Here is a 48,751-nt window from a genome sequence, read left to right on the forward strand (position 1 = left end):
CCTGCGATGGCGGTGGGTCAGTGAGCACTCAGGGCACTGACCCACCGCCATCGCAGGCAAGCCAGCTCCCACAGGTCAGACTGTTTTGGACATCCTGCCGGCTAGCAATGCCCAGCCAAAGAGCAGCACACACACAATGATCAACGGCCACGAACGCCATTGCAGGTATGGCGTGAGGTTATGCATCGGCACCACCTCCCCATAGAGAATGCCGCGCTCGAACTGCGGGATCTGCGCGGTGATCTGCCCAAACGGATTGATCAGCCCGGTCACGCCGTTGTTGGTGGCGCGGATCATCCAGCGGCCAGCCTCCAGCGCGCGCATCTGCGCCATTTGCAGGTGCTGCAGCGGGCCGATGGAGCGGCCGAACCAGGTGTCGTTGCTGATGGTCAGCAACAGGTCGCTCTGGGCCGACAGGCCGGCGGCGAATTCGGGGTACACCACTTCATAGCAAATGAACGGCGCAATCTGATAACCCTTGGCCTGCAGCATGGCCTGGTCAGAAGGGCCGCGGGCGAAGTCCGACATGGGCAGGTCGAAGAAGGCGATCAGCCCACGCAACATGTCCTGCAACGGCACGTACTCGCCAAACGGCACCAGTTTTTGCTTGAGGTAGGTGCCGTCACCTTCGCCCACCACGGTGATGCCGTTGAAGTAGCGCTTCTGGTGGTGCACTTCCTGGCGAATCGGTACCCCGGTGATCAACGCGGTGTCCCGGTCGGCGGCGAACTTGCCCATCATGCCCAAGTAGCCCTCCACGGACTCCTTGAGCACCGGCACGGCGGTTTCCGGCCAGACCAGCAGGTCGACACGCTTGGAACTCAGGCTCATGTCGCGGTACAGCGCCAACTGTGCATTGAGCTGGTCCGGGTCCCACTTCATGCTTTGCTCGACGTTGCCCTGGATCGCGGCCACGCTCAGCGGCGCGCCAGACGGCGATGTCCAGGCGTGATGCTTGAGCGCCAGGCCAATCGCCCAGGGCGCAACCAGCAGTAACAGGCCCGCACCGATGAAGGCATTGCGCTTGCTGGCCAGCAGGCGCGGCAGGTTGCACAGCAATGCGGCGCTGAGTGCGAGGGCGAAGGAAATCAGCCACATTCCGCCCACTGGCGCTAGGCCGGTCAGCGGCCCGTCGAGTTGACTGTAACCGGAGTACAGCCACGGGAAACCCGTAAGGAACCAGCCACGAAAGGCTTCCTGGCCGACCCACAACGCGGCGAACGTCAATGCATCCGCCAGCGGTGCTTCATTACGGCGCAACCAGCGCGCCCACAGCCAGGCGGGCAGGGCAAAGAACCAGGCGATGGCGGCGGTGAACAGCAGCATCAGGAACCCCGCCAGCAGCACCGAAGCGCCGCCGAAGTGGTGGATGCTGTAGTAGATCCAACTGGTGCCGGCACCAAACAGGCCGAAGCCGAAACACCAGCCACGGCCCAGGGCCTGGCGGGGTGTCAGCTCCCGCAGGCCGATATAGAACAGGCCGACCGCCACCAGCGCCAACGGCCAGATATCGAACGGCGCCAGCGCCAGGGTTGTGATGGCGCCGGCCACCACGGCCAGCAAATTACCGGGCCAGCCGGGTGAGGTGAGACGGCGCATGTCAGTCCTTAGCGGGCGATGGGTGTCAAACGGATCAGGTGGATGCGACGGCTATCAGCATTGAGGATGCGGAAGCGATACGCACCGATCTCGGTGGTTTCATTACGCTTGGGGAGGTGCCCGAACGCACTCATCACCAGGCCGCCGACGGTGTCGAACTCATCGTCCGAGAACTCGCTGTCGAAGAACTCGTTGAAGTTCTCGATGGGCGTCAGCGCCTTGATCAGGAAATCACCGCTGGGCAACGGCTTGATGTAGCTGTCTTCTTCGACGTCGTGCTCGTCTTCGATGTCGCCGACGATCTGCTCCAGCACGTCCTCGATGGTGACCAGGCCGGCCACGCCGCCGTATTCGTCAATCACGATGGCCATGTGATTGTGGTTGGCGCGGAACTCGCGCAGCAGCACATTCAGGCGCTTGGACTCGGGTACGAAGGTGGCCGGGCGCAGCAGGTCCTTGATGTTGAAGCTGTCGCCGTTCTCCTTGAGGATCAACGGCAGCAAGTCCTTGGCCAGCAGGACGCCCATGACGTCGTCATGGCTTTCACCGATCACCGGGTAGCGCGAATGCGCCGAGTCGATCACGGCCGGGAGGAATTCCCGTGGGGTCTGGGTCGCCTTGATGCTGATCATCTGCGAGCGCGGGACCATGATGTCACGTACTTGCAGGTCAGCCACCTGGATGGCGCCCTCGACGATGGCCAGCGCTTCGCTGTCCAGCAACTTGTTCTGGTGTGCATCGCGCAGCAGCTCCAAGAGCTCCTGGCGGTTTTTCGGCTCGTGGGCAAAAGCCTGGGTCAGTTTACCCAGCCATGACTTCTGCCCGTTGCTCGATCGGTCTTCGCTCATAGCGATTACTCTAAATCCTTTGATATGACAGTTGAGTGTTGATTAGCTTTCGTCGTCTGCATAAGGGTCGCGGTGACCCAGTTCTGCAAGCAACGTTCGTTCCAGTGCTTCCATTTCCCAGGCTTCGTCATCGTCTATATGGTCGTAACCCAAGAGATGCAAGCAGCCGTGGATGACTAGATGGGCCCAATGGGCCTCAAGTTCCTTGCCTTGTTCCGCCGCTTCGCGCTCGACCACCGCGACGCAGATCACCAGGTCCCCCAGCAGCGGGATATCCAGCAATTCGTCGGGCACGTCGGCGGGGAAGGACAGCACGTTGGTCGCGTAATCTTTCTGGCGCCAGGTGTGGTTCAGCTCACGGCCTTCGGCCTCGTCCACCAGACGAATGGTCAGCTCCGAGTCGGCGCTGCGCTGGCGTAAAGCCAGTTCACACCATTGGCGGAACTGAGCTTCGCTGGGGGCGGGCGCGTCAGTGGCCAGCTGCAGGTCTAGCTCAAGCATCGTGGCGAGCGTCCTTGGCGGGCGCGTCGTCGCGGTGTTCGAAACGCTCGTAGGCCTCGACAATGCGCTGCACCAGCGGGTGGCGCACCACGTCCTTGGGCATGAAGTGGGTGAAGCTGATACCCGGCACGTCCTTGAGCACCTCGATCACCTGGCCCAGGCCCGACTTGGTGCCCTTGGGCAGGTCGACCTGGGTGATGTCGCCCGTAATCACGGCAGTAGAGCCGAAACCGATACGGGTGAGGAACATCTTCATCTGCTCGACGGTGGTGTTCTGGCTTTCGTCGAGAATGATGAAGCTGTTGTTGAGCGTACGGCCCCGCATGTAGGCCAGCGGGGCAATCTCGATCACCTGGCGCTCGATCAGCTTGGCCACGTATTCAAAGCCGAGCATCTCGTACAGCGCGTCGTAGAGCGGGCGCAGGTACGGGTCGATCTTCTGGGCCAGGTCACCGGGCAGGAAACCGAGTTTTTCGCCGGCCTCGACCGCTGGGCGCACCAGCAGGATGCGCCGCACTTGCTCGCGCTCCAGGGCGTCGACGGCGCAGGCCACCGCCAGGTAGGTCTTGCCGGTACCGGCCGGGCCGATGCCGAAGTTGATGTCGTTGCCGAGGATTTCCTTGACGTACTTCTGCTGATTCAAGCCGCGTGGGCGAATCATGCCTTTTTTGGTACGCAAGGCCACGCTGGCTTCGGCCACCGGGTTATTGGCCAGATCTTCCACAGCCGATTCCTGCAGGTACAGGTGCACGGTCTCCGGCGACAGCTCGCTACCCTTGGTTTCGCGGTAGAGACGGCGCAGCAGGTTTTCTGCAGACGTGGTGTGTTGGGGTTCACCAATGAGCTCGAACTGATTGCCGCGGTTACGGATCTCGATGCTCAGGCGTTGTTCGATCAGGCGCAGGTGCTCGTCGAACTGTCCGCACAGGTTGGCGAAACGGCGAGCCTCAAAAGGCTCGAGGATAAAGCGATGGGGTTCTGCTATGGGTGCGTTCAAGGTTGCTTTTAGCCGCCCTTTGGCTGATGAGGTGAGAGAGAGAATAACGCCAGGCGCCGGTGTGCGAAAGCACTTAAATAACCTGGCTCCACTCTCGATAACCCTGAAGAACCCCTGTGGGAGCTGGCTTGCCAGCTGTAGGAGCGAGCTTGCTCGCGAAAAACGTCAACGATAATGCGTGTTTGCTGAATGAGCGCGGCGCCTGTGAGTTTTTCGCGAGCAAGCTCGCTCCTACAAAAAAGCCTTAACTGACTGGCATAAGGAAAGCCAGCTCCCACATCTTGATCTTCATCCGGTCAGCGAGATCAGTTGATCAACGAGCCACGCAATGAGTGTGGCTGCGCTGCATCAATGTGCACATCGGCAAACTGGCCGATCAGCGTAGGATTATCGCAGCGGAAGTTGACGATTCGGTTGTTCTCGGTACGCCCCTGCAATTCTCCCGGGTCTTTCTTCGAGTAATCGGTCACCAGAATGCGCTGGATCGAACCGACCATTTGTCGGCTGATTTCAAAGCCCTGCTGATTGAGGCGATGTTGCAGCGCGTTCAAACGCTCTTTTTTCAAAGCCTCAGGAGTCTCGTCCAGCAGGTCGGCAGCCGGGGTGCCTGGGCGCTGGCTGTAGACGAACGAGTAGGAGAAATCGAAACCGACGTCTTCGATCAGCTTCATGGTCTGCTGGAAGTCTTTCTCGGTTTCGCCCGGGAAGCCGACGATAAAGTCCGAACTGATGCAGATGCCCGGCACGGCAGCGCGCAGTTTGCGCAGTTTGGATTTGTATTCCAGCGCGGTGTGGTTGCGCTTCATCGCCGACAGAATGCGGTCCGAACCCGATTGCACCGGCAAGTGCAGGTGTTTGACCAGCTCTGGCACTTCGGCGTGGGCCTGGATCAGGCTGTCGGAAAACTCCAGCGGGTGCGAGGTGGTGTAGCGGATACGCTCGATGCCATCGACAGCGGCGACCACGCGGATCAATTCCGCCAGGTCGGCCAGGCGGCCGTCATCGGTCTGGCCACGGTAGCCGTTGACGTTCTGGCCCAGCAGGGTCACTTCGCGCACGCCGTTTTCAGCCAGGTGGATGATTTCCGACAGCACATCGTCAAACGGCCGGCTGACTTCTTCGCCGCGGGTGTAAGGCACCACGCAGAAGGTGCAGTACTTGCTGCAGCCTTCCATCACCGACACATAGGCGCTCGGCCCATCGATGCGCGGTTCGGGCAGATGGTCGAATTTTTCGATTTCGGGGAACGACACGTCAACCTGCGGCAGCTTGGTGATGCGTGCGGCGTCGATCATCTCGGGCAAGCGGTGCAGGGTTTGCGGGCCGAACACCACATCGACATAGGGCGCGCGGTCGCGGATCGCGGCGCCTTCCTGGCTGGCCACGCAACCGCCGACGGCAATCACCATGTCCGGGTTGGCCAGTTTCAATTCGCGCCAGCGGCCCAGCTGCGAATACACACGGTCCTGGGCCCGCTCGCGGATCGAGCAGGTATTGAGCAGGATCACGTCGGCATCTTCGGCGCGGGCAGTGACTTCCAGGGCCTGGTGTTCGCCCAGCAAGTCGACCATGCGCGAGCTGTCGTACTCGTTCATCTGGCAACCGTGGGTTTCGATGTAAAGCTTCTTGGCCATGGGAATCGTCAACTGGTGGTAAAGAACCGCGCATTATAGGGGGCATGCCCATTGGTTCCTAGCGCTGTGCATCGGGTGCCATGCTATAGTTCGCGCCCTCTTTTATATCCCCATGTGTTGTTCGCCCACCATGACCAAACGTGAAGCTCCAATCTATAAGGTGATTTTCCTCAACCAGGGCCAGGTGTTCGAAATGTACGCCAAGCAGATCTATCAAAGCGATCTGTGGGGCTTCCTGGAGGTGGAAGAGTTCGTCTTTGGCGAGCGCACCCAGTTGGTGGTCGATCCGGGCGAAGAAAAGCTCAAGGCCCAGTTCGAAGGCGTGGTGCGCAGCTTTGTGCCGATGCATTCGATTGTGCGCATCGATGAAGTCGAGCGCCTGGGGACGCCGAAGATCAGCGAAGCACGGGGCACGAGCAATGTGATGCCGTTTCCGATGCCGATGCCTGAGAAGTAGGGCTTTAGACCGAGGTGTGCCTATCGCAGGCAAGCCAGCTCCCACAGTTGACTGCATTCCAACATTGAAACGCGGTCGAATGTGGGAGCTGGCTTGCCTGCGATAGCGATGTGAGGTCTACAAAAAAATCAGGGAAGGGGTGAGAACGGCGAACGCCCATCGGCGCTCTGCAATTCCTGCAGGTAGTTGCGGAAAATCTGCCCCAGCACCTGGGTCGCCACTTCCAGTTCATCGCGCTGCATGTGCTCGGCGACTTCGTCGGCGGTGTCCAGTGCGTCTTCAGCGCCGTTGACCGCGGCCATTTTCAGCACGATGTACGCCTGGACGTTGTTGGCCGGCACGCCTTCGCCTTTGAAGAACATGTTGCCCAACTGGTATTGCGCTTGGGCGTGGCCCTGCAACGAGGCTTTCTCGAAGTAGCTCAACGCTTTGTTGAGGTCAACGGCCGGGTTCTTGCTGTCGTGGTAGTACTCGCCCAACTCGTATTGCGCCTGCGCATCCCCGTCCTCGGCCTGTTTCTGGCACGCGCTCAGGGCTTCGGCCTGGCTCTCTGGCTGGGTATTGAGGGTGCAACGACCCATCGCTGGGATTAACAACGAGTTGCCGCCGGCCTGGGCATGTGCCAGTAGCGGTTGAAGGAGCAACAGGCAGCCCAGAACCAGGGTGCGGCCGGTGCGTTTCATGGGAATCGACTTACCTCTGACGGGGCGCGCGGACCCTCGAGGGAGTCCAATAAGCGCGCATTATGAAATAAGCAGGCCTCTGCTTACAAAGTCTTTACTCGTTTTTCTGCTGCTTGGGCAAGTTATCTGCCGGATTGCAGGGCAAATCTCGAAAAAACCAGGAATTCTCTGTAAGCAAAGTAGCAAATCTGACGCTGCCAGGGGCAACGTCAGAGGTTGCCGTCACTTATTTCAGGGCCGCGAAGGCGCGCTCGGCAGCATCCAGGGTCAATTTCAGTTCGGCTTCGCCATGGGCGATCGAAGTGAAGCCAGCTTCAAAGGCGCTCGGTGCCAGGTACACGCCGCCTTCAAGCATCAGATGGAAGAAGCGCTTGAACAGCTCGGCATCGCTGCCCATCACGTCATCGAAGGTGACGATATCGTCGGCGCCGCTGAAGTACAGGCCGAACATGCCACCGGCCTGGGTGGTTACAAATGGGATGCCGGCGGCATCGGCGCGCTGTTGCAGGCCGTCGAGCAGGCGCGTGGTGTAGTCGGTCAGCTCGGCGTGGAAGCCCGGGCGGCTAATCAGGCGCAGGGTGGTCAGGCCGGCGGCCATTGCCAGCGGGTTACCCGACAAGGTGCCTGCCTGGTATACCGGGCCGAGCGGGGCGATGTGTTGCATGATCTCGCGCTTGCCGCCGAAGCAGCCTACCGGCATGCCGCCGCCGATGATCTTGCCGAAGGTGCTCAGGTCTGGCGTGACGCCGTAGTAAGCCTGGGCGCCACCGAGGGCGACACGGAAACCGGTCATCACTTCGTCAAAAATCAGCACCACGCCATGCTTGTCGCACTGCTCGCGCAGGCCCTCCAGGAAACCCGGGGCCGGTGGAACGCAGTTCATGTTGCCCGCAACCGGCTCGACGATGATGCAGGCAACGTCCTGGCCGACTTCGCTAAGCATCTGCTCGACGGCCGCGATGTCGTTGAACGGCAAGGTCAGGGTGTGCTTGGCGAACGCCGCAGGCACACCAGCGGAATTGGGGACGCCTTGGGTCAGCGCGCCGGAGCCGGCTTTTACCAGCAGGCTGTCGGAGTGGCCGTGGTAGCAGCCTTCGAACTTGATGATGTTGTCGCGGCCGGTGAAACCGCGGGCCAGGCGGATCGCGCTCATGGTGGCTTCGGTGCCGGAGCTGACCATGCGCACCATTTCCATCGACGGCACGATCGAGCAGACCAGGTCGGCCATCTCGGTTTCCATCGCGGTCGGGGCGCCGTAGGACAAGCCGTGTTGCAGTTGCTGGCGCACCGCGTCCAGCACATCCGGATGGCTGTGGCCGAGGATCATCGGGCCCCAGGAGCCGACATAGTCAACATAGCGCTTGTCGTCTTCATCGGTGACGTAGGCGCCTTCGGCATGCTTGAAGAACAACGGCGTGCCGCCCACGCTCTTGAACGCACGCACGGGGGAGTTCACACCACCGGGGATGTGTTTCTGGGCGTTGGCAAACAGGGTTTCGGAACGGGACATGATCGGGCTCTCTAAACTGAAGATTTAAGAAGGTCGTTGAACGCACGGGCGCGGCGGGTGACTTCCTGGGTGCTGTCGGCACCGAACAGGCCGTGGACCACGGCGAGCAGGTCGGCCCCGTGGGCTACCAGCGGCTCGGCGTTTTCCAGGGTGACGCCGCCGATCACGCAGATCGGCAGGTGCAGGCGCTTGCGGGCCTGGGCCAGCATGTCAACGGTGGCGGCGGGTGCGCCGGGTTTGGTCGTGGAATTGAAGAAGCGGCCGAAGGCGACGTAGCTGGCGCCTTCTTTGGCGGCCTGTTCGGCCAGTTCGATCTGGCTGTGGCAGGTGGCGCCGATGATCGCCTTGGCGCCGAGTAGTGCCCGGGCCGAGGTGAGCGGGCCGTCGGTCTGGCCCAGGTGCACGCCGACGCCCAGGCGCGCGGCCAGTTCGGCGTCGTCGTTGATGATCAATTGGGTCTTGTAGCGTGAGCACAGTTCGTACAGCTTTTCGGCTTCACGCAGGCGCCGTGCCTCGTCGCTGCTTTTGTCGCGGTACTGCAACAGGGTGACGCCACCGTCCAGCGCCGCCTCGACGTAGGCGAGGAATTTGCCGGCCAACAGTTGGCTGTCGGTAATGGCGTAAAGGCCGCGTAGTTTCATCGGGCAAACCCCTTGCTGACGAGCGATAAGTTACGAGCAGAAATCCAGCGGCAATCGGCGCGGCACGAACTGGCCCTGGCCGAGTTGTTCGGCATCACGCAGGGTACGCCACGTGTAGTTGAGGGCCGTTTGCACGGCGCTGGCCAAGCCTTCGCCCTGGGCAATGCGCCCGGCCAGCGCACTGGCCAAGGTGCAACCCGAACCGTGATAACTGCCGGGCAAGCGCTGGCAGGTAAAGGTCTGGCGCGTGCCATCGCGGCTGTACAGGCGGTTGTGCACTTCGTGCTCGTCGCCATGGCCGCCGGTGATCAGCAGGTGTTTGATGTACGGCAGCAGCTTCTCGGCGCAGTCGTCGGCGCTGCCGTCGGGCAGTTCCGCGAGGATGCGCGCTTCGGGCAAGTTGGGGGTGGCGATCAATGACAGGGGCAGCAGCCGCTCGCGCATCGCATAGCCGACCTCGTCCTTGCCCAGGCTACCGCCGCCGCCGGCGCGCAGCACCGGGTCGCAGACCACCGGCAAATGCGGGTGCGCCTGCAGCAGTTCGACCACGTTGTCGACCATCGCGGTGGAGCCGAGCATGCCCAGCTTGACCGCCGCAACTTCAGAGTCGCCGAGCACAGCATTGGCCTGGGCCAGTACCCACTCACGGTCAAGCACGCGGAAATCACTGACATTGACAGTGTTTTGCACGGTCAACGCGGTGACGGCCGGGGCCGCGTGGCAACCCTGGGCGAGCAGGGCTTCGATATCTGCCTGCAGGCCGGCGCCCCCACTGGGGTCGTGGCCGGAGAGACAGAGGACAACGGGGCGAGAGCAGTAGATATTCATGGTGCGCGAGCTTACCACCAAACGCTTTTTGCGTGGCTGTCTGGCGATGGCATGAGTTTGCCGCTGCGGCGCGATTTGCCGTGGCTGAGCGCTGCACTGAGATGAGCTGAAAGCATTGCCCTAGAGCCGTCCTAAAAAAAGTTCCTGCAGTGGCTAATGGCTTTTACTGGCTATGCTAAAGTGCATCCAAACAACTTACTGTATTGCCGGTGTACGTCTTCTCAAAAGGAATGGGGGGCTTTTGACACAACCGGACCAGGCTACGCTGGGGCTCTATGCGCTATTTGCTGATTTTTTTATTGTGCGGGCTGCCGATGCTCGCCAGCGCCGTCGAGTTCAACCAGGACACGCGAAGCCTCCCGTTGGGCCGAGTCATGCAAGTGCTCGAAGACCCAACCGATGCCCTGACCATCGCCGATGTCAGTTCCCCCGCCTATGCCGCCCAATTCAAGACCCACGATAAAGACACCCTTAACGCCGGTTATTCACGCTCGGTGTTCTGGCTGAAGGTCAACCTGCATTACACCGCCGACGACCCCCGCGCACCGCGCACCTGGTTTCTGGAGCTGGCCTACCCGCCGCTCAATCGCCTGGACCTTTATCAGCGCGACGGCACCGGTCACTACCGCCTCACCGCCCGCACCGGCAGCGCGTTGCCGTTTTCCAGCCGTGAGGTGAGCCAGAGCAACTACCTGTTCAAGCTCAACTTCCTGCCCGACCAGCAACAAACCGTCTACCTGCGCTTGCAAAGCCAAGGCTCGATCCAGGCACCGCTGACATTGTGGGCCGGCACCGCCTACATGGAAGAGCAGCCGCTGCGCTTGTACGTGCTGGGGGCCATCTACGGTGTGTTGCTGGGCATGCTGATCTACAACCTGTTCATCTACCTGAGCGTGCGCGACACCAGCTATCTCTATTACATCTTCTATATCGCTTCGTTCGGCTTGTACCAGCTGTCGGTCAATGGCGTCGCGGTGGAGTACTTCTGGCCGAACAACCCATGGTGGGCGAATGCGGCGGTGCCGTTCCTGATCGGCTCGGCGGCCTTGTTCGGCAGTCTGTTCGCGCGCAGTTTCCTGCACACCGCGCAGCACAGCCGCTGGCTCAACCGTATCCTGCTGGCCCTGGCGGCCTGTGGTGGGTTGGTGATGGCGCTGGCGTTGTTGACCAGTTACGCCGTGGCCCTGCGCCTGGCCACGGCGCTGGCGCTGGTGTTTACCGTGACCATCTTCGTGGCGGCTATCAAGGCCTGGTATTGCGGGCAGCGCATGGCGCGTTATTTCATCATCGCCTGGTCGGCCTTCCTGCTCGGCGGGGTGGTCAATACCTTGATGGTGCTGGGTTACCTGCCTAACGTGTTCCTCACCATGTACGCCAGCCAGCTCGGCTCAGCCATTGAAGTGGCGTTGTTGTCCCTGGCCCTGGCCGACCGCATCAACGGCATGCGCGAACAGCAGGCGCAGATTCTCCTCGATGCCAGCCAGAAACTCGAAGCGCTCAACCAGCAACTGGCCCGCAGCAACCGCCTCAAAGACGAATTTCTTGCCACCCTGACCCACGAATTGCGCACGCCGATGAACGGTGTGATCGGCTCGCTGGAGCTGATGCAAACCGTGTCATTGGACGATGACCTGACGCAGTACCAGCAAACCGCCGCCGGCTCGGCGCGGGACATGATGCGCATGGTCAACGGCATCCTCACCCTCACCGAGTTACAGGCCGGTCGCCTGGTGGCCCAGCCGCAAGTGTTCAGCCTGCGCGGCACGCTCGATACCTTGCGCCAGCAATTCACCGGCAGCGCCCAGAGCAAAGGCCTGGCGTTCTCCATTGATGTGGCCGATGAGGTGCCGGATCAACTGATCGGCGATGCCGACAAACTGCTCCAGTGCCTGGATTGCCTGCTCGACAATGCCTTCAAATTCACCCACGTCGGCGCGGTGCGCTTGCGGGTGGTGGGCGTGCCCCAAGGGAATGGCGCCTTGCACCTGAGCTTTATCGTCACCGACACCGGTATCGGCTTCGCCTTTCTCGATGAGGCTACGCTGTATCAGCGTTTCTTCCAGCTCGATGGCTCGATGACGCGTGAGTACGGCGGCCTGGGCATTGGCCTGGCGATCTGCCGGCAGTTGATCGAGCTGCTGGGCGGGCGCCTGACCCATCATTCGGAGCCCCGTAAAGGCAGTCGCTTCCAGTTGGAAGTGGACGTCAGCGCGGTGCCGCAGCAGGTGACGCCCGCCACGCAAACGCTGCCTGCACAGCGTACGCCTCAGGCGTGCACGGTGCTGCTGGTGGACGACAACAGCGTGGGCCAACTGGCGGTGCGTGGCATGTTGCTCAAGCTCGGTTATCGGGTCAAAACTGTGGAGAGCGGCCCGGCGGCGCTCGCTGCATTGCAAGGGCACAGCTTCGACGCCGTGCTGCTGGATGTGCCAGAGGGTGGCTTTTCGTTGTGCTGCCAGATTCGCGCATTGCCCGGCTGCGGTGAATTGCCGGTGATCGCCCTGAGTACTTCGCCCAATGGGCCGGAGCGTGAGCGCTGCCATGGCATTGGCATGACGGACCGACTGGCCAAGCCGGTGCGTTTCGACGCCTTGCAGGCGGCGCTTGAGCGTAGCGTGCTGTGCGCGGATGAGGGTGAAAGCGCCGAACATTCGGCGCGTATGCCACTTTTTTAAGCGCGATGGCGATGCTTAACTGGAAAAACCGGCCTCAATCGATCTGTGTTTTTTTGTAGGAGCGAGCTTGCTCGCGAAGAACCTCAACGATAACGCGCCCCTCCTGGGTTAGCGCGTTGCTCTCAGGTTTTTCGCGAGCAAGCTCGCTCCTACAGGCAGCCTGAAATCGATGCGGCCTTTTTTCCAGGAGGCCCGTCATGAACCTGCATCAGTTTGCCGAAACCCACGACGTCACCAACCAGCCACCGTCCCTGGACGGCACCAACCTGTATCGCATCGACTTGCCCCTGCAGGAATGGTCACGCCGCTTTGGCGCCGGCTGGGCCCAAGCGCGCATTGATGCCTACGGCGCGCTGGCGGGTGGGCCGTTGATGGCAGCCGGGTTCCTGGCCAACCAGAACAAACCGGTGTTCAGCAGCCATGACCGTTATGGCCATCGCATCGACCTGGTGGAGTTTCACCCGGCTTATCACGAGCTGATGCGCACCGCCGTCGAACATGGCCTGCCGTCGCTGCCGTGGGCCCATCCGCAGGCTGGCGCCCATGTGGCGCGTGCGGCGATGACCTACCTGCACAGCCAGGCCGAAGCCGGCAGCGGCTGCCCGTTGACCATGACCTTCGCCTGCGTTCCGGCCCTGCGCCTGCAACCGGAGCTGGCGGACCTCTGGCTGCCTAAAGTGCTCAATACCCAATACGACCCGCGCAATGTCGGCATCGCGCACAAGGCCGGCGCCACTATCGGCATGGCCATGACCGAGAAGCAGGGCGGCACCGACGTACGTGCTAACACCACCCGTGCTTACCCCGTGGGCGCGGGTGGCCCCGGCCAAGCCTACGAACTGGTGGGGCATAAATGGTTCTGCTCGGCACCGATGTGCGATGGTTTTCTGACCCTGGCCCAGACCGACAAGGGCCTGACCTGTTTCCTGCTGCCCCGGCACCGCCCGGATGACACGCGCAACGAGTTCTATATCCAGCGTTTGAAGAACAAACTCGGCAACTGCTCCAACGCCTCCAGCGAAGTGGAATTTCGCGGCGCCCTGGCGTGGATGGTCGGTGAAGAAGGCCGCGGCGTTCCAACCATCATCGAAATGGTCGCCATGACCCGCTTCGATTGCATGGTCGGCTCCAGCGCCTTGATGCGCCAGGCGCTGACCCAGGCCAGCCATCACTGCGCCCATCGCCAGGTGGGTGGCCGCGTGCTCAGCGAGCAGCCGCTGATGCAGAACGTACTGGCCGACCTGGCCCTGGAAAGCGAAGCGGCCCTGGCCTTGAGCCTGCGCATGGGGCGCGCCCTGGATCATCTTGATGATGAACATGAAGCCAAGTTCGCCCGGCTGGTCACGGCGGTGGGCAAGTATTGGATCTGCAAGCGCGCGCCCGCGATGATCAACGAAGCCGCGGAATGCATGGGCGGTGCCGGGTATGTAGAAGACAGCATCCTGCCGCGCCTTTACCGCGAGGCACCGGTGAATTCGACGTGGGAAGGTTCCGGCAATGTGCAGTGCCTGGACGTATTGCGTGCACTGTCCAAAGAGCCGGGAGTACTGGAAGCGCTGTTCGTGGAGCTGGGCGATGGCCACGGCGACAAGCAGTTGGCGCGGCATATCGAGCAGTTGAAGGCGGCGTTCATGGACACCCAGGATATACAGTATCGGGCGCGGCAACTGACCGAGGACATTGCCCTGGCGTTGCAGGCCAAGTTGCTGCTGGAGGCGGGTAATGCGGCGGTGAGCGATGGGTTTATCGCCAGCCGGTTGGGTGAGTCGTCGGGGCGGGTATATGGCACCTTGCCGCGTGGGGTGGATGTGCAAGCGATTGTCGCCCGCTCAACCCCGCAATCCCTCTGAATAAACACAATCCAAATGTGGGAGCGGGCTTGCTCGCGAATGCGGTGTATCAGTTACCTATTCAGTTACTGACCCACCGCATTCGCGAGCAAGCCCGCTCCCACATTATTTACCGCATTCCAATCCTGTGGTTTCGGTGAGGCCTGGATACAGGCAAGATAAAGGCCTGCAAGTCAGAACACAGGATGCTTACCGTGACCGAAGCTTTTGTTGTCGTTAAAACCGCTGAAGAAGCCGTGGACCGGCTGGCGGCGCTGCATGAGCGTGCGACTGGCGCGCTCAACCAAGCGCTCAAGCAATACCTCAAGGACCGCGTCGAGCCCGACTCCGAGCAGCGCGCATTGTTTCGCTACCCGGAACTGCGCCTTACCTACCACTGCCACGGTGAAGTCCCCCAAACCACTCGGGCGTATGCCAAGGTGCAACTGCCGGGTACCTACAGCGTCACCGTGACCCACCCGGCCGCGTTCCGTAAGTACCTGCTGGAGCAACTGGTGCCGCTGATGCACGACTTCACCGTGACGGTGGAAGTGGGCGTCAGCCAGCAGAACATCCCGTACCCCTATGTGGTGGAGCAGGGCGATGAACTGGCCGGCTCCGGCGTCACCGCCGCGACCCTGGCCCGTGTATTCCCCAGTACCGACCTGTCCGCCGCCACCGACGGCATTGCCGATGGCCTGTACGACTGGGAAAACACCGACCCACTGCCCCTGGCCCTGTTCGATGCCGCCCGCGTGGACTTTTCCCTGCGTCGCCTGGTGCATTACACCGGCAGCGACTGGCGCCATGTGCAGCCGTGGATCTTGCTGACCAACTACCACCGCTACGTGGACCAGTTCATCCTGCATGGCCTGGAGCAGCTGCGCAGCGACCCGCGGTTTATCCGCATGGTGCTGCCCGGCAACGTGGTGATCGACAAGAGCATGGACCACGGCGAAGCCTCGGCCATTGCCGCCGGCGTGGTCTGGCACCGCTACCAGATGCCGGCGTATCACCTGCAGGCCACTGACGGCCACGGCGTGACCCTGGTGAACATCGGCGTGGGCCCGTCCAACGCCAAGAACATCACCGACCACCTGGCCGTACTACGCCCGCATTGCTGGCTGATGATCGGCCACTGCGGCGGCCTGCGCCAATCCCAGACCATCGGCGACTACGTACTGGCCCACGCCTATATGCGTCGCGACGGGATTCTGGACCGTGTAGTACCGCCGAACATCCCAATCCCAGCCCTGGCCGAGGTGCAGATGGCGCTTCAGCAGGCGGCGGCCAAGGTCACTGGCGAAAAAGGCGAAGAGCTGAAAAAACGCCTGCGCACCGGCACCGTACTGACCTATGACGACCGTAACTGGGAACTGCGCTGGGCCCAGGAGCGGCCGCTGATCAACCTGTCCCGCGCCGTGGCCGTGGACATGGAAAGCGGCACCATCGCCGCCCAGGGTTACCGTTTGCGCGTGCCTTACGGCACCTTGTTGTGCGTATCGGACAAACCCTTGCACAGCGAGATCAAGCTGCCGGGTTCGGCCAACGCGTTCTACGAGCGTGCGGTCAGCCAGCACTTGAAGATCGGCATCGAGGCGGTCGACCTGTTGCGCACCGAACTCAACTCCTTGCACTCGCGCAAACTGCGCAGCTTCGACGAGCCGCCGTTCCGCTAAGCGGTTGGGATGGTCATTTAGCGGTCAGGCCACTAGCATTGTCGGTCCTGACCGTTAGATGTTCCTTTGCCATGTCCCGTCCCAGCCGTCCCGATTCGCGCCGCCCTGGCGTGAAACCACCGCACTCTGCCGCTCGCCGCGTTGCCAAGGCGCCTCCGGCCGAGCCGAAGTTGATCCTGTTCAATAAACCTTTCGACGTGCTGACTCAGTTCAGCGATGAAGGCGGGCGCGCGACCCTCAAGGATTTTATTGATATCCCCGGCATTTACCCGGCAGGGCGCCTGGACCGGGACAGCGAGGGCCTACTGCTGTTGACCAACGATGGTCAGCTCCAGGCACGGATTGCCGACCCCAAGCACAAGCTGGCGAAAACCTACTGGGTACAGGTAGAAGGCGAGCCCACCGAAGAGCAACTGCAACGCCTGCGCGAAGGCGTGGAGCTCAACGACGGCATGACCTTGCCGGCCGAGGCGCGGCAACTGGATGAGCCGGCATTATGGCCGCGCAACCCGCCGGTGCGTTTTCGTAAAAGCGTGCCCACTCATTGGCTGGAATTGGTGATTCGCGAAGGGCGTAACCGCCAGGTACGGCGTATGACCGCGGCAGTCGGCTTGCCCACACTGCGCCTGGTGCGCGTGCGTATTGGTGAGTGGTCGATCGACGGCCTGGATCAGGGCCAGTGGAAGGCAGTGCCGGCGCGCTTATAAGGCGCCGGATTCAATCAGACCGATCACCACGCTCTTGATGATGAACGCGGCCACACCCAGGCCCAGCACGAAAAACAGGATGAACGAACCAAAGCGCCCGGCCTTGGATTTCTTTGCCAGGTCCCAGACGATGAAGCCCATGAAAATGATCAGGATAGTGACCAGGCCGGTCATCATCCATTCTTCAAACAGGGCGGGGTCGATGTTGTTCATGGGGCTCTTCCGACAAGACAAGCGAGCAGTATACGGCAGCGTTACAGACGCAACATTGACCTGAGTCCTGCACGGTCAAACTGTGGGAGGGGACTTGCCCTGATGCCATTGTAGGAGCGAGCTTGCTCGCGAAAAACTCACAGGCGCCGCGTCCATTCAGCAAGCACGCGTTATCGTTAACGTTTTTCGCGAGCAAGCTCGCTCCTACAGTTGAACATCGTTTCTCTCAGGTGCGCAGGTGGGTCAGGGGCAGTTCGGTGCTGTTGAGCACCTGGTTCAGCACAAAGCTGGAACGCACGCTGGTCACCCCTTCAATGCGGGTCAGGTGCCCCAGCAGCAATTTCTGATAGTGATCCATGTCCGGCACCACCACCTTCAGTTGATAGTCCGCATCCATCCCGGTCACCAAACTGCACTCCAGCACTTGCGGCAGGGTGCGGATGGCGGCTTCGAAATTCTCGAAGCGTTCCGGCGTGTGACGGTCCATGCCGATCAATACATAAGCAGTGAGGCTCAGGCCGAGCATCTTGCGGTCGAGCAGGGCGACCTGGCGGGCGATGTAGCCGTCGTCTTCCAATTGCTTGACCCGGCGTGAGCAGGGCGAAGGCGACAGACCGATGCGTTCGGCCAGCTCCTGGTTGGAGATCCTCGCGTCGCGCTGCAATTCCGCCAGAATACTCAGGTCGTATCGGTCAAGCTTGCTCATTGGGTTGGCCTTTGTCGTAACTATTGCGGTGAATTATCCATGAAGGGTTAAAAATTGCGCAAGCACTGTTTATTGACGCAATCTTCGCAATCATCTGTCCGCCCGGCACGCCTATGATTACCAACAGAATCACCGCCTGGACAACAGTCCACAGCAACGCGCCCAATCAGGCCCGTTGCGGCCGCCGCCCCAGCAGGGTTGAGCCGGCCTCCAGGCTGCACACTGTCCACAAGACGGCGTGAGGTGAGCCAACGTCAAAAGCGTTGAGCCAGGACGAAATTCTCAAGGGGTGGCCGACGGGTCACCCCTTTTTCTTTGTGCGCGTTTTGCCTTCAGAAAATAGTTCTCGTGACTGATAACCTGTCTCAGAACCGGGTGAGGCTTTTCCAGTCTCATGATCAAGCCCCAATCCGCAGTGAGGAAAAGCATGAAGCGCATCTGGCGTATGGCAGGTGTTGGTTTGCTGGTGGTCAGCGTCGGCTCCCAGGCGATGGCCGACGAACGCGATAACTCACCGGGCCAGGGGCAACGGCCTGAGCACAATCAGCCACGCCCACAAAACCCGCAGGGTGAGCGTGGCGGCCAGCATGAGGGCGGCCAATGGCAAGGCCGGCCTCAGGGTTATGAGCCGGGGCGACCGGCACCGCAACCGCAACCCTCCAATAACCTGCCGATCCAGGGCCGGCCCGATACCGTGCGCCAGACCCAGGAGCCGCGCCAGGGTTACTACCGTGATATTCCCAGACGCCCCGATGACAACAGGCATTGGGAGGCCGGCGGCCCCGGTTCGCGTCCGGGTAACGATCGCCCCGGTGATAACCGCTGGCCAGGCCGCCCCGACGGGCATGGCAATGGCTGGGGGCCAGGCCCGCAGCATCGCCCTGGTTATGTCATCGACCGTTTCCCCGACCGCAATTACCGCGTGCCTTACCGTGGCCAGGATTACTTCTTCTCGGGTGGCTACTGGTACCGGCCCCAAGGCCCTCGCTACGTAGTGGTGACGCCGCCCTATGGCATTCGCGTGCATTACCTGCCGGACTACGCGCGTGAAGTGTGGGTAGGCGGCTCGCTGTTGTTCCTCGCCGCAGGCGCCTATTACGCCTACGAGCAAAGCACCCAGCAATACGTGGTGGTACAACCACCGACGCAGGTGCCATCACCCCCGCCGACGCCTCAAGGCAACGGTTATGACGTGGTGGCTTACCCGGCCAACGGCCAATCGCCAGCCCAGGTACAGCAGGACGGCTACGACTGTTATCGCTGGGCGGTGCAGCAAAGTGGCTTCGACCCCCGCACCGTGACTTACGCCCCCGACCCTGCAGTGGTGCAAACCTACCGCCAGGCCCAGGGCAACTGCCTGGGCAGTCGGGGGTATCAGGTGCAGTACTAGGTTTTGTTGCCGGTGACCACTTCCCGTGGGTCGGCGTGCACCAGCACTTCGGCTTTCGGGTATTCCCGGTGAATGGCATCGGCGGCCTGGTCGCTGATGCCGTGGGCCACCGACAGGGTCAATTCCCCCGGTAACTCCAAGTGCAACTGCACAAACCAGTGGTTGCCGGAAACCCGCGTGCGCAAGTCGTGGGCACCCAGTACGCCGGGCACGCCGCGGGCCAGTTCCAGCATGTGCTGGCTGACATCCGGCGGTAGCTCTTCGTCCATCAACACCGCAAAGCTTTCCCTGGCGATCTGGATCGCGCTCCACAGAATGTAGGCGGCGATCCCCAGGCCAAACCAGGCATCAACCTGATGAAAGCCAAAACCTGCCAACACCAGCGCAATCAGGATGCTGCCATTGAGCAGCAAGTCTGAGCGGTAATGCAGCGAGTCGGCACGCACCGCGTTGGAGCCGGTCTCGCGCACCACGCGGTGTTGCAGCATCAGCAGGGCCACGGTCAGCGCCAGCGACAAGATAATCACGCCGATACTCAACCACGGTGCGCCAACAGGCTCTGGGTGCTTGAGCCGTTCATACGCCTGGAGCGCAATCAGCACCGCACTGCCGGCGATAAACAAGGCCTGCGCCATCCCCGCCAGCGACTCCGCCTTGCCATGCCCATACCGGTGATCATCATCGGCCGGGCGCAGGGCGTAATGCACTGCCAGCAAATTCAACAGCGAAGTGACGCCGTCGAGCAGTGAGTCGGTCAACCCGGCGAGCATGCTCACCGAGCCGCTGAGCCACCAGGCGATGGCCTTGGTCACAATCAACACACAGGCCACGCCCACCGAGGCGCGGGTGGCCAGGCGCAGAAGCCTTGCGTGTTCGGGGCTGCTGGTCATGAGCTGTCCTTACGCGGCAGGCTGCAGGCCCAGGGCCGCCAGTTGCTGCACGCTGCCCTTGAACTGGATCAGGCGTGGGTCGTCCAGCGGCAAGGTGCGGCCGGTTTCTTTCTGGATGATGCTTTGCAGCTTGGCGTTATCGACCGTGCCGTCGGCGCCGATGGCTTCGTGCAGTTTCTCGGGGGCGACCTGAGCGGTCTTGCCCGGTTCGAAGTAAATGGCGCCCGTGGCGAAGTCGACACCGAAGGCGATCAGGCCGGGGATCACATAAAACAACAGGCCGAGGGCATCAAGTACCGCGATGGTCGGGTCGATCTTGCCGTCGATCTGGCCACGGCGGTCGGGGTAGAAAATCGACCCGCAGGCGGTGAGTTGGCTCAGCAGGGTAACGGCGAGTACACCGCCGATGACACGGGAAGCGATACGCATGAAAAAGTCTCCTGAACAGATTTAAGGGTGACTATAAGCCAGTCCACAAGGCGATGATGTCCAAATGTGGGAGCGGGCTTGCTCGCGAAAGCGGTGTATCAGCCATCCGATATGTCGCTGACCCACCGCATTCGCGAGCAAGCCCGCTCCCACATCTGACTCTGTTCCCAATGGGATTATGCAGTTCGCCGTTATACTCGCCGCTCTGCTTTGGAGCCAGTATGAATTCGTTGCCGATCGATGATGTTTTACCCGCCCTGCGTGACGCCTTGGCGCATCGCCATGAAGCCGTGCTGGAAGCGCCCCCCGGCGCCGGTAAAACCACGCGGGTGCCCTTGGCTTTGTTGAATGAGCCCTGGCTCGCCGGGCAAACCATCCTGATGCTCGAACCCCGGCGCCTGGCCGCCCGTGCTGCTGCCGAGCGGCTGGCCAGTGAGCTGGGTGAAAAGGTCGGTGAGACCGTGGGCTACCGCATTCGGTTGGACAGTAAAGTCGGCCCCAACACGCGCATCGAGGTGGTCACCGAAGGTATCCTCACCCGCCGCCTGCAGGACGACCCGGCGCTGGACGGCGTGGGCCTGTTGATCTTCGACGAATTCCACGTTTTGCCACATTCACCGAAATACCCTGAAATCTTGTCAAAGCTCAGGGCATTCTCCTGCCAAAAGTGAGCTCCTTCCAGGCAAGTCCCTGGCCCCTCGTTGAAGTTTCACCCTATGACAAACCTCGGCGTGATCTCAATGTCACCTACCGCAGTCGCCACGGTCTCGAAACCGGCTCATATCCTCCCGCTATGCTCGCCCTCAAGGCGACTGAACGTCATTTCCCCACAGCTACGCACGCCAGTCCCCAATACCCCTGCAGCACCCTCGAACGATGCAATTGATCGGAGAACCACCTGATCGTCGGCAGCCCCGAGAGTGCAGTGTTCTGCCGTTAAAACGGTTTTGTCCCAGGCAGAGGGAGATGTACCGTAGCCCGCTTCTCACTCCTAAGGATTCGAACATGACTATGATCGCGGGTTACAAGCTGAAAGTCGGTGCGTTCCTGCAAGCGGATATTCTCCTCACTAGCCCCGATATGTGGATGAACTCTTCTCCAATCCCGTCGTTCCACGCCAAAGATGGTGAGCCTGGATTAAATGACCGTGTAGTGATGGGGCTATGCCAGAAGATTTTGCTGGTGAATGAGCGCTTTGCTGTAGCTTTTGCTGGCAATGTCAATGATATCCAGGCTGTTGGACGATTGATTGATCAACTTATCAAGGTGGATCCTCAACTCTCAGGTAAACGTTTCATCGAGGCGTTTCTCGCAGACAAGCTACTGAGAAAAGCTGAGGTCAGCATTATTGCACTCAGTATTGAGGGCGATGAAATTAGCATTTCAAATGTTGATGCCGAATTTGGGGGTGGGAATGACCATTTTGAACTGTGGGTTGGAGGAAGTGGTGGAAAGTATATTGTCGAGTACTTCGAGCAGTTTTCTCCTGATAATTTTGATGTTCCTGAAGGGGATGTAGTCGCTCTCGGAACCTGCATGGCTCTTCGGCAGTTCGTCCTTCATTTGATCAGTGAGTTTGAGGGGCGCTTTGAGTCTGAAACTATCAAAATGCTCTGCGGTGGTGGTTATGAGGTACTGGCTTACTACGGCGGTCAGTTCCAGAAGATTTCAGATGTAGTTTACGCCTTCGCAGATGCTGAGATTGACGCTGAAGGAATTCTTCAAATCGACTTCCCCAAATTTTTGATGAAATCTGCGTATGATGAAGATGAACTGATGATCCGAAGCGTGGAAATTAAATATGACGAAGACGAGGATGAGCACCTAGCTTGCAATGACCAGACTTTCATTATCGCTCCGATTACGCGCTATCATGAATTGGCGGTGCGGAGCAATTGCAATGCAATAAAGTTTGTAGGGGAGTTTCTTTGCTTTTTGATTAAGGTAAAGCATCAGGGTGAAAGTTTCATTATTCCTATTGTAAGAAAGTATAGAAGTAAAATTTTCTTTTTGGGTGAGGCTTTTGCCGCCACGGTAGGTCATTACGGTGTGCAAATCATCTACATGGATGACTTCAGGGAGCTTGTCACTGCTCAAGTTTTCGAGCACATGCGAGAACTCAAATTGCAGAGCGGCCTAACCTGATGTCTGTAGCCTAGATTCCGCCTGGAAGTACGGCTCAGATGCAGTGCATTGCAGAAACAATAAAGCCACCTTGCGGTGGCTTTCAAGTGGTAGCGGCTGAGCCCCTAGCGGTGCTCGACTACTGTAACGAGATCAAGGGTTCCAATGCCCTTTTCAACTACATCTTTAGCCTTGGCCAACATAGAAGCCCTGAGCTCATCGCGAGACATCCGGCCACTGTAAATCTTTGCGAATGCTTTGTGCTTCAAAGCAGCGGAGGCGCTCACTTTAGCGTCACCGGTCTCTTCGGCGGCAACTTTAGCTACGGCAAGTTCAGTCATTTTCACTAGCCTCCATGTCAATAAATGCACGGTATAATAATATCATATCATGCAAATACGCGCAAATCGGTTGCAATAGCTGGACAAATTGTGCATTGCGGCTGTCGCCCATTAAAATATTTGCCTTGTTGTTATAGATGTTTAGGCATCCAATTGGGGTTTTGGTGTCGTCGCCTAGCGCTAGCGGAATGGAAAGTATCGACGTTGCATAACGGTGCGTGGTGTAGTACTTGCCAATCGTCGTTTTGTAGTGTTCGGTCACGTGAGGGTTTTGCCGCGCCTCGTCTTCCAGCCAGTCTTTGAAATGCGTGCGGGAGTCTTGAATATACTGTGACTCATTGGTGGAGACAGCTACCGGCCCGCCTGGCAGATTAGGTTGCGACTTTGCATGATCATTCGCGTCGACTTTGAAGGGGAAGCAGATCGGACGGATGTCGTTATCTGGAGCGGCAAGATCCTGGTTACCTACGGAGGTGGACAGTTCTAGGTCGGTGATGTGAAGTATGCCGTCGGCGTTATCCAGGCGAGCATCAATGTTTGAGCTGAACAAGAAGAACGGGCTTTCGTTGACTTGCTGCGAGAAGTTCCTACGAATGGCATCTTTGTCCAGCTCCACCATCATTACGTTGGCCCGATATGTCTCGGTAGGAGCGCTGTCCCAGTTTTGTGCCAACACGAGTATCTTAGTGAGCACCACGCGGATATCACTCGCCAAGCTCTGTTTGGTCATCGGCTGGGAGTCATCCTGCGCTTGGCTCTCAAATAAGAACCGAATGTCGATTACAGCATCGCTGTAGGCCGCCAGAAACTGCTTGGGCGGCATGGTCGTCAGGCGATCTTGCAGTTCCTTTTCTTTTTTTCGGGTGGAGGTGACAACCCCTACTTCACGCAAGAAAACGGCGATCACGGCGAAGATCGACAACATGATCGATGGCCATAGGTACTCTGTCTCGAAAAACTGCTCCAGTGTGTGAGTGGAGGTGTACTCGTCTTTAATGTTGCCGCTCATAACGGAAATCATGGCTGCGCTCCCAATGCTCAGCAGCGCGATGATCATGGATCCGTAACTGGTGCCAACGAGCAGGCAGGTGCCCAGGAACACTTTTTTGACCCAAGAGCCGATGGATCGAGCGATGGAAGCAAGCCCAGCTTGCAGGGTTTGATAACTTGGCGTGCTGTTGTTCAAGATTCAGTTCCGTAATTGTTTTCCGTGTAGCCAGTCCGGCTACCGTTCTCTCACACCCTCACCGGGCGCGGCTGCTCGACCGTCCAGAGCCTTACCAGCAGGTGCTGACGCATAGCTCGTCTGCGACTCCCTTCCTGTCCGACCTGGCAATTTTCGACTTATCCGAGCTTAGGCTGGGTTTTTTCCCCGAGAAGGGGTGATTGACGAAGCCGAACGCTGTAATACCATGGGGTGATATTTAATTGCCTCCACAAGGAAAAGTATATGGCCTTACGCTGCGTAGGACTGGTAGTCAGTGCGAGTGATGTAACCGTAGTGGATACCACGATCCCGGACGACTCGGATGAACCGCTCGTCCTGATCAAGGACGACACCTGGAAACTAGCGGCAGGAGATCGCCCGAAGGCGTATGAAACGCTGTTCCATCGCTGCGTGTCATACATCCAGCAGAACGGCGTGAATCAGGTCGTCATCAAAGCTAGTGCATTGCCGCAGGGCAGCGCAGCAAAGGGTGGTCTCTTGGATGGAGCTGAGCTGAGGGGTGTGATCATGTGCGCCGCTGCGTCTGCCTGTGAGATCCGTGTCATGGACAAGGCCTGGATATCCAGAACTTACAAGCGCAAGGTTGACGAGATCCTCAAGGACGATCCTTTCTGGGAGCAGCAGCTCAACGGGGCCAAGCTTCGCAAGGGAAGCCGCGAGGCCGCCATGTTGGTAGTCGCCCACAGGAACCGGCCATGAGCAGCGTCGTACCGGAACTCGAAATCATCAAGAAGCTGGGCAACGGTCACTTCGGCGAGGTGTTCCTGGGCAAGTGCGGCGTCCACGGAGATGTCGCGGTTAAAGTGCTGGCCCGAAAGCCCGAGCATGATGATGCTGAGTGGAAGGCGATTAGGGAGGGTTTTTTGGTTGAGGCCAAGCACCTTTCGAGCGCCTCTCATCGAAACGTAGTTCAGGTGTACGGAATTGAGGAGCTGCAAGACAGCATCCGATTCACGATGGCTTACTGCCCTGGCGGATCGTTGCAGCCCCTTTACGAGCAAAGCCCACTACCTTTGGCTCGTGTGCATAAGATTGCGACCGATGTCCTGATCGGCCTGGACGCGTTGCATGGGCGTGGCATGCTTCACCGGGACATCAAACCGGGCAACATCTTGCTCGATCACACGGGCTTGGCGAAGCTCGGTGACTTCGGGCTAGTGACAGATGATTTGCTGCTGGGCTATGGCTCCGCTGCGGGTTATGCGGATCACATCGCGTTCGAGGTTTGGCAGGGGGGCGGAACCAGCGTCAAGAGCGACATTTGGGCTCTGGGTATGACGCTTTTCCGGCTGCTTCATGGGGAGACCTGGTACATCCTTCAGAACGAGGCGCCTGTAGACATTGTGCGCAATGGCGGGCTCGCAGATCGCCTGCGTTGGTTACCACACATCCCCAAACCATGGCGCCGCGTAATCCGTAAGATGCTTGCAGATGACTCTGCTGCCCGCTACGCCACTACCGGCGACGTCCTGAATGCCATTTCGGGTCTCCCGATCGACCAACCCTGGGAAACAAATGTAACCCCGGAATTGGTGCGATGGGAGCTACAGTCCCCCAAGCGCCTGAACTTCGTGGAGTGGAATCTGCATTCTGAGCGGCGTCATGAGTGGAAGGCCTGGAGCGAGCCTGTAGGGACGGGACGCAAAATGACACTCGGCCAATCGCAAGGCGTCATACCTCGCAAGAAGGTTGACCGGGAGCTGGAAACCTACTTCTCCCGCTAACGAGTGCTCTTAGCCAGCTGCGCTGCGCAGACGCCGGGGCAGCAGATAACCGTTGACAAAGTCGGCAGCGCTCAATGGCTTGAGTTGGAAATGATCCTGAGCGGCGGCTCGACGCTGATCCGAGCAATTAGGGCAATATGTTGCGAGTGCATCGATACCTTCTGCCGGGTGCCATATGGCGCCGCAGTAGGTGCATCGAGGCGACGTGAGCCTCAGATTGGGATGGCGCTTGCTCATGTGAATCCTACCTGTCGCGAAGGCGACGTATATCGGGCATGGACGAACGAGTGTTTGTGGGCGGCAAAGCTTATACGAGTTCTTTTACTTTGGCCTTCAGAATTGCCGAAAGGTCAATCTCGTTTGAATTCGCCAGCACACTTACACTGTATGTATGAACAGCCTTTAGTGCAAGTGGCGGTTACAGTCGCTTGTCCGTCGTTGTCCGTTCAGGAAAATCTCACCATGAGGTTTAGCAGAGAAAATCATTTTCGCAGCTCCTTTCGATCTCAAACTACTGCTCTTGGTTGACGCTCGCCCGCTGAAAGCAACTGAGCGATGCTCCCCATCAATGCAGAGGCGCGGGGCCCTCCTCGATATGGTGGCCCTTTGCCCTGCTGGAGGGCTACTATGGCGCGTCACTGCCACCGCTTGACGCCATGACTTTCAGGGAGGGTTGCTATGTGGATAGATAACGAGACAGAAACAGATTTCCTCAATTTCTCTGGTGTGGCCGATGCGGTTGCCGAGATCATATACTCCGCAAATGGCCGTCCCATTTCCATCGGGGTCTCAGGGGCTTGGCCTCGATAGCCTGATAGGTTCCATTGATCTAGTTGCACAAGGCGTGAAGCCCTACGCCGTCAGCCAGACTGTTCGGGGGGTGGGGAAAAACAGGATCACTTTGCCCAGAGCCTCGGGCTATCCAGGATCGGACTTAACCACGTCACCCGATCTCCCGGTGCGCAAGAGCCCTCCCAGAGGGCACGCTCGATCATCTTCCTCGCGTTCGGACTGGCAGTAGCAACTTCACTTGATAGTTACCATCGTGGCGAAACGGTGCCGCTGTATATTTGCGAGAACGGTTTCATCGCGATCAATCCGCCGTTGACGCCATCTCGGGCGGCTGCAAGCGATTTTCAACGTTGCCGACATCAATGTACGCATCCACAACCCTTATGCTTTGAAGACGAAAGTAGAAATGTTGGCCGAGTGTCGTAACCAGGATCTGCTGAAGCTGCATGCCATTGCATCCAACAGTTGGGACGATTCCAGCGTTTTGGGTAAAAATACTGCGGTCGATGCGTCCCATGCCAAGTGAGACGTGCTTCGTTCAAGCGGTGGACGGCGGTAAAAGATGACACGCCTTACGTGCATGAAAATCTGGGTTCAGGGACAAGCAAAGCCTGGTTTGATGATGTGCGCTCGGTTGGTATGGCCTTGGCTAATGTGTCAGAAAATGGTTTCGAGGAATGGTTGGGCCATAGCCTTTTCTCCGTTCATTCAGGACCGTGCAGGGTATAGGGCAATGCTTGCCCGAGGTTTGGAAGAGCTTGGGTAGCTTCACCACAGTTTCTCAGCTGACTTAGTCGGCCTGCGATCCTGCAACTGAGTGAGCGTATACTGCCGCTCATGTTGCAGGAGTACACATGAGTTCGTTGCCAATCAATTCCGCTTTGCCGGCCCTTCTGAAAGCTCTGAGCGAGCGTGATGAAGTGGTGCTCCAGGCACCACCCGGCGCGGGTAAAACCACCCGCGTACCGCTCGCCTTGTTAGATGAGCCTTGGCTTCAGGGTCAAACCATCATCATGCTTGAGCCTCGCCGGCTTGCTGCGCGAGCTGCAGCCGAGCGTATGGCGAACGAGCTGGGTGAGAAAGTAGGTGAGACGGTTGGGTATCGGATTCGCCTAGAGAGTAGGGTGGGCCCGCGCACCAAGATCGAGGTCGTCACGGAGGGGATCCTTGCTCGCCGGCTACAAGATGATCCTGCCTTGGATGGTGTGGGTATAGTCATCTTCGATGAGTACCACCTGCGTAACCTCGACTCAGACCTTGCACTGGCTCTATGCCTGAGTGGCCGCGAATTGCTGCGCGATGAGTCTCCGCTGAAACTGCTCCTGATGTCCGCCACCCTGGAAGGCGCTCGCCTTTCAAAGGTGCTGAATGATGCGCCTGTGGTCACCAGCGAAGGGCGGATGTATCCGGTCTCGAAGGTTTGGGGTAGCCCCTATCAGCCGGGCGAGCGAATCGATGCACGAGTCACGGACACCTGCTTGGCCGCCATCAACGAACAGTCCGGAAGCGTTCTGGTTTTTCTTCCTGGGCAAGCAGAAATTCGGCGGGTGGCAGAGACCCTCAAAGAGCAGTTGAGCAGCCGTTGCGAGGTGATCGTATGCCCGCTGTACGGTGACCTCGATCTGAACGCGCAGCGAGCTGCCATAGACCCCGCACCGAAGGGCTCTCGAAAGATTGTACTGGCCACCAACATCGCTGAGACCAGCTTGACCATCGAAGGCGTCAGGGTGGTTGTGGACAGTGGTCTTGAGCGAGTGCCGAAGTTTGATCCTCGCAGCGGGATGACCCGACTCGACACGCAGCGTATTTCGAAGGCCAGCGCTACTCAGCGAGCGGGGAGGGCGGGGCGTTTGGAGCCAGGTGTTTGCTATCGCCTCTGGTCGGAGTCGCAGCACGAGCAAATGGCGGGCTACAGCACCCCTGAGATCCTGCAGGCAGATCTCGCAGCCCTAGCACTCCAGCTGGCCCGGTGGGGAATGAAGCCGGAAGATATGACTTGGCTAGATCAACCTCCATCCGCCCCTTTTGGGCAAGCCAGAGATCTGCTGAAGCGCCTGGGCGCACTCGACGATGCTGGTCAGATAACACCGCATGGTTCGGCCATGAGTGAGTTCTCAGCGCATCCACGGATCGCTCACATGCTCATCAAAGGCAGCGCGATGGGGCTGGATGACCTTGCGTGCAATATCGCAGCGCTGCTTGGTGAGAAGGACATCCTGCGTGGAGCAGGTGCCGACCTTCACACCAGGCTGAGTGCTTTGTCTGGCGAGCAGCACTTACGTCGAGGTGGTGGCTCATTCCAGAGAGTGAAGCATTCTGCTCGGCAGTACCGATCCCACCTGCGTGGGAAGGCCTCCATCCCGGTTTGCGAGCTCGATCACCCGCGATGGGTGGGATGCCTACTGGCGTTCGCGTACCCTGACCGAATTGGCCTCCAGAGGCGTGCAAGTGCATCCGAGTACCGTCTCTCCAACGGGCGGGCTGCCGTGTTCTCAGAGCCTGATGCTCTCACCAAGCACGAGTGGCTGGTAGTGGCCGACCTGGGTAGCCGGCAAGGGCAGCGTGAGGAGCGAATCTACCTGGCAAGTGACCTTGATCCGGCCCTGTTCGATGACGAGCTGGCTTACCTTGTGAGGTCTGTCGATGAGGTCGACTGGGACGAGAGGGAAGGAGTACTCAAGGCTGAGCGGCAGTTGAAGGTGGGTCAGTTGGTGCTGTCCACAACACCTCTGCTAAATCTTGATGAGCAAACCCGTTCGCTTGCCTTGGTCAACCTGGTGAGGCGGAAAGGCATTGAGCTCCTGCCTTGGAACCCTGAGCTGCGGCAGTGGCAAGCGCGGGTCGATCTGCTGCGTCAGCTCGATCTTCAAAATGGGCAGGCAGAAACCAAGTGGCCTGATCTAAGCGATAACAACCTCCTGGACACGCTGGAGGAGTGGCTCACGCCGTATCTGAGAAAAATCACGAGGCTCAGCCAGTTCAGCCAGCTGGATCTGTCTTCGATAGTTAGAAACCTTCTGCCTTGGCCGCTCCCACAGGATTTAGAGGTTCAAGCGCCGCAGACGATTCAAGTACCTTCTGGTTCGAACATCCGCATTGATTATTCAGAGTACCCGCCAATCCTTGCTGTGCGACTACAGGAGTTGTTCGGGCTGACCGAAACGCCTCGGATTGCTCGGGGGAAACAGGCCCTGACACTGCATTTGTTGTCGCCGGCTCGGAGGCCTGTACAGGTCACCCAAGATCTTGCCAACTTCTGGCGGAGTACCTATGTGGAAGTCAAGAAAGACCTCAAAGGTAGATATCCAAAGCACTTTTGGCCCGACAATCCTTTAATCGCAGAAGCGACAGCTAAAGCCAAGCCCCGAAGGTCATGAGTGTTCAAGTAATCCCCAGCCTTATTGGCGGCTGACCGCTTCGCTGCCGATCCAGTAGCAGATGCGGCGAAAAGGTTGAACTAGGCGCGTCAATGCTATATATGCAGCTCCGATGAGGGCACTTGGGTCACCCCGGCTGACGCTAGGTCATGTCGTGTTTCCTCCCCACCGATTACAGCTATGGGAAGCACGCGATGTTTGAGATAGGAAGCCTGCCAGATTGGGACAATATTGCTGGTATTACGAGCGGCGTGCTCGCGCTAGGCGGAGCTCTGCTGGGAGTGAAGAAATTCGTCAAGAGGGCTGGGGCCAAAGCCGGTAGTGAGGCGACGGGAGCACGTGAAGAGGCTGCGTCTCACTCGACTTCTGGCAATCAAAGCCCGGTAGTGGCGAATAACACGGGCAACGTCAACGTCAGCTACAACACCACCTACCATAATCACCCGCCAGTAGAGTCGACGCCGCCTAACTCTGAGCCAGAGTGTGACATTCCAGGGCGTTGGAATCGCCAGCGGGCGATTGAGCTGTGCATGCAGCATCTGAACGCGGCGGATTGGAATGGCTACGATCCTGACCTGGAATTGCCGCTGGAGCACAACGTCATTGATCAGTATTCCTTGCCTTACAGCAATCGTGGGGAAGGGATGGTCGTTTTGTTTTACACGAAGACGGAAGGGCATGACTACCACGCATGTGCCCCGCACGTGAGCATTTTCGAATTCGAGAAAGTTGCAAAAGGGTGGAACCTGATTACAGAAGACATCGCCGTCTTCCGGGGAGGCGTTTGGGGTGAGCCGCCTCAGGCTAGCGTTCAGCTCATCTCGGGTGAGCGGTACGCCGTGATTTTCCGAGATGGGGACATGCACCAAGGTTGGTGTGTTGAAGCATCAACTATTCTTGCGAAGCTGGGCGACACCTTCACTCGCCTGCTCTTCATAATAACGGCACAAAGCGATGCGGACGGTAACGGGTGGTCGAGCGAGCTCACCTTCAAAGACAATGGCGAGGCGTTGCGCGATCTTGAAGTCCGGCGCAAGCCCGATGAGGGCTCCACGAACTTTGTATTCCTCGATGGGCGGGAAGAGTTGAAGCATATGGTGGCCGACTACCACAATAACATCCGCCCGTACGACCTTTTCAAGTTTAACGGCATCTCCTACACATACTCCCCGGCCATCAATTAAAGGCCACGTTCTTCTCCGGAAGGCGAGCGAGAGTGCCGGGCTTGTCGGCGACATCCTAGACAAAACGGGCTGTCGCCGCCCAGGCTGCATCGAAACTCTCCAGCGCACACTAGCGCACCCCCAAACCACGCGATTGCTTCTCCATGTCTACGGCAAAGGCCTGGCGCTGGTCTTCCGACGGCACGATGGCAACCATTGCGGCGCAACGCCCGGCCAGCCTGGCCCTGTTCTTCCTGAACCAGATACCGCGTGTTCTGAAGTCCTCGGCTGTTTCGTTCAGCGTGTCCTGGTGGTAGGTCACAATGAAAATTTTGCCGCTGACGAGCAGCCCATCCATTCCCATAAAGGTCAAGTCGATCAGTGCGCCGACGCCCTTGATGCGCAGGGTGGTGGTGAGCGGGGATGGGCTCTTCGGCCTCAGGCCTCTCCTCCCGGCACAGTGGGTCAAAGTGTTCCTGCCGTCCAAAACACATCACCAGGTTGGGCGCGCCTTCACCATCCGGGCCTTAGATGCTGACAAGCACGAGCTGACTTTCAATATCGCCTTGAGCTCTATTGGAGGCTGAGGCATTGGCTATGTAGGGTTGTGCGGCATCGAATGGGCATGGGTACCCCACAACTCCCTTTCTAGCCAGGCAGTTCTTTGAGCCAGTAACGCCTGACAGTCGCTTCAGGCAAACCCAGCGCTCGACTCACCTCCGCCTTCGACATGCCACTGGCCTTGAGCTCTAGCACAGCTCGGATTCGGTCTGGACTGCTGGGTTTGCCTCGCGTGCGCTTTACCAGCCCTTCACCAGCGTCCCAGTGCTTCTTCAGGCCCTGCAAGCCTCCCAGGGCTATGAAGCCCTCCAAATCCTGCGAAGCCTTCGCCATGACATCGATAGGTGATGACCCATCTTGGAGGGCCTGACACAGTGCGACCAGAGCCACGAGGTCGAAATCTAGGGCCAGCGCGATCTTGCTCAGCTTGACCAAAGAGACCTGCGTTTTCCCTTGCTCCAATCGCGACAGATTGGCTTGGGAACTGATCTCGGCGAGCTCCTCCTGGGCCGATCCTCTAAGGTCGCGCAGAGCTCGGACTATTGCTGCTATCTCGTTCTGCATGCTGAGCGCTCAAAACGAAGAATAGGGCCACAGCGCCATGCGTCGATAAATATCGAAAGCTGGCAATAATGGCGCTCATCGTTTATCGTGGGCCTACAGATGACAGCCTCGCCGCGTCCGGGCGACCGGCCAGGGAGTGATCAATTTATTAGAAAGTCGACGTCAGCAGGCTAGGGATGAAGCTTCACATACTGTCTGATTTACATTGTGAGTTCGCCGATTTCGTCCCCCCTGTGGTGGACTGTGACGTGGTCGTATTAGCCGGCGACATCCACGTGAAGTCCAGGGGGGCCAGATGGGCCAGCCTGACCTTCAGCACCCCTGTCGTATATGCCATGGGCAATCATGAGCACTACAGCGGCAATATAGATCGAACCCACAGCAAGCTGCTTGACGCTGCTGAGGAGCACGTCCACGTCTTGGAAAATCAGGTTTTAGAGTACGGCGATGTGCAGTTTCTCTGTGCTACGGCTTGGACAAGCCTGGCCGCAACCGGAGACCCAGTAGCTGCTTCTTGGTGTGCTCGTGACTCATTGAATGACTTTCGCGCTATCCGTGTTGGTGAACAGTATCGGCGTTTGCGCCCTGATGACCTGATCGCGAGAAATCGAGAGACGAAGGAGTGGTTAGAGGCTCAGCTGTCGCTGCCATTCAACGGTAAGCGTGTAGTTGTGACTCACCATCCGCCCCTTATGAAGTTCGTGAGTGACCAAGGAGCCGATCCTCACTTGCGAGCAGCCTATGGAAACAATTGGGATGGCCTGATGGATTTCAAGATCGATCTATGGATCTTTGGCCATACCCACGAAGCTGTGGATGAGGTTGTTAATGGCGTCCGGTTTGTGAGTAATCCTCGTGGTTATCCCACCGAAGAAACTGGCTTTCGGCCAGACCTAGTTGTCAGTGTATGAAGACTGATTGGGCTGCCGTCGTTTAGCTTTTTCAGTAAGTGAGTAGGTTTCAAATTCGAACGTGATGGAGAATCCATGAGTTGTCTGAATTCCCAGGGCTGGATGGTTGAGGGCGTAATACGACTGCCCAGTCTGGTGTCAGCTAAGTTGGCGATTGCGCAGGCCCATGATTGGGGTGCGCTAGTGGACGCGTACTTGGTAGATGCAGCTGAAGTTGGCGATCGTTTCGTTGCGTATGTGTATGGCGATCTTTCAGGGCAACTGGTTGATGGGATGACAATTGTCACACCCCCTAGTGAGGTGATAGCGGAGGTCGAAGGCATGGCGTTATTGCGGACAGTGTCAGGCAACGATCATTACGTCATGGTCAGCCGATTGCCTGCCGCCGCTTGAGTGCCCCCGCGTTGTCGAGGCCGCTGTCTCAGCCTACTTAATTAGGCCCCACCGTCATCTAATCCATTAATAGTTAATGTGTGTTTAAGGGAAGAAGCATGTCCGAGTTAAAGAAACTGACATTGACTGTTAAGAACTATGATGCTCAAGGGAGCGGTGATCTAGACGCTCTCTATCGACGTGTTAGATATGAAGATGAGCACGGCGCTACTCTCTATTTCAAAGAGGTTGTGATGCTGAAGTACCTTGTGAAACATGGTGCTTTGGCGACTGATGTTCCGCGAACTTGGTACTATAAGCATGCCTCAAAGAAATCGATAATTGTTGTCGCTTTTGAGAAGGCTGGTGGGAAAGTTGAGTGCGACTTGGATGATCTGCGAATTATTGCAAGGTCGACTTTGGTAAAGGGTGTGGTTATTTCGCTAGCAGCGGTTCCAGCTGGGATTATTGCTGCAACGGCAACCTTTGGAGTTGGGCTTGTCATTATTCCTATGTTTTTGTGGTATGGGTACAGGAACGTCTTCAAGCTTCCGAAAATGCTGGGTCGAAAAACGCTGGTGGATGAATTTTCAAAATTTGGCGTTACTCTTCGGTAGCTTGGTTTTTTGGTTGTTGAACTTGATTATCGTTAGAGTGGCTGGCTGTCTCGCTGACGGTGACCAGCGAAGGAAACTCAGATGAAGACCTGTGCCGTAATCTTTGACGCCTTCGGAACGCTGGTAGAGATACAGCAGCCGACACATCCGTTTCGACAGTTGCTTCGAGAGGGGCGACGCCAAGGCCGCTTGCCTCGCGCTGATGACATTCGAACGATCATGACCCGTTGCCTTTCTCTAAGCGAGGCTGCGCTGGCCTTTGGTATCAAGATCTCGCCCACCCAACTCGCATTTCTTGATCAATGCTTGGAGGAAGAGCTGGCAAGCATTCAGCCTTATCCAGACGCGGTTGAGGCCGTTGGGCTACTGCAAGCTGCAGGGGTGAGACTGGCCGTATGTTCAAATCTGGCAATGGCCTACGGCCCCGTAGTGGAAAGGATTTTCCCGCACCTTGGGGCCTATGGTTTCAGCTATCGCATTGGTGTTATGAAACCGCAAGCCGGCATCTACCAGCACACCTGCGATCTGCTTAATGTCCGGCCAGAAAATGAGCTCAGTGGTAAGAGACGGATCGTCATGATTGGCGACTCAGAAAGGTGTGATCGGGATGGGCCTGCCCTGGTCGGTATCAAGGGTTACCTGTTGCGCAGGAATGGAGGCGGGGCTTCCAATCTTTCCCATTTTGCACAATCAGTGCTGAGTGATACGTAGCTGCTAGCAGATCCTCAATTCGATGGTAAGCGTTGCGTCTGAGCTAAAGGGCCGCGCCACGAGGTGGCCCTGTCCATGCGTACGAACGGTCAGTGGGTGGGGAGGCTTATGCCTAGAACGAGGTTTGAAAGCGCGCTGGTAGCCCCGGATGTGTATCAGGGTCGCTCCGATGCACACCACTATGACTTCAATCAACAGCCAAGCCAGGACAATGAGTGTGTCTAGACCGCATGCGTGCAGATCATGGCTGTCCGGCACAATCGCTGAAGTGTTGAAGCCGTTGTACAGGGGCCGGGATGCCCCTGCACAGTGTACGAGGGGCGACCAGACCAGTATCACAAGAGGGTAAAGCATGAATGCGCTTAAGATTGTCGGGCAATGCGTTCGCTCCCCAATCGGCTGCTGGAGTGCTAGACATCGTTGCTGTCGGGCGCGTTACGAGCAGGTCTTCTCAATCGCGTTTGAAGTGTTTGGAAGCCGAAAGAAGGCGCAGCGATGGCTTGTAAGATCTGTGGTAGGTACAGGCCGTCAGGCACCCTGCTGGGTGCTGTACACACCTATGGGATTCACAATTATCCATGACGAACTTATGCGGCTTGATCACGGCATACGAGCCTAATCCCATTTAGCCTGTCGTTGCTCTGTATGCGTCTGGCCAAGTCATCTACCCAGCCCCGCCTAGCATCTTTCCCTGATAACGACGGTTTTGTTGGGTGAAGAAAACGACCATATAGCCTTTCATTTCTATCTCCTCAGCGAGTACCAATCATTTGGTAGGACAGAAGCCCGGCAGCGGTCATCGCTAACGAGCCTGCAACGTGCAACGAAATTGAGCCAAGCGCCCAGACCAGTCTGCCCTCCTGAATCAAGGCAACCGTTTCGGCTGAAAATGTAGAGAAGGTGGTAAGCCCACCACAGAAACCCGTGATGATCAGGAGACGCCACTCTGGACTGAGGGTAGGAGAAGCGGCCAAGAAGGCGATGGCCAGGCCGATGATGTAGCCCCCAACCATGTTCGCGACCACAGTACCTGGAGGAATCGTAGGAAACAGAGCATTCAGTTTCATGCCCAATATCCAGCGCAACCAGGCTCCAAGTGAAGCGCCAACGGCGATGACCATTAATGACTTCAGCATGGCGAGCCCACCTCATCAGACCTGAGTGGACTAACTGGCAAGCGGCTCGCGCCGAAAGAAAAAGGAAAGTCGGAGGGTAAGATCATAGCCTGTCCTAAAATGGGGGACAGGGAGACGCACCTACGCACCCTGTCCAGGGTTCACGTAGGCATCATCAGCACGAAGGCGGTTAAAGGAGGAATGCCATCTCCTTTCTTCATCCTATAGCAGCGACCAGCAATGCTTCAAGCGGTTCTAAGCAATCCAGGCACGTGGTACGCATCAGGCATGTTTGAGGTAAATGCACGCAGCCGGCTGCTGCATTTGAATCACTGCAAGATCAGAGGGTCATCTGCTAGCAAGGTTGATTTCACAAGAGAGTTAACTGGATGAAGTTTGAGTAAAAGACTGCCTTGGTTCGGACGGATAACTTTCTTAGCCAACCATGCTCTAGGCCCAATGGCTCTAGAACGAAAATGGCGTTAGCATTCCGTCCACTCGGCTTAAACAGCCTGTTTTCAGATCAGGGTCGCATTGTGGAAAAGCTAAAACGCCTCGAAAGTGGAATCGAAGGGCTCGACGCTCTGCTCAAGGGCGGACTGGTAGCAGGCTCTTCATACATAATCCAAGGGCGCCCAGGGTCTGGAAAAACGATCCTAGCGAACCAGCTTGGGTTCCATCATGCGAGCAATGGAGGCCGGGTTCTGGTCGCCACGCTGCTGGCCGAATCGCATGACCGTCTCTTTCAGTTCCTTTCTACGCTGAGCTTTTTCGACTCTTCCAAAGTAGGCGCCGAAATTCAGTTTGTCAGCGCGTTTGACACGCTGGAAAACGAAGGTTTGGATGAAGTTGTGAAACTGCTTCGACGCGAGATAAGCCGTCAGAAAGCCACAGTGATGGTGGTAGACGGTTTGCTCAATGCGCGCTCAAAAGCTGATTCACACATCGACACCAAGAAATTCATTTCTGAACTGCAAGGGCATGCCGCTTTTGCTGGTTGCACGGTGCTGTTTCTTACCAGCTCCCGCCTTGACGACGGCAGTCCTGAGCACACCATGGTTGATGGCGTCATAGAGATGGGCGAAGAGCTATATGGCACTCGCTCAGTGCGTCGAATTCAGCTGCGCAAAACTCGCGGCAGCGGAGCCATGACCGGTCTTCACGAGTGTGAAATTACCGACAAGGGCTTGGTGGTTTACCCGCGACTCGAAAGTCTCTACAGCCACCCGTCTTCTCCCGACAGCGCTGACATGACGCGTATCGCCAGTGGCATCAAATCACTGGACGACATATTAGGCGGAGGTCTGCACAGCTCCAGTGTATCTCTGGTCATAGGCCCTTCTGGGATCGGAAAGACGACTCTGGGCTTTAAGTTCCTGGCCGAGTCGACTGTGGAAGCGCCGGGCCTTCATTTTGGTTTCTACGAAAGCCCACAACGGCTGCGGCTCAAAGGCCAATCACTGGGTATCGATATCAAAGGCATGGAAGATAGCGGCGCGTTGAGCATTGCCTGGCAGCCCACCACAGAGGGTCTCCTAGATGGGCTTGGCGCCCGACTGCTGAGCATCGTTGAAGAAAAGGGCATCAAACGTCTATTCATCGATAGCCTGAGCGGCATGACGCGAGTCACGACAAATCCAGCGCGGATTACTGACTTCTTCAGTGCTCTGATGAACGAACTACGATCCAGAGGCGTTACGGTATTTGCATCCTGGGAAATGCGCGATCTGTTTGGCTCAGAGGTCAGCGCACCGAACTCTGACCTCTCCAGCATCGTCGACAATTTGGTTCTGATGCGGTTCTCTGAGAATCACTCTGAACTAAGCAGGACGCTTTCCATTCTTAAAGTACGAGACAGCTCTTACGACCCTACGCGTTTTGAGGTCGTCATCCGTGATCAAGATGTTTTCCTGAAAAAGGCCTCAAGACATGAACCTTCAGTCCCGACTGAGACATTGCCCGGTTCAAAATCTTAAGCCTTCGTGCGGGTTGAATTTAACATGACCACCATCTTGGTCGTCGACGACGAGTATTTGATCGCTGATATTCTCAGTTTCGCGCTGGAGGATGAGGGGTTCATGGTGGTGACGGCCAGCAACGGTCAGAAAGGGCTTGAAGTGCTCGATAGAGAGCGGCCTGCTTTGATCATTACCGACTTTATGATGCCGGTCATGGACGGCCTGGAATTCGCCACTGCCGTTCGAGCTTTGCCTTCGGCTAGTCAATTGCCGATCATCCTGATGAGCGGTGCTCAGGCACACATCGGTATGCAGAGATCGGATCTGTTTGATGCTGTGTTGGAGAAGCCATTCAACATTGACTCCATCATTGCCGAAGTTAAAAAACTTTTGGCTACTGATTAGCGGGTTGTCGAACTACATACCCCGACCAACCTCAAGCCGGGCTACAGTCAAGTCCGGCGACAGCCTCTCGACGGGGATGAGTAGTAAAAGGTCATCCACAGGATACTCAGCGCTATCGGGATGGATGTGACAGTCCAAACAAGTAATCTACCCGCAGCGCTGAGGGCACTCATAAATGCCCTGACTGATTAGCGAGCTCGGGAGCGACTACATCGGTTTGACCGAAACCACGTCCACGTACTTGTACTTTTTCCTAGCCGCCTTCACTGCATCATGTTCGGCAAGTAGAGAGCTCAAGATATCGGCCTCGTGAATCAACTCGTGCACTTCCCCCTCAAATTCGTTTCCCACTCGTAGCGTGACCCTCAGCCTGGGCGTGAACGATTTGGCCGCTTTCTTCTTGGCTGCTGGAGCAACCACCGGTTTTGTGAACACAACCTTTGGCACTGACTCCAGAACTGGAGGAGCAGAAATCTGCACTTCAGGCGGAACCTCACCAAACAAGGCACGACGCATTTCTTCTTCAGTTAAATCAGCGCTCATAAAACATCTCGATGGAGAAGCAATTAACTCAAACAATTCTACAAGGATGTGAGCTTATGCGACTTGACCACGGCATACGAGCCTAATCCCATCTAGCCTGTCGTTGCGTTCTATCGAGTGGGGGCGCCATACCAGAAGCTGTGCGATTCGTGGTCTTGTGCGCCGAGCCTCACTGCCACATTTTTCCGATCTGGCCTCTCAGGCTATCGTTGGGCAGACTATCAGCCATTGACGAATGGTAACGCCTTACACATGTAGCAAGCCGAGCCAGGGCAAAGCCCCCTGAACTGCTCCGTCTGTGAGATCAGAGGCGGCGCAGAGCCTCGCTGGTGTAGCGCGTAGCCCTGCTGCTCAAAAAATCTTGGTGCTGTTGTTGTCAGCAAATGAAATCGAGCGATTCCCTGCCCGGCGGCTATCGCTTCAATGACTCGAAGCATTTCAGCTCCAACCCCTTTCGATCTGCATGCCGGCTCCACGACCAGGGAACGCAGCAACCCGTCCGTACCATGCGTTTCGAATCCTCCCCATGCGACCGTCTTACTGTCCAGCGTGAACTCAAAAAAGGTTCGGCCCGGAAGATCAATATCGTCTGATGGAAGGTCAGCAGATTTCAGTGCATCGCGAAAGCGCTGCCATTGCCCACCGGCTATTTCCGTTGCCTGGATCATCATCTCCCACTCCATCCTTCCATCTCCTTTGTGCTGCTTTGCATGGACTGTTACGGCCCAAGCCGAAGCCGTAGTCATCATATTCGCTTTACCGAATATCTGCCAAAGCGTATATTCGATTTTCCATATGCATCGAGTCTAGTCATGACCCCTGCTATCAAAGTGCTTTTCGTGTGCGTTGCCAACTCAGCCCGCTCCCAGCTTGCAGAGGCTTTGCTGCGTCACACCGACCCGCGCTTCGAGGCCTTCAGCGGAGGATCCCAACCCTCTGAGGTTGATCCGCGCACGATTCAGGCGTTGGAGGCAGTTGGAGTCGATGCGACGGGCCTGCGAAGCAAGTCCATCAGCGAGTTTCAAGCTGATCGATTCGATTACGTAATCACTCTTTGCGATAAATCCGCCAGCGAGTGCCTACCAATGCCCAGTGCAGGTGAAGTCATTGCCTGGGACTTTCCTGACCCAGTAACGAACGATGATCCCGGTGCATTTCGCCACACGCTCCACGACATCCACGAGCGCATCAAGCTCTTCGTTTTGGTCAAGACCAAACACCTGGAGGATCTATGACAGAACCCATGAACCCCACCACGTTATTCAAGTGCTTGGCGGATGACACCCGAGCCAAAATTTCCCTGCTTGTCGTGAGCGAAGGCGAGCTGTGTGTCTGCGAGCTGACGGCGGCACTCGACCTGAACCAGCCGAAGATTTCTCGTCATTTGGCCCTGCTGCGTTCTGCTGGTTTGTTGATGGATCGCCGGCAAGGTCAGTGGGTGTACTACCGCCTGAACCCCGATTTGCCTGCGTGGGTAACTGCGGTTTTGAAAGAAGTCGTAGACGCCAATCAGCAATGGCTGGAAACCGAGACTAAACGCCTGTGCGGTATGAACGACCGTCCGATCAACCAGGCCGTGTGCAGCTGATTCACGCCCAACCGGATTAACGAAATGCTGATTGCCGTATTGATATTTATCGCCACCATCGTGCTCGTCATCTGGCAGCCCAAAGGGCTCGGAGTTGGTTGGAGTGCCACGTTGGGTGCCATCGTGGCGTTGCTGGCAGGCGTCGTTACTCTTGCAGACATACCCGAGGTCTGGCGCATCGTCTGGAATGCTACCGGAACTTTCATCGCGGTCATCATCATCAGTTTGCTGCTTGATGAGGCAGGCTTTTTTAAATGGGCTGCGCTGCATGTGGCCCGATGGGGAGGCGGAAGCACCCGCAAGCTGTTCGCATTTATCGTCCTGCTTGGCGCAGCGGTGTCGGCCCTGTTCGCCAATGACGGAGCAGCATTGATCCTCACACCCATTGTGATCGCGATGTTGCTGGCGTTGCGTTTTTCTCCTGCGGCTACTTTGGCATTCGTCATGGCAGCCGGTTTTATCGCCGACACGGCGAGCTTACCGCTGGTGGTTTCCAACCTGGTCAACATCGTTTCTGCCGACTACTTCGATATCGGCTTCAACGAATATGCTTCGATCATGGTGCCGGTAAACATCGTCAGCGTGGCAGCGACATTAGCCATGCTGCTGTGGTTTTTCCGCAAAGATTTACCAAAGACCTATGACCTCAACCAACTGAACAATCCGGACGAGGTAATCCACGACCGGGCCACGTTTGTAGCCGGCTGGTGGGTGCTGGCACTACTCCTGATCGGCTTCTTTGTCATTGAGCCGTTGGGGGTGCCAATCAGCGCCATTGCAGCGGTCTGTGCGTTCATTCTCTATGTCATCGCGGCTCGTGGTCACGCCATCAACACAAGCAAGGTGCTCAAAGAGGCCCCATGGCAAGTAGTGATTTTTTCTTTGGGTATGTACCTGGTCGTCTATGGCCTGAAGAACGCCGGCCTGACCGACCACATCGCGCAGATCCTGAACGTGTTCGCCGGTTATGGCGTTTGGGGCGCGTCCCTGGGTACAGGGCTGCTAACAGCATTGCTGTCTTCGATCATGAACAACATGCCCACGGTTCTGGTTGGTGCCTTATCCATCCATGCCGCCGAAGTTGATGGCGTCGTACAGCAAGCAATGGTGTACGCCAACATCATTGGCTGCGATCTAGGCCCGAAGATCACTCCAATTGGCAGTCTGGCCACGCTGCTGTGGCTGCATGTGCTGGCCAAGAAGGACATCAAGATCAGTTGGGGTTACTACTTCAAGACTGGGATCGTGCTGACCTTGCCTATCCTCGTCGCCACCTTGTCTGCCCTGGCATTGCGCCTCAGTTTCTGAATCAAGGAATCTTCTGATGAAAGTCTTGTTCATGTGCACCCACAACAGCTGCCGCAGCATTCTGTCCGAGGCGCTTTTCAACCACTTGGCGCCCGAGGGCGTAGAAGCTGTCAGTTCAGGAAGCTTTCCCAGTGGCCGGGTGAATCAAAGGGCACTGCAGACACTGGAGGCGGCGGGTATCTCTACTGCGGGCTTAAGCAGCAAGGCTTCGGACGCTTTTGAAGGCTCGCCGCCAGACATCGTGATCACTGTCTGTGACCGGGCTGCAGGTGAGGCATGCCCAATCTTCTTCGGGCCAGCTTTGAAGGCGCATTGGGGGCTGGCCGACCCGTCTGAGGCTAGCGGGTCGGAAGCCGAGATCACCGCTGCGTTTGAAACCACATTAGCCAAAATTCACGAGCGCGTGAGCGCATTTCTTGCGCTGCCACTGAAGACCATCAGCACTGACCAGTTGAAAGCTGAACTGAACCGCATCGGTTCGCTTTAAAGATCAACCGAGGCGGCACCCAACCAGGCGCCGCTGTAGGAGTTTATATGCAAGACACATTGCCGAACGTCCACGCCGACCTGATCGACATTCCTTCGTTGGAACAACTGGAGCCGCGTACGCCTTCGCTCCATAGACCGCGCATTCTTCTACTGTATGGATCAACGCGAGAGCGCTCATTCAGCCGGTTGGTGACTCAGGAAGCAGCCCGCTTGTTGGAGGAGTTTGGCGCCGAAACCAAAATCTTCGATCCCTCGGGTTTGCCGCTGCCGGACGATGCTCCGGATACCCATCCCAAAGTGGCGGAATTGCGCGAACTCATGCAATGGTCTGAAGGACAGGTGTGGTGTTCGCCTGAACGGCACGGCTCCATGAGCGCAGTATTCAAGGCCCAGATCGACTGGGTTCCGCTTGCGATTGGTGCAGTTCGACCTACGCAAGGAAAGACCCTTGCAGTAATGCAGGTCTGCGGTGGCTCGCAATCTTTCAACGTGGTCAATCAGCTGCGCGTACTGGGCCGATGGATGCGGATGTTCACCATCCCAAACCAATCTTCGGTGGCCAAGGCGTTTACCGAGTTCGACGAGGCAGGTCGTATGAAGCCGTCCTCGTACTACGACCGACTCGTGGACGTGATGGAAGAGCTGATGAAGTTCACGCTGCTGTTGCGGGGTCGCCAGGACTACTTGGTTGATCGGTACTCCGAGCGTAAAGAGTCCGCCGAAGAGCTTTCCAAACGCGTCAACCAGCGCTCCATCTAACGTCAGTGCGAGGAAACTGTATGAGCCAGATCACGATCTATCACAACCCGCAATGTGGCACCTCTCGCAACACCTTGGAGCTGATCCGCAACAGCGGAGAAGAGCCGACTGTTATCGAGTACCTACAGAGCCCACCTGACCGCCCCACGCTTGTCAGATTGATCAAGGATATGGGTATCGAGGTGCGCGCTCTTTTGCGTATCAAAGGCACTCCGTACGAAGAGCTGGGATTGGGCGATGCATCGCTGACGAACGAACAGCTCATCGATGCCATGATGGCTCACCCTATCCTGATCAATCGCCCCATCGTCGTGACGCCTTTGGGTACACGCTTGTGTCGACCGTCAGAGGCAGTCCTCGACCTTCTGCCGCAAGAGCAGCGCGGCAGCTTCGTCAAAGAAGACGGACAAGTCGTCATTGATGAGAATGGCCGCAGGGTTTAAACCGATGTAAAGCAGATGGGCCTGGGGGGACGCTGGTGAATCAAAACTCGAAATTTGATGTAGTGGTCATTGGCGGTGGCCAATCCGCGCTCACCGTAGCCTATTTCTTGAGGCGTACAGGCCTTTCCTATGTATTACTCGACGCCGAGTCAGCACCGGGAGGGGCCTGGCGGCATGGGTGGGATTCTCTCCGACTATTCTCGCCGTCTGCTTGGAGCTCTATTGCCGGCTGGCCCATGCCAGCAGTATCCGAGGGGACTCCTGGGCGGGACGATGTTGTCGACTATCTAACTCAGTACGAACGCCGATATGACTTTCCCATCATCCGATCCACGCGGGTAAACCGTGTCGAGAAAATCGAAGACGGATTACGGGTTGTCGCCGAGGGAAGAGCCTGGGAGGCCAAAGCGGTTATCAGTGCAACAGGCACCTGGAGCCGCCCATTTATCCCAAGCTATCCCGGACAGGAGTTGTTTTTAGGGCAGCAGCTTCATTCCGCTCATTACGTTGGGCCGGATGAGTTTGAGGGGAAAACTGTCCTTGTCGTCGGTGGTGGCAACTCGGGAGCCCAGATTTACGCCGAGGTTTCCAAAGTGGCTCAGGCAACCTGGGTAACTCAAGAAGTCCCAAAGTTTCTACCTGATGAGGTTGATGGGCGCGTCCTGTTCGAACGAGCTACTGCTCGATTGAAGGCGCAACAGGATGGTGTGGAGCCTGAGCAGCCCGCTGGAGGGTTGGGCGACATCGTAATGGTGTCATCGGTGAAAGACGCTCGTGAACGCGGTGTATTGAGCGCAGTACGGCCATTCACGCACTTCACTTCGACAGGCGTTGTGTGGTCATCAGGAGACGAAACAAAGGTGGACGTTGTCATCTGGTGCACGGGATTTTCTCCCGCGCTCGACCACCTGAGCAGCCTGGGCGTTGTAGGCCTGGACGGTAAAGTGGCTGTGGACGAAAATCGAAGTGTTGCGTCACCCAATTTGTGGCTGGTGGGTTACGGCGATTGGACAGGGCTCGCCTCTGCGACATTGATCGGAGTAACCCGCACCGCTCGGGATGTAGTCAACCAAGTCCAAAGCTATCTCACTAGCGAACCCTGATGTCTCGCGACGCAAATCGAGTGTGCCTACTGTGATGCGACTTCAAGCTCAGGAAAGAGAATAGGCTCCAGTGGAGGAGTTGCCGGACACAGCCCGAGCCGCCAGTAGCCGACGTCGTGCCATTTTCCAAGCTTGAAGCCTACCTCCGGATATGTGCCGATTTGGACGAACCCCAGCGACTCATGCAGGCCCACACTTCCTTCATTGGGCTGCGCAATTCCGGCGTACGCTGCGCGAAATCTCTGCTTATCAAGAATCGGAAGCAAGGTCTCATAGAGTTCACGGCCAACACCCTGACGGCGAGCTGACTCTGCTATGTACACCGTCACGTCAACAGCCCATCGGTAGGCCGGACGAGCCCTGTGCTGGCTTGCGTAGGCGTAGCCCTTGATCTCGCCATCCTCTTCAGCCACTAGGTAGGGATATGTCTGAAGTGTCGTCGCTATCCGCTGAGCAATTTCCTCAACGCTTGGCGGGGTCTCTTCGAATGAGATCGCTGTATTTAGAACAATGGGAGCATAAATGCGCTGGATGGCTTCTGCGTCGGTGATTACTGCCGTACGAATTTTCAAACCCTTTACAGCCATCGTGAATGATCTCTCGTTGAATAGCCGTCGTTCGGCACTCGGAATCTAACTACACTCGCCGCAGCGATGCATTTCTGACTGAAACCGGTGACTGGTATGGCTTAGAGGCAGAAACGATCGACATGGCCAATGTACCTGCTGGGCGAGGTCGTAGGCGATCACAATTCGCACTTGGCGACCTACTGCGCGCTTCGAAAATTCGGATCTGTAAACTAAATTTTTGATCTGTAAACCTCGGCGGTTAACACGTTAAAAAATTGGTTTACAGGGTGCATCTGAATTCTGGCCGCGCTTGGGGCTATGTTGCCAATTTATGGATAATGCGAGCCCGACATCGGATTCTATGACCCCACTGTCTGATGGTCAGCTCTGGTCTCTTGCCTGCGAAGCCTATGGGGATGATCTCCCTGTAATCCTTCGATCGCTTTTAAGCGTCTACGAGCGTCGTCCTGGGCTGAATAATCCTATCCGTGTTCACAGGTCGGTCATCGGCGTTGATGGCTTTATAGCGCTTCGAGAGGCCCTTGTTACACAGCGCTCCAATAGTTTCCATCAGATCCAAGGTTGCTTGGAGATCCGCGAACCTCTGGCTTGGCATCTCGTACGCCATCTGCAGCAGAAGCTGATCATCGATGGGCATGCCCCTGCTTCAATCCGCGACCAGCGTTTTGCGGCAGACCTGGGGCTTTGAGTTTATCCCGGTGACGCGACTAGTCGCGCATTGGGTCACGGCGGTGCTGGTCGTCATCAGTTGTGGCAGTCCCTTTGTCCGATTTCGATCGCAGCTGTTTGATCGATACACCCGCTTCGCTGAAGTCTGGCATCATGTCCGCGAACTCCATGGGTGACGAGACGGTGCTTCGGGCAGCAGTGCGCAAGTGCCTGGATGAAGAGCGTATAGGGCCGATTCATGGCCTTGGGTTCAGTGACTGTGGCCCTTACGTGGGTGATTGCTGCGAAGCTAAAAGCAGTCACATCACAATAATTTGGAATCTCGGGTTTGGGCTCCAGTCGCTTTCATTATCATTTTCGTAGAAAAGCAAGTTGTTTCGGATTTGATCGTCAATTTTTTCCAGGAATGAAACAATCGACGATATAAGAGCAATAACGTTTTGCTCTGTTATATTGCGATACTCGCCTTTAAAAGTTTTGCCATTTCTGTGGACGATATCGTGCCGGATCTCAACAGCTTTCTTTAGTTCTAGTGTTTCTTCTCTAGGGAAGTTTACAATCAAAACGTTTTGATATAGTTTTGATGTTTCTTCGATGTTGTGAAAGCTGGTCTTGTCGAGTAATGCCGACACATCTTTTTCAAGCTTTTCAAGCGTCAGGTATATCTCACTAATCTTGATTTTTTTCTGAAACGAATCTTCAAATTCAACATACCTTCGGATTACTGCTTGATTATTAAATATTAATTTTCTCATTGTGTCTGATAGATATGTTTCAAGCGCGGTGATAACACCTGCAAACAGAAGCTTTGCAAGTGTATTATTTACTTCGACCGTGTGCACAATGTTTTCTATTTCATGTATCGAAGTTTTAAAAATTTCATAAAGGTATGTGCGCGGCTGAAGGTACTCGATATACGTATCGAACGCAGCTATAGATCCTGCCTTGACGCAGTCTGTGCAGTCCATTATCACTTCGGCGTCGTCAGGAGTAACTTCTAACACTGCGAGCGTGTAGCAGTCGGGAGTAATGCAAGGGAAAGAAGTATATCGATTATCGCTGTTCCATTTGCCAACACTAGTCAAATAGTTTATTGCCGCATCCGTGTGCTGATAGTTATCATGTAGAGCGCGTCGATCTAGCTCCTCATTTACGATGACTTTTAATTTGGATAACCAGTCGTCTAACGTCATTCCGGTAATTGCGTTGCGAAGAGTGGCTACGTCGTCCGGGTAGTATTCTGTTGCAAATTCAAATTCTTTCTCAATATCTATAATGGCTCGCTCATACTCCGATTCTAGGAGACGTCTGTCGCACCCTTGGAGCGCTAGTCGACGACGGGCCGTCGCTGCGTCGGTCACATATAAATACCGCTTAGTACCAATGTTAGCTTCATTCCCTTCCCTAGTTATACGATCGGATTTTTGGAAATACCACTCCGAGAAACACTGACTAGAGTTGCTAAATACTTCGAATCCTTGAATTTTAATGTCATACCAGCTGGACATTACTGCCTCCTTATGGTTGCTAGATCGCGACGCCGGCCGACAAATGCTATGCGTCGATTGCAATTGCTTGCATATCTAACCTGGGCCAGTGTCGCTCGACGGAGCGCCCGAAACAGAGGAGACAGCCAAACATTAGCCTGAAGTTAGCATTTCGCCATTAAGTCGTCGAGCGGCTGCTTTTGGCCGATCAGGGTCGGCCAGCGGGCTGGTCAAATCCGACGCAAACGACTGGTCAAGTCGAATTCAAATGGGTGGTCAAGTCCATGCAATTACTCAGCGGCGACAGTTGGATGCCAATAGGGGATCTGTGAGGCCCCTGGCTTATCCAAGACAATCGCCACACTTTGCTCGGCCCGTGTGACCGCTACATAAAAATCGGCTGCGGATAGGGGCAAGAGATACTCCCCTTTGCTGATGAACTTGCCGATAGGTTCGGTTGGATAAATCAGCACGCGGTTGAAGGTTTGCCCTTTGGATACCCCAAAGTTCATGTAGTTGAGGTCGAACTCCGTCCCCGAGCGAATGCTGTTGCGCAGGCACTGGGGTTGGAATGTCTCAACGTACTGACGGACGTGAGTCTTCTTCACGAGGAAAACGCCGTCGTGGGGTGTGATCGAGTGATTCTGTGAGGTCGTTTCCGGAAACTCCCAGATTGCCTCGAAGATGGTGTCGGAAAAGGTAGCTATTGTCTGGCAGCACCTCCACGTGATAGAGCTGTAGTTGATTTCCAGGCGGCCTGCTTTCTGCTGTTTTTTGAACCATGCAATGGATTTCGAGTAGGCAAAGGCCTTCTTCATTTGACCACGAGGATTGGTGGACAAGACTGCCTGCCGGACGTCCCCGACGAGCCGTATCTCAATGCGTGTGCCGAACAGCGCCTCCAGGATGTCCCAGTCGTAACCTGAAAGATCCTGAACCTCGTCGATGAGTATTTCGTCGTAAAGGCATTCGAGGCGTTGAATCAAGGCCCCGCCGCTTTGGCCAATCAGTTGGTGGGCCAAGCGTGCTAATTCCTTCGCATACACACTGTCCGACGAATCGAAAAATCGATTCTCACCGCTGGCATATCGTCCTGGATCACCTTCGAAATTGAAGCCCCTGCAGCGCTTGCCGGGGAATGCGAATGGGACGAAGGGTTTGACGAAATGACGCAGCAAAAAGCTGAACCAGCCAGAGACTTCCAAGCCGGGTCGGTCTCCGGCATACCGCCTTACGCGCTCGCGCAACTCGATCTGATTGGCCTGGGCGAAGGTGATGAGCAGAACTTTGCGATCGGCTGCTAATGCTTTGCAATGCTCCACCAGGCCTTGAGTCTTGCGAGCACCCGCAACTGCCAGGGTCAGGTAGTTTTTAGCCATGAATGAACGCCGCAGCCGCAGCCATATATGGTGGCGGTGTGACCGTCTCCTTGGATTTGGCGATGAGAAGTGCTGCTTCCGTTTTCTCTCTCGACATCCATTTCTCAAGCTTGGCCCTATCAGTGGCCCCAAGAATCTTGCGCAGAGACTCTTCGCTGTTGCACGCCCTCAATTGTGGCTCCAATGTCCTGCCCGCTTCCTTTGCACCAATAAA

General features: G+C 57.1%; 51 protein-coding genes, 3 pseudogenes and 1 riboswitch. Of the genes and pseudogenes, 28 read left to right on the top strand and 26 right to left on the bottom strand.

All coding sequences use genetic code 11. The features are described 5' to 3' along the window. Positions 1 to 75 precede the first annotated feature (75 nt). The 5 genes from lnt to miaB form a co-directional block, all read right to left on the bottom strand. A complete protein-coding gene (gene lnt / locus ODQ19_RS23070; protein ID WP_330211312.1) occupies positions 76 to 1,599 on the bottom strand; it encodes an apolipoprotein N-acyltransferase in 1,524 nt (507 codons plus the stop codon). Positions 1,600 to 1,607: 8 nt separating this feature from the next. Next, positions 1,608 to 2,447 carry an HlyC/CorC family transporter gene (locus ODQ19_RS23075; protein WP_003194444.1) on the bottom strand — a complete coding sequence of 280 codons (840 nt, stop codon included), beginning with the start codon at positions 2,445 to 2,447 and terminating at the stop codon, positions 1,608 to 1,610. 42 nt (positions 2,448 to 2,489) lie between these two features. Then, positions 2,490 to 2,948 (bottom strand): rRNA maturation RNase YbeY, encoded by a 459-nt coding sequence (ybeY, locus tag ODQ19_RS23080; RefSeq protein WP_116664997.1) that lies wholly within the window; start codon positions 2,946 to 2,948, stop codon positions 2,490 to 2,492. Continuing rightward, positions 2,941 to 3,945 carry a PhoH family protein gene (locus tag ODQ19_RS23085; RefSeq protein WP_019818064.1) on the bottom strand — a complete coding sequence of 335 codons (1,005 nt, stop codon included), beginning with the start codon at positions 3,943 to 3,945 and terminating at the stop codon, positions 2,941 to 2,943. Before ODQ19_RS23085 ends, ybeY begins: the two co-directional genes overlap by 8 nt. Positions 3,946 to 4,250: 305 nt before the next feature. Beyond that, a complete protein-coding gene (gene miaB / locus ODQ19_RS23090; protein WP_014720071.1) occupies positions 4,251 to 5,579 on the bottom strand; it encodes a tRNA (N6-isopentenyl adenosine(37)-C2)-methylthiotransferase MiaB in 1,329 nt (442 codons plus the stop codon). A gap of 130 nt (positions 5,580 to 5,709) precedes the next feature. On the opposite strand from miaB, the gene ODQ19_RS23095 reads away from it, so the two are divergent. Then, positions 5,710 to 6,036, top strand: a complete 327-nt coding sequence (locus ODQ19_RS23095; RefSeq protein WP_003194436.1) for a DUF1820 family protein — start codon at positions 5,710 to 5,712, stop codon at positions 6,034 to 6,036. A 128-nt stretch (positions 6,037 to 6,164) separates the two neighbouring features. On the opposite strand, the gene ODQ19_RS23100 is transcribed toward ODQ19_RS23095, so the two are convergent. From ODQ19_RS23100 to ODQ19_RS23115, 4 genes are all read right to left on the bottom strand, one after another. Next, the gene (locus ODQ19_RS23100) at positions 6,165 to 6,719 is read right to left on the bottom strand and encodes a tetratricopeptide repeat protein (RefSeq protein ID WP_116664996.1); all 555 of its coding nucleotides are present in this window, start codon (positions 6,717 to 6,719) and stop codon (positions 6,165 to 6,167) included. A gap of 226 nt (positions 6,720 to 6,945) precedes the next feature. Further along, positions 6,946 to 8,229, bottom strand: coding sequence for a glutamate-1-semialdehyde 2,1-aminomutase (gene hemL, locus ODQ19_RS23105; protein ID WP_032895176.1), 1,284 nt, complete (start codon positions 8,227 to 8,229; stop codon positions 6,946 to 6,948). A gap of 11 nt (positions 8,230 to 8,240) precedes the next feature. Further along, a complete protein-coding gene (thiE, locus tag ODQ19_RS23110) occupies positions 8,241 to 8,870 on the bottom strand; it encodes a thiamine phosphate synthase (protein WP_014720063.1) in 630 nt (209 codons plus the stop codon). A 30-nt stretch (positions 8,871 to 8,900) separates the two neighbouring features. Then, positions 8,901 to 9,698: a hydroxymethylpyrimidine/phosphomethylpyrimidine kinase gene (locus ODQ19_RS23115; RefSeq protein WP_330211313.1), complete on the bottom strand. Its 798-nt coding sequence runs from the start codon at positions 9,696 to 9,698 to the stop codon at positions 8,901 to 8,903. Between the two features lie 275 nt (positions 9,699 to 9,973). On the opposite strand from ODQ19_RS23115, the gene ODQ19_RS23120 reads away from it, so the two are divergent. The 4 genes from ODQ19_RS23120 to ODQ19_RS23135 all read left to right on the top strand — a co-directional run bounded on the left by ODQ19_RS23120 (position 9,974) and on the right by ODQ19_RS23135 (position 16,588). Further along, positions 9,974 to 12,373 (top strand): hybrid sensor histidine kinase/response regulator, encoded by a 2,400-nt coding sequence (locus ODQ19_RS23120; RefSeq protein WP_330211314.1) that lies wholly within the window; start codon positions 9,974 to 9,976, stop codon positions 12,371 to 12,373. 197 nt (positions 12,374 to 12,570) lie between these two features. Further along, complete coding sequence (locus ODQ19_RS23125; RefSeq protein WP_330211315.1) at positions 12,571 to 14,223, top strand: acyl-CoA dehydrogenase family protein; 1,653 nt, start codon at positions 12,571 to 12,573, stop codon at positions 14,221 to 14,223. 185 nt (positions 14,224 to 14,408) lie between these two features. Beyond that, positions 14,409 to 15,881 carry an AMP nucleosidase gene (amn, locus tag ODQ19_RS23130; RefSeq protein ID WP_165861586.1) on the top strand — a complete coding sequence of 491 codons (1,473 nt, stop codon included), beginning with the start codon at positions 14,409 to 14,411 and terminating at the stop codon, positions 15,879 to 15,881. Positions 15,882 to 15,952: 71 nt separating this feature from the next. Further along, the gene (locus ODQ19_RS23135; protein ID WP_105228631.1) at positions 15,953 to 16,588 is read left to right on the top strand and encodes a pseudouridine synthase; all 636 of its coding nucleotides are present in this window, start codon (positions 15,953 to 15,955) and stop codon (positions 16,586 to 16,588) included. Here the strand turns inward: ODQ19_RS23135 and ODQ19_RS23140 are convergent. Both ODQ19_RS23140 and ODQ19_RS23145 read right to left on the bottom strand, forming a co-directional pair. Further along, positions 16,583 to 16,792 (bottom strand): DUF2788 domain-containing protein, encoded by a 210-nt coding sequence (locus ODQ19_RS23140; RefSeq protein WP_025999909.1) that lies wholly within the window; start codon positions 16,790 to 16,792, stop codon positions 16,583 to 16,585. The two genes, ODQ19_RS23135 and ODQ19_RS23140, sit on opposite strands and share 6 nt — an antisense overlap. A gap of 235 nt (positions 16,793 to 17,027) precedes the next feature. Beyond that, positions 17,028 to 17,507: an Lrp/AsnC family transcriptional regulator gene (locus tag ODQ19_RS23145; protein WP_003194418.1), complete on the bottom strand. Its 480-nt coding sequence runs from the start codon at positions 17,505 to 17,507 to the stop codon at positions 17,028 to 17,030. A gap of 427 nt (positions 17,508 to 17,934) precedes the next feature. Between ODQ19_RS23145 and ODQ19_RS23150 the strand changes: the two genes are divergently transcribed. Beyond that, positions 17,935 to 18,897: a DUF6515 family protein gene (locus tag ODQ19_RS23150; RefSeq protein ID WP_330211316.1), complete on the top strand. Its 963-nt coding sequence runs from the start codon at positions 17,935 to 17,937 to the stop codon at positions 18,895 to 18,897. On the opposite strand, the gene ODQ19_RS23155 is transcribed toward ODQ19_RS23150, so the two are convergent. Continuing rightward, on the bottom strand, positions 18,894 to 19,787 hold the full coding sequence (locus tag ODQ19_RS23155; RefSeq protein ID WP_034133765.1) for a cation diffusion facilitator family transporter: 894 nt from the start codon (positions 19,785 to 19,787) through the stop codon (positions 18,894 to 18,896). The two genes, ODQ19_RS23150 and ODQ19_RS23155, sit on opposite strands and share 4 nt — an antisense overlap. 9 nt (positions 19,788 to 19,796) lie before the next feature. Continuing rightward, on the bottom strand, positions 19,797 to 20,216 hold the full coding sequence (locus ODQ19_RS23160) for a hypothetical protein (RefSeq protein WP_003194410.1): 420 nt from the start codon (positions 20,214 to 20,216) through the stop codon (positions 19,797 to 19,799). Between the two features lie 221 nt (positions 20,217 to 20,437). On the opposite strand from ODQ19_RS23160, the pseudogene ODQ19_RS23165 reads away from it, so the two are divergent. Beyond that, a pseudogene (locus ODQ19_RS23165) lies at positions 20,438 to 20,818 on the top strand (DEAD/DEAH box helicase); the annotation flags it as partial. A 403-nt stretch (positions 20,819 to 21,221) separates the two neighbouring features. Beyond that, the gene (locus ODQ19_RS23170) at positions 21,222 to 22,361 is read left to right on the top strand and encodes a hypothetical protein (protein WP_330211317.1); all 1,140 of its coding nucleotides are present in this window, start codon (positions 21,222 to 21,224) and stop codon (positions 22,359 to 22,361) included. Between the two features lie 104 nt (positions 22,362 to 22,465). Here ODQ19_RS23170 and ODQ19_RS23175 read toward each other — a convergent pair whose 3' ends face one another. After that, complete coding sequence (locus ODQ19_RS23175) at positions 22,466 to 22,681, bottom strand: hypothetical protein (protein WP_076964220.1); 216 nt, start codon at positions 22,679 to 22,681, stop codon at positions 22,466 to 22,468. After that, entirely contained in the window at positions 22,674 to 23,867 is a 1,194-nt protein-coding gene (locus ODQ19_RS23180; protein ID WP_330211318.1) for a hypothetical protein, read from the bottom strand. Before ODQ19_RS23180 ends, ODQ19_RS23175 begins: the two co-directional genes overlap by 8 nt. 315 nt (positions 23,868 to 24,182) lie before the next feature. Here ODQ19_RS23180 and ODQ19_RS23185 point away from each other — a divergent pair, with 315 nt between their 5' ends. Together ODQ19_RS23185 and ODQ19_RS23190 are read left to right on the top strand one after the other, a co-directional pair. Then, entirely contained in the window at positions 24,183 to 24,608 is a 426-nt protein-coding gene (locus tag ODQ19_RS23185) for a hypothetical protein (RefSeq protein ID WP_236383793.1), read from the top strand. Continuing rightward, positions 24,605 to 25,633, top strand: coding sequence for a serine/threonine-protein kinase (locus tag ODQ19_RS23190; RefSeq protein ID WP_130175043.1), 1,029 nt, complete (start codon positions 24,605 to 24,607; stop codon positions 25,631 to 25,633). Before ODQ19_RS23185 ends, ODQ19_RS23190 begins: the two co-directional genes overlap by 4 nt. 1,093 nt (positions 25,634 to 26,726) lie before the next feature. Here the strand turns inward: ODQ19_RS23190 and ODQ19_RS23195 are convergent. Then, positions 26,727 to 26,942: a hypothetical protein gene (locus ODQ19_RS23195; protein ID WP_330211319.1), complete on the bottom strand. Its 216-nt coding sequence runs from the start codon at positions 26,940 to 26,942 to the stop codon at positions 26,727 to 26,729. A gap of 337 nt (positions 26,943 to 27,279) precedes the next feature. Here ODQ19_RS23195 and hrpB point away from each other — a divergent pair, with 337 nt between their 5' ends. Continuing rightward, positions 27,280 to 29,802, top strand: a complete 2,523-nt coding sequence (gene hrpB / locus ODQ19_RS23200; RefSeq protein ID WP_330211320.1) for an ATP-dependent helicase HrpB — start codon at positions 27,280 to 27,282, stop codon at positions 29,800 to 29,802. Positions 29,803 to 29,996: 194 nt separating this feature from the next. After that, positions 29,997 to 30,986 (top strand): hypothetical protein, encoded by a 990-nt coding sequence (locus ODQ19_RS23205; protein WP_330211321.1) that lies wholly within the window; start codon positions 29,997 to 29,999, stop codon positions 30,984 to 30,986. A gap of 109 nt (positions 30,987 to 31,095) precedes the next feature. Here the strand turns inward: ODQ19_RS23205 and ODQ19_RS23210 are convergent, their stop codons facing one another. Then, complete coding sequence (locus ODQ19_RS23210; protein ID WP_256348844.1) at positions 31,096 to 31,434, bottom strand: hypothetical protein; 339 nt, start codon at positions 31,432 to 31,434, stop codon at positions 31,096 to 31,098. Here ODQ19_RS23210 and ODQ19_RS28245 point away from each other — a divergent pair. Then, on the top strand, positions 31,364 to 31,552 hold the full coding sequence (locus ODQ19_RS28245; protein WP_369682540.1) for a hypothetical protein: 189 nt from the start codon (positions 31,364 to 31,366) through the stop codon (positions 31,550 to 31,552). The two genes, ODQ19_RS23210 and ODQ19_RS28245, sit on opposite strands and share 71 nt — an antisense overlap. A gap of 61 nt (positions 31,553 to 31,613) precedes the next feature. Here the strand turns inward: ODQ19_RS28245 and ODQ19_RS23215 are convergent, their stop codons facing one another. Continuing rightward, positions 31,614 to 32,090, bottom strand: coding sequence for a helix-turn-helix domain-containing protein (locus tag ODQ19_RS23215; RefSeq protein WP_330211322.1), 477 nt, complete (start codon positions 32,088 to 32,090; stop codon positions 31,614 to 31,616). 176 nt (positions 32,091 to 32,266) lie between these two features. Here ODQ19_RS23215 and ODQ19_RS23220 point away from each other — a divergent pair, with 176 nt between their 5' ends. The 5 genes from ODQ19_RS23220 to ODQ19_RS28250 all read left to right on the top strand — a co-directional run bounded on the left by ODQ19_RS23220 (position 32,267) and on the right by ODQ19_RS28250 (position 35,320). After that, the gene (locus tag ODQ19_RS23220) at positions 32,267 to 33,001 is read left to right on the top strand and encodes a metallophosphoesterase (protein ID WP_288855092.1); all 735 of its coding nucleotides are present in this window, start codon (positions 32,267 to 32,269) and stop codon (positions 32,999 to 33,001) included. Positions 33,002 to 33,076: 75 nt separating this feature from the next. After that, the gene (locus ODQ19_RS23225) at positions 33,077 to 33,394 is read left to right on the top strand and encodes a hypothetical protein (protein ID WP_060548094.1); all 318 of its coding nucleotides are present in this window, start codon (positions 33,077 to 33,079) and stop codon (positions 33,392 to 33,394) included. A 98-nt stretch (positions 33,395 to 33,492) separates the two neighbouring features. Next, positions 33,493 to 33,990, top strand: a complete 498-nt coding sequence (locus ODQ19_RS23230) for a hypothetical protein (protein ID WP_060548095.1) — start codon at positions 33,493 to 33,495, stop codon at positions 33,988 to 33,990. An 81-nt stretch (positions 33,991 to 34,071) separates the two neighbouring features. After that, entirely contained in the window at positions 34,072 to 34,701 is a 630-nt protein-coding gene (locus ODQ19_RS23235) for an HAD family hydrolase (protein ID WP_060548096.1), read from the top strand. Between the two features lie 352 nt (positions 34,702 to 35,053). After that, complete coding sequence (locus tag ODQ19_RS28250; RefSeq protein ID WP_082630272.1) at positions 35,054 to 35,320, top strand: antitoxin Xre/MbcA/ParS toxin-binding domain-containing protein; 267 nt, start codon at positions 35,054 to 35,056, stop codon at positions 35,318 to 35,320. A gap of 25 nt (positions 35,321 to 35,345) precedes the next feature. On the opposite strand, the pseudogene ODQ19_RS28255 reads toward ODQ19_RS28250, so the two are convergent. Together ODQ19_RS28255 and crcB are read right to left on the bottom strand one after the other, a co-directional pair. Then, positions 35,346 to 35,443, bottom strand: a pseudogene (locus ODQ19_RS28255) (DUF190 domain-containing protein); the annotation flags it as partial. A 10-nt stretch (positions 35,444 to 35,453) separates the two neighbouring features. Beyond that, positions 35,454 to 35,837, bottom strand: coding sequence for a fluoride efflux transporter CrcB (gene crcB, locus ODQ19_RS23240; protein WP_017337059.1), 384 nt, complete (start codon positions 35,835 to 35,837; stop codon positions 35,454 to 35,456). 138 nt (positions 35,838 to 35,975) lie between these two features. Beyond that, positions 35,976 to 36,037, bottom strand: a riboswitch (Fluoride riboswitch). A 312-nt stretch (positions 36,038 to 36,349) separates the two neighbouring features. On the opposite strand from crcB, the gene ODQ19_RS23245 reads away from it, so the two are divergent. Both ODQ19_RS23245 and ODQ19_RS23250 read left to right on the top strand, forming a co-directional pair. Then, positions 36,350 to 37,792, top strand: coding sequence for an ATPase domain-containing protein (locus tag ODQ19_RS23245; RefSeq protein WP_330211325.1), 1,443 nt, complete (start codon positions 36,350 to 36,352; stop codon positions 37,790 to 37,792). 24 nt (positions 37,793 to 37,816) lie between these two features. Continuing rightward, positions 37,817 to 38,179: a response regulator gene (locus ODQ19_RS23250; RefSeq protein WP_060548098.1), complete on the top strand. Its 363-nt coding sequence runs from the start codon at positions 37,817 to 37,819 to the stop codon at positions 38,177 to 38,179. Positions 38,180 to 38,386: 207 nt separating this feature from the next. Here ODQ19_RS23250 and ODQ19_RS23255 read toward each other — a convergent pair whose 3' ends face one another. Together ODQ19_RS23255 and arsN2 are read right to left on the bottom strand one after the other, a co-directional pair. Then, positions 38,387 to 38,722: a hypothetical protein gene (locus ODQ19_RS23255; protein WP_060548099.1), complete on the bottom strand. Its 336-nt coding sequence runs from the start codon at positions 38,720 to 38,722 to the stop codon at positions 38,387 to 38,389. Between the two features lie 221 nt (positions 38,723 to 38,943). Further along, positions 38,944 to 39,405: an arsenic resistance N-acetyltransferase ArsN2 gene (gene arsN2 / locus ODQ19_RS23260; protein WP_060548100.1), complete on the bottom strand. Its 462-nt coding sequence runs from the start codon at positions 39,403 to 39,405 to the stop codon at positions 38,944 to 38,946. 129 nt (positions 39,406 to 39,534) lie between these two features. Between arsN2 and ODQ19_RS23265 the strand changes: the two genes are divergently transcribed. The 7 genes from ODQ19_RS23265 to ODQ19_RS23295 are packed head-to-tail and all read left to right on the top strand — an operon-like array spanning position 39,535 to position 44,412. Further along, positions 39,535 to 39,957 carry an arsenate reductase ArsC gene (locus ODQ19_RS23265; RefSeq protein ID WP_033902852.1) on the top strand — a complete coding sequence of 141 codons (423 nt, stop codon included), beginning with the start codon at positions 39,535 to 39,537 and terminating at the stop codon, positions 39,955 to 39,957. Then, positions 39,954 to 40,310 (top strand): metalloregulator ArsR/SmtB family transcription factor, encoded by a 357-nt coding sequence (locus ODQ19_RS23270; protein ID WP_032856860.1) that lies wholly within the window; start codon positions 39,954 to 39,956, stop codon positions 40,308 to 40,310. Before ODQ19_RS23265 ends, ODQ19_RS23270 begins: the two co-directional genes overlap by 4 nt. 24 nt (positions 40,311 to 40,334) lie before the next feature. Further along, positions 40,335 to 41,618 (top strand): arsenic transporter, encoded by a 1,284-nt coding sequence (locus tag ODQ19_RS23275; protein WP_060548101.1) that lies wholly within the window; start codon positions 40,335 to 40,337, stop codon positions 41,616 to 41,618. A 16-nt stretch (positions 41,619 to 41,634) separates the two neighbouring features. Further along, positions 41,635 to 42,105 carry an arsenate reductase ArsC gene (locus ODQ19_RS23280; protein WP_033902850.1) on the top strand — a complete coding sequence of 157 codons (471 nt, stop codon included), beginning with the start codon at positions 41,635 to 41,637 and terminating at the stop codon, positions 42,103 to 42,105. Between the two features lie 47 nt (positions 42,106 to 42,152). Continuing rightward, a complete protein-coding gene (gene arsH / locus ODQ19_RS23285) occupies positions 42,153 to 42,866 on the top strand; it encodes an arsenical resistance protein ArsH (protein WP_060548102.1) in 714 nt (237 codons plus the stop codon). Positions 42,867 to 42,886: 20 nt separating this feature from the next. Beyond that, a complete protein-coding gene (gene arsC / locus ODQ19_RS23290; protein ID WP_236531232.1) occupies positions 42,887 to 43,309 on the top strand; it encodes an arsenate reductase (glutaredoxin) in 423 nt (140 codons plus the stop codon). Positions 43,310 to 43,341: 32 nt separating this feature from the next. Further along, the gene (locus tag ODQ19_RS23295; protein ID WP_236383504.1) at positions 43,342 to 44,412 is read left to right on the top strand and encodes an ArsO family NAD(P)H-dependent flavin-containing monooxygenase; all 1,071 of its coding nucleotides are present in this window, start codon (positions 43,342 to 43,344) and stop codon (positions 44,410 to 44,412) included. Positions 44,413 to 44,438: 26 nt separating this feature from the next. On the opposite strand, the gene ODQ19_RS23300 is transcribed toward ODQ19_RS23295, so the two are convergent. Continuing rightward, positions 44,439 to 44,999 carry an arsinothricin resistance N-acetyltransferase ArsN1 family B gene (locus ODQ19_RS23300; RefSeq protein ID WP_060548105.1) on the bottom strand — a complete coding sequence of 187 codons (561 nt, stop codon included), beginning with the start codon at positions 44,997 to 44,999 and terminating at the stop codon, positions 44,439 to 44,441. Between the two features lie 343 nt (positions 45,000 to 45,342). On the opposite strand from ODQ19_RS23300, the gene ODQ19_RS23305 reads away from it, so the two are divergent. Further along, positions 45,343 to 45,690 carry a hypothetical protein gene (locus ODQ19_RS23305; RefSeq protein ID WP_200645846.1) on the top strand — a complete coding sequence of 116 codons (348 nt, stop codon included), beginning with the start codon at positions 45,343 to 45,345 and terminating at the stop codon, positions 45,688 to 45,690. Between the two features lie 280 nt (positions 45,691 to 45,970). Here the strand turns inward: ODQ19_RS23305 and ODQ19_RS23310 are convergent, their stop codons facing one another. The 3 genes and pseudogenes from ODQ19_RS23310 to ODQ19_RS23320 form a co-directional block, all read right to left on the bottom strand. Beyond that, complete coding sequence (locus ODQ19_RS23310; RefSeq protein ID WP_330211323.1) at positions 45,971 to 47,179, bottom strand: HEPN/Toprim-associated domain-containing protein; 1,209 nt, start codon at positions 47,177 to 47,179, stop codon at positions 45,971 to 45,973. A gap of 269 nt (positions 47,180 to 47,448) precedes the next feature. Beyond that, complete coding sequence (locus tag ODQ19_RS23315; protein WP_330211324.1) at positions 47,449 to 48,537, bottom strand: UvrD-helicase domain-containing protein; 1,089 nt, start codon at positions 48,535 to 48,537, stop codon at positions 47,449 to 47,451. After that, positions 48,530 to 48,751, bottom strand: a pseudogene (locus ODQ19_RS23320) (ATP-dependent nuclease); the annotation flags it as partial. The gene ODQ19_RS23315 and the pseudogene ODQ19_RS23320, both read right to left, overlap by 8 nt.

The sequence above is a fragment of the Pseudomonas sp. AM4(2022) genome (genome assembly GCF_036346515.1).
Taxonomy (GTDB): domain Bacteria; phylum Pseudomonadota; class Gammaproteobacteria; order Pseudomonadales; family Pseudomonadaceae; genus Aquipseudomonas; species Aquipseudomonas paracarnis.

Excerpts from the sequence above, each read along its gene's own strand:
- ODQ19_RS23235 (WP_060548096.1), top strand. The coding sequence starts at position 34,072 with ATGAAGACCTGTGCCGTAATCTTTGACGCCTTCGGAACGCTGGTAGAG.
- ODQ19_RS23315 (WP_330211324.1), bottom strand. The coding sequence starts at position 48,537 with ATGGCTAAAAACTACCTGACCCTGGCAGTTGCGGGTGCTCGCAAGACT.
- ODQ19_RS23100 (WP_116664996.1), bottom strand. The coding sequence starts at position 6,719 with ATGAAACGCACCGGCCGCACCCTGGTTCTGGGCTGCCTGTTGCTCCTT.
- ODQ19_RS23095 (WP_003194436.1), top strand. The coding sequence starts at position 5,710 with ATGACCAAACGTGAAGCTCCAATCTATAAGGTGATTTTCCTCAACCAG.
- ODQ19_RS23225 (WP_060548094.1), top strand. The coding sequence starts at position 33,077 with ATGAGTTGTCTGAATTCCCAGGGCTGGATGGTTGAGGGCGTAATACGA.
- ODQ19_RS23230 (WP_060548095.1), top strand. The coding sequence starts at position 33,493 with ATGTCCGAGTTAAAGAAACTGACATTGACTGTTAAGAACTATGATGCT.
- ODQ19_RS23135 (WP_105228631.1), top strand. The coding sequence starts at position 15,953 with ATGTCCCGTCCCAGCCGTCCCGATTCGCGCCGCCCTGGCGTGAAACCA.
- ODQ19_RS28245 (WP_369682540.1), top strand. The coding sequence starts at position 31,364 with ATGCGCAGGGTGGTGGTGAGCGGGGATGGGCTCTTCGGCCTCAGGCCT.
- ODQ19_RS23160 (WP_003194410.1), bottom strand. The coding sequence starts at position 20,216 with ATGCGTATCGCTTCCCGTGTCATCGGCGGTGTACTCGCCGTTACCCTG.
- ODQ19_RS23250 (WP_060548098.1), top strand. The coding sequence starts at position 37,817 with ATGACCACCATCTTGGTCGTCGACGACGAGTATTTGATCGCTGATATT.
- arsH (WP_060548102.1), top strand. The coding sequence starts at position 42,153 with ATGCAAGACACATTGCCGAACGTCCACGCCGACCTGATCGACATTCCT.
- ODQ19_RS23275 (WP_060548101.1), top strand. The coding sequence starts at position 40,335 with ATGCTGATTGCCGTATTGATATTTATCGCCACCATCGTGCTCGTCATC.
- ODQ19_RS23150 (WP_330211316.1), top strand. The coding sequence starts at position 17,935 with ATGAAGCGCATCTGGCGTATGGCAGGTGTTGGTTTGCTGGTGGTCAGC.
- ODQ19_RS23300 (WP_060548105.1), bottom strand. The coding sequence starts at position 44,999 with ATGGCTGTAAAGGGTTTGAAAATTCGTACGGCAGTAATCACCGACGCA.
- ODQ19_RS23255 (WP_060548099.1), bottom strand. The coding sequence starts at position 38,722 with ATGAGCGCTGATTTAACTGAAGAAGAAATGCGTCGTGCCTTGTTTGGT.
- ODQ19_RS23205 (WP_330211321.1), top strand. The coding sequence starts at position 29,997 with ATGTTTGAGATAGGAAGCCTGCCAGATTGGGACAATATTGCTGGTATT.
- hemL (WP_032895176.1), bottom strand. The coding sequence starts at position 8,229 with ATGTCCCGTTCCGAAACCCTGTTTGCCAACGCCCAGAAACACATCCCC.
- ODQ19_RS23125 (WP_330211315.1), top strand. The coding sequence starts at position 12,571 with ATGAACCTGCATCAGTTTGCCGAAACCCACGACGTCACCAACCAGCCA.
- thiE (WP_014720063.1), bottom strand. The coding sequence starts at position 8,870 with ATGAAACTACGCGGCCTTTACGCCATTACCGACAGCCAACTGTTGGCC.
- lnt (WP_330211312.1), bottom strand. The coding sequence starts at position 1,599 with ATGCGCCGTCTCACCTCACCCGGCTGGCCCGGTAATTTGCTGGCCGTG.
- ODQ19_RS23155 (WP_034133765.1), bottom strand. The coding sequence starts at position 19,787 with ATGACCAGCAGCCCCGAACACGCAAGGCTTCTGCGCCTGGCCACCCGC.
- ODQ19_RS23265 (WP_033902852.1), top strand. The coding sequence starts at position 39,535 with ATGACCCCTGCTATCAAAGTGCTTTTCGTGTGCGTTGCCAACTCAGCC.
- ODQ19_RS23115 (WP_330211313.1), bottom strand. The coding sequence starts at position 9,698 with ATGAATATCTACTGCTCTCGCCCCGTTGTCCTCTGTCTCTCCGGCCAC.
- ODQ19_RS23170 (WP_330211317.1), top strand. The coding sequence starts at position 21,222 with ATGACTATGATCGCGGGTTACAAGCTGAAAGTCGGTGCGTTCCTGCAA.
- ODQ19_RS28250 (WP_082630272.1), top strand. The coding sequence starts at position 35,054 with ATGAATGCGCTTAAGATTGTCGGGCAATGCGTTCGCTCCCCAATCGGC.
- hrpB (WP_330211320.1), top strand. The coding sequence starts at position 27,280 with ATGAGTTCGTTGCCAATCAATTCCGCTTTGCCGGCCCTTCTGAAAGCT.
- ODQ19_RS23075 (WP_003194444.1), bottom strand. The coding sequence starts at position 2,447 with ATGAGCGAAGACCGATCGAGCAACGGGCAGAAGTCATGGCTGGGTAAA.
- ybeY (WP_116664997.1), bottom strand. The coding sequence starts at position 2,948 with ATGCTTGAGCTAGACCTGCAGCTGGCCACTGACGCGCCCGCCCCCAGC.
- ODQ19_RS23310 (WP_330211323.1), bottom strand. The coding sequence starts at position 47,179 with ATGTCCAGCTGGTATGACATTAAAATTCAAGGATTCGAAGTATTTAGC.
- amn (WP_165861586.1), top strand. The coding sequence starts at position 14,409 with ATGCTTACCGTGACCGAAGCTTTTGTTGTCGTTAAAACCGCTGAAGAA.
- ODQ19_RS23190 (WP_130175043.1), top strand. The coding sequence starts at position 24,605 with ATGAGCAGCGTCGTACCGGAACTCGAAATCATCAAGAAGCTGGGCAAC.
- miaB (WP_014720071.1), bottom strand. The coding sequence starts at position 5,579 with ATGGCCAAGAAGCTTTACATCGAAACCCACGGTTGCCAGATGAACGAG.
- ODQ19_RS23145 (WP_003194418.1), bottom strand. The coding sequence starts at position 17,507 with ATGAGCAAGCTTGACCGATACGACCTGAGTATTCTGGCGGAATTGCAG.
- ODQ19_RS23175 (WP_076964220.1), bottom strand. The coding sequence starts at position 22,681 with ATGACTGAACTTGCCGTAGCTAAAGTTGCCGCCGAAGAGACCGGTGAC.
- ODQ19_RS23120 (WP_330211314.1), top strand. The coding sequence starts at position 9,974 with ATGCGCTATTTGCTGATTTTTTTATTGTGCGGGCTGCCGATGCTCGCC.
- ODQ19_RS23215 (WP_330211322.1), bottom strand. The coding sequence starts at position 32,090 with ATGCAGAACGAGATAGCAGCAATAGTCCGAGCTCTGCGCGACCTTAGA.
- arsN2 (WP_060548100.1), bottom strand. The coding sequence starts at position 39,405 with ATGGAGTGGGAGATGATGATCCAGGCAACGGAAATAGCCGGTGGGCAA.
- arsC (WP_236531232.1), top strand. The coding sequence starts at position 42,887 with ATGAGCCAGATCACGATCTATCACAACCCGCAATGTGGCACCTCTCGC.
- ODQ19_RS23305 (WP_200645846.1), top strand. The coding sequence starts at position 45,343 with ATGACCCCACTGTCTGATGGTCAGCTCTGGTCTCTTGCCTGCGAAGCC.
- crcB (WP_017337059.1), bottom strand. The coding sequence starts at position 35,837 with ATGCTGAAGTCATTAATGGTCATCGCCGTTGGCGCTTCACTTGGAGCC.
- ODQ19_RS23270 (WP_032856860.1), top strand. The coding sequence starts at position 39,954 with ATGACAGAACCCATGAACCCCACCACGTTATTCAAGTGCTTGGCGGAT.
- ODQ19_RS23220 (WP_288855092.1), top strand. The coding sequence starts at position 32,267 with ATGAAGCTTCACATACTGTCTGATTTACATTGTGAGTTCGCCGATTTC.
- ODQ19_RS23195 (WP_330211319.1), bottom strand. The coding sequence starts at position 26,942 with ATGGGACGCATCGACCGCAGTATTTTTACCCAAAACGCTGGAATCGTC.
- ODQ19_RS23280 (WP_033902850.1), top strand. The coding sequence starts at position 41,635 with ATGAAAGTCTTGTTCATGTGCACCCACAACAGCTGCCGCAGCATTCTG.